We start from the raw sequence: 55923 nt of genomic DNA on the forward strand, positions 1-55923 counted from the left end.
TGGCGAGACGCGCAAACGGTTTGTCGCCGGTATCGGAGGATTCCATCTTGAAGAAGGACATCCCGCCGACCCTGAGATAGGGGATGATGAAGAGGCCGAGCACGACGATACCGATGCCGCCGAGCCAGCAGAGCAGCGAACGCCAGACGAGCAGTCCCGGCGGCGCGTCGTCGAGACCGACGATGACGGTGCCGCCGGTGGTGGTGATTGCCGAGACGGATTCGAAAAGCGCCTGGGCAAAGTCGAGCTTGAGCGACGACAGCCAGAGCGGGATTGCCCCGACCACGGAAAAGACGGCCCACAAGAGATTGACCAGGACGAAACCGAATTTCTTGGAGAACGGCGGCGGACCCATGCGGGTCGCCATGAAAGTTGCAAGCGACAGTCCGCCGACCATGAAGGCAGACGCGGCGAAGATCTGCCAGTCGGGATGGCCGTAGTAGAGATCAACCATCGCCGGCACCAGCATCGCGCATGCGAGATAGATGCCGAGGATTGCCGCGATATGCACAGCATGCCGGATCAGAGTTGCGTTCAAGCGTTCAAATTCCCGGAAAGTGTTGCGGGCGTCCCGGCCGAAGGAGATGCGGCGGCATTGTTCACGGCGGTCCGATTCGAGTCAAAGCGATGGCTTCGTGCGTTGCAATGTGCAATAGCCACAGCCATCGACCAACTCAACGGAAGACCGCAGTGATGAAGCAGGATGTTGAAGCCGCAACCGAAGCCTTGCGGGAGATCTTCCCGCCGACGCCGCTGCAGCTCAACGAGCACTTGAGCGCCCGCTACGGCGCCAACATCTACCTCAAGCGCGAGGACCTGTCGCCGGTCCGTTCCTACAAGATCCGCGGCGCCTTCAACTTCTTCCGCAAGGCGCTTGGCACCGGTGCTTCCGGCAAGACTTTCGTCTGCGCCTCGGCCGGCAACCACGCCCAGGGTTTTGCCTTTGTCTGCCGTCATTTCGGCGTGCCGGGCGTCGTTTTCATGCCGGTGACCACGCCGCAGCAGAAAATCGACAAGACCCGCATGTTCGGCGGCGAATTCATCACCATCCGCCTCGTGGGCGACATTTTCGACCAATGCTACAAGGCGGCCCGCGATCACGTCGAAGCGATCGCCGGCATCATGGTGCCGCCCTTCGATCATGCCGATATCATCGAAGGCCAGGCAAGCGTGGCTGCTGAAATTGCCTGGCAACTGCCTGACGGCGTCACGCCTGATCTCGTTGTCCTGCCCGTTGGCGGTGGTGGTCTTGCTGCCGGCGTGACGGGATATCTCAAGGATGTGGTTGCAGCGGATCATTTCATCTTCTGCGAACCCGTCGGTGCCCCCAGCCTGCGCGAAAGCCTCGAAACCGGCAGCGTCGTGACCCTTGATCAGGTCGACAACTTTGTCGACGGCGCCGCCGTCGGACGGATTGGCGATCTCAATTTTGCGGCGCTTCGGCGCTTTTCCGCCGATCAGGTGATGCTTTTGGCGGAGAATGCGATCTGCCTGACGATCGTCGACATGCTGAATGTCGAGGGTGTGGTGCTGGAACCGGCAGGGGCGCTTTCGGTTGCAGCCCTGGAAGTGCTCGGCCCCGAGAAACTCGCGGGCAAGACGGTGGTCGCCGTCGTTTCTGGTGGCAATTTCGATTTCGACCGTCTGCCCGACGTCAAGGAGCGGGCAATGCGCCATGCCGGGCTGAAGAAGTACTTCATCCTGCGCATGGCCCAGAGGCCCGGCGCGCTTCGCGATTTCCTCAATCTGCTCGGTGACGAAGACGACATCTCACGCTTCGAGTACCTGAAGAAATCGGCGCGCAACTTCGGCTCGATTCTGATCGGCATCGAGACCAAGCACGCCGAGAACTTCCCGGTGTTGACGGCACGCTTCGACGCCGCGGGGCTTCGCTACCAGGACATCACCGAGAACGAGATCCTCTCCAATCTCATCATCTAATCGGGATCAGGGTGCTGCGGTCGATTATCGGCACTTAGGCTTTGACAGTGTCGGCCGCCGCGTCTAAGTCTTGCTCATGGCATCGTTTTTTTCGAAATTGTTCGGCCGTTCGGGCTCCTCTGAAATCCAGACGCAGGCTGCGCCCGGCAAGACCGAGGCCTATGCCGAATGCACCATCCGCGCGACGCCCATGCGCGAAGGCTCGCAGTTTCGCCTGGCTGGTAGCATCGAGAAGGCCACGGCCGATGGCGGTGCCAAGATCCGCAGTTTCATTCGCGCTGATCTCTTCACCTCTGAGCAGGACGCGATCGACGCAACCCTGCGCAAGGGACGCCAGATCATCGACCAGACCGGCCCGTCGCTGTTTTCCGACGACGCCCAGTCGCGCCAGGTCTGATCGGTCGCCGACTGAGACTTAACCAGATTTGTCAGGTAGTTGGCGAGCGTTCTTAACGTCGCGTGTTGGCTTTCGGCGGCCCGCGTGAGGATCGCCTGATCACTTGAGCCTTCATCGTTCATTCAAAGTGATCGGCCGCCACTGACGGCGGCCCGATCTTGGCTTGTCAGAAACTCAGAGCTTGATCCGGAAGCGGGCAAAGCCCTCTGCGGCGTCACCGGCATCCTCGATCGTCACGCCCTTCACTTGCGCCAGGAACTGCCGGGCCTTGGGGCCGCTGTCGAAGGTCACGCTCGTACTGGCGAGCGGTACGAAGGTCCAGTTGGCGTCGGCCGATGGGTTGATCGTGCCCTGGTCGATGATGTAGCGCACGACCACGTCACGGTTGGTGTCGGGGGCGACGAACACCACCTTGTCGGCAGCGATGTCGGGGAAATTGCCGCCGCCGCCCGCCCGGTAGTTGTTGGTCGCGACGACGAATTTCTGCGCCGGATCAATCGGTTTGCCATCGAACTGCAGGTTCTTGATGCGGTTTGACGACGCATTGATCGTGTTGCCGTCCTTGTCGAACTTCGGCGGCACGGAAAGGTCGATCTGGTAGGTAACGCCGTCGATGACGTCGAAATTGTAGGAGGGAAACCCACCGTTGATCAACGGAGCGTCGGAGGCGCCGGGTTTGACCTCGTTGAAGATGCCGGCTGACATTTCCAGCCAGTTTCGCACCTGGTCGCCGCTAATGACCACGGCCTGCACGGTGTTCGGATAGAGATAGAGGTCGGCGACGTTCTTGATCGCAATATCGCCAGCGGGCACGTCGGTATAGTAGTCCGCGCCGCCACGGCCGCCGGCCTTGAAGGGTGCCGCCGCCGAAAGCACCGGCAGGTCGCGGTACTCGGTCTCCTTCAGCATGTCCTTGATGTACCAGGTCTGCGCCTGGCTGACGATCTGCACGGACGGGTCGTCGGCGACCAGAGCGAAGTAGGAATAGAGCGGCGCACTGGTCTTGCCGACGGGCGTGCGCACATAGGTGAGCGTTGCCTCGTGATCCTTTTGTGCCGCAGCCAGGACCTCCGCCTTGTCGGCGACCTCAGCGATCACCTTTTTCTCCTCGCGGCGGTAGATCGGCCGTGCCTCGCTCGTCGAGCTGACGACACGCCATTTGCCGCCGTCGCGCTCGACCAGCAGGTCGATCAAGCCGAGATGCGAGCCCCAGAAGCCGCCCATGACGCCGGGCTTTCCGGAGATCAGGCCCTTCGTGTTGTCGACCCCGGCGATGCCGTCGAACTTCGGTCCGGGGAAATCCAGATGGCTATGGCCGGTGACGATCGCGTCTATGCCTTCGATCGCCGCAAGGGGGACCGACGCGTTCTCGAGGTTCTCCCCATGGGCCTGCTGGCCGATGCCCGAGTGGGAGAGGGCGACGACGATGTCGGCGCCTTCCTCGCGCATCTGCGGCACCCAGGCTTCAGCCGCCTTGACGATATCGCGGGCATTGGCCTTGCCTTCGAGGTTCTTCGCGTCCCAGGTCATGATCTGCGGCGGAACGAAGCCGATGAGGCCGATACGGATCTGCTGCTCCGCGCCCGAGCCGTCCTTCACCTTGCGGTCGAGAATGACGTAGGGCTTGAGAAACAGCTCATCCTGGCGCGCATTGGGGGCAAGCGTCCCCTTCGTCAGGTTGGCGCAAACGAGCGGGAAGTTGGCGCCGTTCAGGACCTTGAACATGAAGTCCAGGCCATAGTTGAACTCGTGGTTGCCGAGCGTACCGCAATCATAGCCGAGCACGTTCATGGCGGCGATGACGGGGTGGATGTCACCGTCCTTCATGCCACGCTGATAGGCAATGTAGTCGCCCATCGGGTTGCCCTGGAGGAAATCGCCATTGTCGACCAGGATGGAGTTTGTCGCTTCGGCCCGGATCGCGTCGATGATCGAGGCAGTGCGCGCGAGGCCAACCGTGTCGTTGGGTTTGTCGCCGTAATAGTCGTAGGGAAAGACGTGAACGTGCAGGTCCGTCGTTTCCATGATTCTGAGATGCGCCTGGTTCGCGGCAGCGCGGACGGAGAAGGGGTGCAGCATGACGAGTGCCGAAGAAGCCGCAGCCCCCGCGAGAAGCGAACGGCGCGTGAGGTGGAGCGGGGATGTCATCGTTTGCATGCGGTCCTCCATTTTTCAAGGATCCCGGTTTTCCGAGACGAGTGCAATCCGGAGTTTTGTTCGCTGATACGCGAACCACGGTGGGTTGGCGGCGACTATGCCGGAAAGGCGCCATTTCCGAAAGCGGCAGATTTTCGCATTTCCAGGCCTGGCAATCGCCGGCTCCGCTAAAGTTTTCTTCAAACTTCCTGTTTAACCGTGCTTCAGGAAACGGAACTTTTTCAAGCACATGCCAAACGCCAACCTTCTTCTCTTCGTCGGCGAGGCGCTGGTCTACGTTACGGCGATGATCGGGCTGCTGCATCTTCGCGCCCGGCTGGGGCTTGGAGTCTTCGTCGCCGCACTCGGCGTGATGCACTTCATCGAGACCTACCTCGCCGCTGTCTTCTATGTGCAATTGCCGTTCGGCGTGATCTCGCCAGGCTCTGCCGTGCTTTTCTCCGGCAAGCTGATGATGATCCTGCTGCTCTATGTGAAGGAGGATGCAGCGACCGTTCGCCAGCCGATCTACGGCTTGCTCGCGGGCAATTTCCTGACGGTTGCGCTGAGCCTTCTGCTGCGCCAGCACGATACCGTTTCGATCGTCGCCGAGCGCTCCGCCGACATCGCCTTCATCGACGAGATGGGGTGGCTGATGGTCTGGGGCACGACGATTCTCTATTTCGATTCGCTGATGATCATCCTGCTCTACGAGCGGCTGGGCCGGTGGTTGCGGCGTTTCGCGACGATCCGTTTCCTGATTTGCGGCATTGCGGTGCTGACATTCGATCAGGCTGCCTTCTATCTCGCACTCCGCTGGTGGAACGGAGCGCCGGCCGAAGTGTTCTGGGGCGGCTGGATGGCGAAGATGTTGGCCGCACCGTTCTATGCCGTCGCAGTTGGCCTTTATCTCAACCTTTCGCGCCACCCGTCGCTGGCGATGTCGGACCGGCCGCTTGGCGACATCTTCAACACGCTGACGTTCCGGGAGCGCTATGAGGATCTGCTGTCGCGGTCCGGGCAGGACACGCTGACCGGCTCGCTCGATCGTAGCCGGTTCGAGATCGAAGCGCCGGAGATGTTGCGCAGCGCGAACGGCGAGAATGCTGCCGTCACCCTGATGATCATCGACGTCGACCATTTCAAGGGCGTCAATGATCGCTTCGGCCATCTTGAAGGTGACCGTATCCTGCAGCAACTGGTCGTGACAGTGAAATCAAAACTGCGACCCGTCGACCGGTTGTTTCGCTATGGCGGCGAAGAGTTCGTGATCCTTTGCCCCGCAATGACCCACTCGGATGCCTTGCGGCGCGCTGACGAAATCCGGATCGCGATTTCCGACCAACTCTCGACGCCGGACAGCAGGCCGGTGACCGCAAGCATCGGTCTATCGTCGACCCCGACGGATGGAACCGCCATCGAGGATCTGCTGTCGCAGGGGGACCTCCGGCTCTACGCCGCCAAGGGAAGAGGCCGCAACTGCGTCGTCGGCCGTTAGGCGTCGTCAGATGCCCACGTTCGGCCGGTCGATGATTTCCCGGAGCGAGAAGCTGGAATTGATCTTGACCACATGGGGCAGGGCCGAGAGCCAGTCACGGTGGATGCGCTCGTAGTCCTGAAGGTCCTTGGCCGCCACCCTTAGAATGTAGTCGTACTCGCCCGACATCAGATAACAGACGAGCACATTCGGACAGAGCTTCACCGCCGCTTCGAACTCGGCAAGCGTCTTGGCGAACTGGCCCGACAGCGAAATGTGGACGATTACCATGATCTGGTAGTCGAGCGCCTTGTGAGCGATGCGGGCGTGATAGCCGGCAATCGTTCCTGATTTCTCCAATATATCGACCCGTCGCGAACAGGCTGATGGAGAGAGCCCGACCTTCGCCGCAAGGTCGGCATTCGAGATCCGTCCATTCTGCTGGAGAATGCGAAGAATCGCATGATCGATGGCATCAAGTTCGCTCACTCGTGATTTCCCTCAATTATGTATAATTCTGCGCAATAATATTCGAAATCAATGCGCCGCGGATTTCGTCTTTGCAAGGACATTCGATCATCGGCGTGTTTTGCTGAATGCCTCGTCAAAAATGGCGAAAAGCCCATAACAGGAGAGGAACGCGAGGATGCGTGTCGGTTGCCCGAAGGAAATCAAAAACCATGAATACCGAGTCGGCCTGACGCCCGGCTCGGTGCGTGAATATGTTGCCCATGGCCACGAGGTGATCGTGGAAACCAAGGCCGGGGCAGGGATCGGCGCGGATGACGATGCTTATCGTGCCGCTGGCGCGAAGATTGTCGCGACGGCAAAGGAAGTGTTCGAAAAGTCGGACATGATCGTCAAGGTCAAGGAGCCGCAGCCCTCCGAATGGGTGCAACTCCGCGAAGGCCAAATTCTCTATACCTATCTGCATCTTGCGCCCGATCCGGAACAGACCAAGGGTCTGCTGAATTCCGGTGTCACGGCAATCGCCTATGAAACCGTCACCGACGATCGCGGTGGCTTGCCGCTGCTTGCGCCGATGTCCGAAGTTGCCGGGCGCCTGGCAATCCAGGCGGGCGCGACCTCGTTGCAGAAGGCCAATGGCGGCCGCGGTATCCTGCTTGGCGGCGTTCCCGGCGTGCTTCCGGCGAAGGTAACCGTCATCGGCGGCGGCGTCGTCGGTCTGCATGCCGCGCGCATGGCGGCCGGTCTCGGCGCCGATGTCTCGATCATCGATCGCTCGATCCCGCGCCTGCGCCAGCTCGACGATCTCTTCGCCGGCCGCGTCCACACGCGCTATTCGACCATCGACGCGCTGGAAGAGGAAGTTTTCTCGGCCGATCTGGTGATCGGTGCGGTTCTCATCCCGGGAGCTGCTGCGCCGAAGCTCGTGACCCGCGAAATGCTGACCGGGATGAAGAAGGGGGCCGTCATCGTCGACGTCGCCATCGACCAGGGGGGCTGCTTCGAGACCTCGCATGCCACGACGCATTCCGACCCGACCTATGAGGTCGATGGCATCGTGCACTACTGCGTGGCGAACATGCCGGGCGCCGTGCCGGTGACGTCGGCGCATGCGCTGAACAACGCCACGCTTCACTACGGCCTGCAACTCGCGGACAAGGGCCTGAAGGCGATCGCCGAGGACCGGCACCTGCGTGCCGGCCTCAACGTGCATCGCGGCCGCGTCACCAACGCACCGGTCGCCGAAGCGCTGGGCTACGACGCCTATGCGCCCGAATCCGTCCTGAACGTCGCCTGACGGGATGATACCTTTGGCCCGGCAGCAATGCCGGGCCGACTTGCTATCAGGCCAGTTCGATCCGGCACTGGTAGCAATTGTTCCTGGCTGAACGCACATGAACCGACGAAACGTCCGGTCGTGCCAGCAGTTCTTCCGCCCGCGCCTGCAACTGCTCCGTCGGAATGACACCGCCGGTCCCGTAGACGATCCGTTCGTTCTCGCCGTAGCCGCGCAGCAGATAGCTGACGCTCGAAGCCAGGATCGGCGGTAGCGCATCGCCGTCGTGCGCCGGACATTCCTCGGCATGCATGAACACCGGACCGGTCTCCGCATAGGGCTGCAACGAAGAGAATGGGCGCAGCGCAAAGATCAGATAGGGCTCGCCGGCGCCGACATTGCGCAGGCAGTGCCGGCAGGGCACGCCGTCGCCATCGGAAATCTCCCGCTCCGGTTGGTTGCCATAGGCATCCGGTCCGCCTTCTCGGATCCGCCGCGCTTCGTCGTCGGACATCGGAATGTAGCGCAACGTCATGGCGCATCTCCTTGATCGGTTTGATTGTTCGATCAGGAGATTGCGCCAGTCGCGAAGGTTTCGACACCCGGAACTTGCCGGGCGAGATGCGTCAGAGATTTTTCGCGAGAGCCAGCAGTTCGGTGTCGGTCAAAGGCTCGACCGTAATCTCGCGGGTGGCGACCGGCGAGAATCCGAATTGCTGGTAGAGCTGGAGCGCGCGGGGATGGTCGAGATTGTTGGTCGTGACCGTCAACTTGCTCGGGTTCAGCGCCCAGGCGGCAAACAGCGTCTGCAGCAGGAACCACTTACCAAGGCCAAGGCCGAGCGCATGTTCCATCAGTCCGAAATGCACGAGTTCAACGACGTCGTCCTCACCCTGGTGCAACTCGAAGAAGCCGGCTGGTGCGCCGTTGACATAGAGCACCGTGACACTCGTCCGCTTGTCGCCAAGCACGGCAGCGAGATCCTCGTCACTCATCCGCAGTCGCTCGGTCCAGTGCCAGCGGCGGCCGACACGCAGATACAGGAAGCGATAGTAGCTGAGCGGAATATCCGAGACACGCAGGATCGCGGTCTGGATATTGACCGGCATCGGCAGGCTCTGCTTGGGCGGCGCCGTCATCTCGAGTTCGGTTACGTGCGCTGTCAGGGGGGCGAGCTTCGGCGAGCGCATGATATCACTCTCGACCGGTGACGATCGTCGTGTCTGCGAGGCCGCCCCATTCCGACCAGGAACCGTCATAGAGCGTATTGTCGGTATGGCCGAGCGATTGCAGCGCCAGCGTGATGATGGCGGCGGTGACACCGGAACCGCAGGTGGTGACCACAGGTTTGGAGAGATCGACGCCGGCATCAGCAAAGGTCTGGCGCAAGGCGGCGACATCCTTGAGCTTCCCGTTTTCCGAGAAGACGCCGGACGGCAGGCTGTGGGCACCCGGCATGTGACCGGAACGCAGACCGGCGCGCGGTTCCGCTTCCTCGCCATAGAAGCGGGCAGCACCGCGGGCATCGGCGATCTGGGCCGAACCGCTGGCAACGATGTCCTTCATTCCGGCGAGCGACGTGACCGCCGCAGGCGTAAAGCGCGCGTTGAACGTCGCCGGTTTGGGCGAGGGGACATCCGTAGTGATGGGGCGTCCTTCCCTGTTCCAGCCGTCCATGCCGCCATCGAGCACGAAGACGTTCACGGCGCCCATGATGCGCAACTCCCACCAGACGCGCGGCGCGGTCATGATGCCGGGGCCGTCATAGACGACGATCGTATCCGTGTCGCTGACCCCGAGAGCGCCAACGGCCTCAGCGAAGGCTTCCGGCGAGGGCAGGGTGTGTGGCAGGCCACTCGTGTGATCGGCGATCGCATCCTGATCGAAGAAGACAGCGCCGGGAATGTGTCCGGCATCGTACTCCGCCTTCGGATTGCGGTTTTGTGCCGGCAGGTACCAGGCGGCGTCGAGGATCCGGATCGAGGGATCGCCGAGCCGCTCCTGCAGCCAATCGGCTGATACGACAAAGGCGCTTTTGTTGTTGGTCACAGTGGCAACTCCCTACTCAGACTGATGCGCGATCTTCGGGCGTGCCGAAGCGGATACGGAACCTGCGGTTTTCCTTGCCCTTCTTCTCGATCTTGGCGATGTGGATGGCGCCGACTTCCTGCGTTTCCGACACATGCGTGCCGCCGCAGGGCTGGCTGTCGACCGCGGAATTCTCGCCGATACAGACAAGGCTGACGCGCCCAAGGCCGACAGGCGGGCGCACGTTCTTCGATTTGACGATGCCGGGATTGGCGGCGAGTTCCTCGTCGGTGATCCACTGGACGTAAACCGGATGATTCTCCTCGACGAGCTTCATCAGCGCCGTCGTGACGTCGTCCCTGTCGATCGTCTCGCTCATGTCGAAATCGACACGGCTCTCGTCTTCGCCGACGGAGGCTCCGGTGATCGGGAAGGGGCAGACCACCGAGAGCAGATGGCAGGCAGTGTGCATGCGCATCAGGCGGTAGCGGCGCGGCCAGTCGATGTGCAGGACGAGCTTTTCGCCGACATCAGGTGCCGGCTGTCCCTCAGCCGGCACATGGACGATGATATCCTTGGTTTCGCCGTGACGGGCGACCGCGATGTCGATCCGGCTGCCGTCCGCGCGTTCCAGAAAGCCGGTGTCGCCGGGCTGCCCGCCGGATGTCGCGTAGAAGCAGGTTTGATCCAGTTCGATCCCGCCATCTTCCAGGATTCCGGTGACGCTTGCTTCGCAGGTCGAGAGGTAGAAATCGTCTCGAAAAAGGGCAGTCACGGTCCTGGTCATCGCATTCCTATCCAACTGATTCGTATGGCACCGCAATGTGGGAAGACGCCTTCAACCAGGTCGGCACCGGCAGCCCCTTGGAGGTGAGGAAGTCCGGATTGAAGAGCTTCGACTGATAGCGGTTACCATAGTCGCAGAGGATCGTCACGATCGTATGTCCCGGACCGAGCTCCCTGGCGAGACGAACGGCACCAGCAATGTTGATGCCTGTTGAGCCGCCGACGCAGATGCCTTCCCGCTCGATCAGGTCGAAGACATAGGGAACGGCCTCCGAATCGGGAATCTGGTAGGAGAAATCAGGCGTGAAGCCTTCCAGATTTGCAGTGATGCGGCCCTGGCCGATGCCCTCGGTGATCGAGCTGCCCTCTGCCTTCAGTTCGCCGCTGGTGTAGTAGCTGTAAAGCGCGGCGCCCTGCGGATCAGCAAGGCCGATCTTGATCGCGGGGTTCTTCGCCTTCAGCCCCTGTGCGACGCCGGCAAGCGTGCCGCCGGAGCCGACGGCGCAGATGAAGCCATCGACCTTGCCGTCCGTGTCGCGCCAAATCTCCGGCGCCGTGGTTTCCACATGCGCGTCGCGGTTTGCGACATTGTCGAACTGGTTGGCCCAGATGGCGCCGTTCGGCTCGGTCTTCGCCAGTTGTTCGGCGAGCCGGCCGGAGATTTTCACGTAGTTGTTGGGATTCTTGTAGGGAACGGCCGGCACTTCGACGAGTTCGGCACCGAGCAGACGCAGGGCGTCCTTCTTCTCCTGACTCTGTGTTTCCGGAATGACAATGACGGTGCGATAGCCAAGCGCCTGGCCGACGAGCGCCAGCCCGATGCCGGTGTTGCCGGCCGTACCCTCGACGATAACGCCGCCGGGGCGCAACTGCCCGCTCCGTTCCGCGTGACGGATGATGGAGATTGCGGCGCGGTCCTTCACCGATTGCCCCGGATTGAGGAACTCGGCCTTGCCGAGAATGTCGCAGCCCGTGGCCTCCGACACGGCCTTCAGCCGAATCAAGGGTGTGTTGCCGATCGCTTCGAGGACGGACGGTAGGATGGCCATTTTCAGAACCTCGTGTTTGAGGACAGGCGCCGGGGCAGGGCGACACGTACCAGGGAAATACGAACGGCGGCTGACGAAAAACGACAACGATCCCGGACCGCCGAAATGTTGGCGTGTTTTCGGCTCAGCCTGCACTTCAGGCAAGAAATAGCGTTTCGCCGCCGCTCTGTCCCGAACAAAAATCGTCTCCAAGGCATGTGGGGCTCAGTGGCAAGGAGCGTTGCCGCGATGAAGGGCCGGGCAAGTCTTTTTTCGCCCATAAGGAGATGCGTGCGTGTTTCCCGGCGCGTGCCGAGGAGTGAGTGATGAGTATTCAGTCTGTGAAATCCGAACAGAAACTGGCCTGGGTTACCGGCGCGAGCGCGGGTATCGGGCGCGCGCTGGCACTCAAGTTGGTGCGTGAAGGCTATTCGGTGGTCGTCACCGCCAGAAGTCACGAGAAGCTGGTGGACCTGCAGCACGAGGCTGCGGGTGAGGGACGGATCACGGTTCTCGACGGAGACGTCACTGACCCCAAGGACATGGAGCGCGTGTTGGCTGCGATCGAATACGATCATGGCCACTTGTCATTGGTGATCCTCAATGCCGGAGTGGCCGTCCCCGTACGAGGAGACGATCTCCACCGTGAAGCCTTCGAGAAGAGTTTCGCGGTCAATCTCAACGGGGTCGTCAACTGTCTGCTGCCGGCCGTCGCGCATATGAAGGCGCAGGGCTTCGGCCACATCGCCATCGTGTCTTCCGTCGCCGGTTATGGTGGCTTGCCCACCAGCGCGGCCTACGGCGCCTCCAAGGCAGCGCTGATCAATATGGCCGAAAGCCTGAAATTTGATCTCGATCGGATCGGCATCCGCCTGCAGATCATCTGCCCCGGCTTTGTCGATACGCCCGGCACTGCGCGAATCCGCTTTCCGCGCCCGGCTCTTGTCAGTTCCGAGCAGGCGGCTGATCGCATCGTTGCAGGTTTGAAGTCCAGGCGTTTCGAAATCACCTTCCCGCGGTATTTTACCTATGCGGTGAAGCTGATGCGCCTGCTGCCCTACAGTCTCTATTTCGCTCTCGTCAGGCGGCTGACGGGTGTTGTTGCCGAGGCAAGAGAAGCAAAGAAGCACGCCGGCTCCAGCGAGCGGCGGCGTCAGGCGGTATGAAGCACGAGCACGGCGCCGAAGATGAGGCCAAGCCCAAGCCAGCCGACCGGCTTCAGCTTCTGTCCGAAGAGCAGGCGCCCACAGATCGCCGTTCCGAAGATTCCGGTCGCGCCAAGCACGGCATAGGCGATCGCGAGCTCCATGCCCTTGATCGCCTCGGCAAGCAGCGCAAAGGCCGCAAGCACCAGCAGGATGGAGAGAGCGCCCCAGCCGCGGCGGGCAAACCCTTCGGATTTCGTCGAGGCGAGGTTGGCGGCGACATCGAGAATGCCCGCCATTACGGCAAGCGCGAAGTAGATGCTAGGCGCGCTCATTGGCTGCTCCTTCCGCCGTGGCCTCGTCTTCGTCGTGACGCTCGCCGGCATTGACGAGCAGTATGCCGACGATCGCCATCGAAAGTCCCAGCATCTCGCGTCCGGTCAACACATGGCCGAAGACGAAGACGGAGACCAGCGTGATGATCGCAACGCCCGAACCTTCCCAGATCGCATAGGCGACGCCGACGGAGATCGTCTTCACGGCCTTGGCCAGGAACACGTATGAAAGCGCGATCGACACATACATGACGATGTGGCCGAGATAGGAGCCGCTCGAGGAGGCGGCCTTCATCACCGTCAGGCCAACCACTTCGGTCGCGATGGCGAGCGCGAGGAAAAACCATGCAAGGCGCATGCGGAACCTTCAAAAGAGAATTTGGAACGACCGCCTCTTAAGCGCTACGCGTGACGCGGTAAAGACGCGCCATGCGTGTTCCTATTCGAAGACGATCTGCCGGACGTCGATGTTGCGGGCGCGAAAGCCGGCTTCGCAGTAGTAGAAATAGAACTCCCAGAGCCGCTTGAAGCGCAGGTCGAAGCCGAGCGGCTCGATCCGGTTCCAGACCGACCAGAAGCGCTCGCGCCATTCGCCGAGTGTCCGGGCGTAGTCGATCCCGAAGCCGAAATCGTTGATCATGCGCAGGCCGACATGGCGGCCAAGCTCGATGAGATGTTCGCGCGTCGGTAGCATTCCGCCCGGGAAAACGTACTTCTGGATGAAGTCCGGATTGGAGCGGTACTCCTCGTAGGCTTCGGGTTTGATGGTGATGATCTGCAGGCCGGCCTTGCCACCGGGCTTCAGGCATCGCTTGAGCTGCGAGAAATAGGTCGCCCAGAATTTTTCACCGACCGCCTCGAACATTTCGATCGAGACGATGCGGTCGTAGGTGCCCTTTTCCTCGCGGTAATCCTGGAATTTCAGTTCGACCCGGTCGGCAAGGCCGGCACGGTGGATGCGTTCGCGGGCGAAGGCCAGTTGCTCGCGGCTGATCGTCAACCCGGTCACCTTGCAGCCGATCTCGCTCGCCGCAAACTCCGCAAAGCCTCCCCAGCCGCAGCCGATCTCCAGCACGTGGTCGCCGGCGCGCAGATTGGTGGCTTCTGCGAGTGCCCGATATTTGGCCGCCTGCGCAGAGCGAAGATCGTTGGCGCCGGTAGCGTAGAGCGCGGACGAATAGGTCATGCTCGGGTCCAGCCATTCGCTGTAGAAGGCGTTGCCGAGGTCGTAGTGAGCGGAGATGTTGCGGCGTGCACCGGACTTCGTATTGGCGTTGCGCCAATGCAGGAATTTTTCGGCAATGTGGAGCAGGCCGCTCGCCCGGTTCGGGAAGTGTTTGCCGATCTCGGCATTGACGAGAAAGAGTTCGAGAAAAGCACCGACATCGGGACTGTCCCAATCGCCGTCGATGTAGCTTTCGGCAACTCCGATCGTGCCGCCCGTCACGGCGCGTTTCGGCAGGTTCCAGTTGTTCAAGGTGAGGATCGCGCTTGGGCCCGCTCTCTTGCCCCTGATCACCAGTTTGCGGCCATCCGGGACCGTGAGCATCAATGTCCCGGCCTGAAGATGCACGAGCGCGCTGAGCACCATGCGTGCCTTCAATGGGAAATCCCCAAGGACCATCGAGAGATTCTCGGCGGAAAGCTCCTGTGCGCCGTTGAACGCGGCGAGACTTGCTTCCAGCTCACGCATACACCACCCCCTCAGCTGTTGCATCCGTAACGTGAGCCTAGCTGCAATCGCCCGTGACGCCAACCGTGGATTTCTACCGGGGACCTGTATCCGTTATGGTTCTCTCGGCGCGCTTGTAATCTCGCGGAACGCCGCAAGCGCCCGATCCCGCGCCATGGCGTGGTCGACCATCGGCTTTGGATAGGTGGCGCCGAGTTCGACGCCGGCGGCCGAAAGCACAGCAGCCGGAGCCGCAAAAGGGCGATGGATGTAGCGTGGCTCCAGCCGATCAAGTTCCGGGACGAAGCGCTTTACATAGGCTCCGTCCGGGTCGAATTTTTCACCCTGGAGTACGGGATTGAAAATCCGGAAGAACGGCGCTGCATCCGCACCGGATCCTGCGACCCATTGCCAGCTTGCGGCATTGTTGGCCGGATCCGCATCCACGAGGGTGTCGCGAAACCACTGCTCGCCTTTCCGCCAGTCGATCAGCAGGTCCTTGATGAGGAAGGAGGCGGCAATCATGCGCACGCGATTGTGCATGTAGCCATGCCGCCAGAGCTGGCGCATGCCGGCGTCGACGATCGGGAAACCGGTCAGGCCCTTGGTCCAGCGCGAAAAATCGCTTTCCTGGTCCAGCCAGCGGAAACGATCGAACCGGCGATCGAGATTGCGACGCGGGAGCTCGGGATAATGAAACAAAAGATGGTAGGAGAATTCGCGCCAGGCGATCTCCTTGCGAAAGGTGGCAACGCCTTCACCGCCATCGGTCTGCATGCCCTGCGTCGCGTGCCAGATCTGCGCTGGCGAGATTTCTCCGAAGGCGAGGTGAGGAGAGAGCAGGGATGTGCCGTCTGCGTCTGGACGATCCCGGCGCACCTTGTAATCTGCAACCTTCTCGCCGAAAAACTCGTCGAGGCGGGCGGTCGCGCCTGGTTCCCCCGGCGTCCATATCTCGCTGAACGTCGCCGCCCAGTTCGGTTTCGTTGGCAGAAGCGACCACGCATCAAGCAGTTCTGACGGGGGCCATGTTTCCGGCGCCGCGATCTTTTGCGGCTCGTCGATCGGTGGAGCCGGCTCAGCCTTCGATTCGAGCGCGCGCCAAAACGGCGTGAACACCCGGTAGGGGCCGCCGGTCGTCGTCAGCAATCGCATGGGTTCGTGCAGCAATTGCCCGGCAAAACTCTCGGCCGCGATGCCCTGCGCCGCGAGTGCCTTCTTCAGGGCCGTATCAGTGGTGATGCCACACGGGTCGTAGCGGCGATTCCAATGGACGCGTGTCGCCCCGGTTAGGCGTGCCACCTCGCTGAGGACGTCCAACGGTTCGCCGAAGCGCAGAACGAGTTGCGAGCCGAGCCGGCCCAGTCGAGCCTTCAACGCTTCCAGCGAATGGTGCAGCCACCATTGCTGCGCGGCCCCAAGCGGACCGTTGCCGCTTTCGTCCGGTTCCCGGATGTAGAGCGGAATGACGGGAGCTTCACCGGCCGCGGCTGCAAGAGCCCTGTTGTCGCCAAGGCGCAGGTCCTTGCGGAACCAGACGATGATGGGCGCCGCCTTTGTCATGGGTACCGTCTTGGATTGGGATTGAGCATCGGGGAAACATAGGTGCAAAAAGAAAAAGAGCCATTCGCATCTTCTGCAAATGGCTCTTTTCGAATTTGGCTCCCCGGGCCGGATTCGAACCGGCGACCTGTCGATTAACAGTCGAATGCTCTACCGCTGAGCTACCAGGGATCATCCGCGCCGCTGTTTCGCTGTGCGCTTCAGAAGTGAGGCTGCTAATACGCATGCTTTTCTGATTTGCCAAGCGGTTTTTTCAAAAAAAATGACAAGTTCGGTTGCGAGGCTGTGGAGAAGTCCCCAATTGTGGGAAAAGATGCCGGATAGGGAATGATGAACAAAAACAGGAAGCAGACGCATTTCGGGATTGATCCGCAGACGCGTCAGATCGTGCTGGGCAAATGGCGCCTCACGCTGCCGGAATCGCCACTGCTGCGTATCCTGCTCGGCTCGCTCCTGGTGTTCTGCGGTTTTCTCGGCTTTCTGCCGGTGCTCGGCTTCTGGATGATACCGCTGGGCCTGATCGTCCTTTCGCACGATATCCCATCCGTCCGCCGTCGCCGGCGACGTCTGGCGGTCTGGTGGGCACGCTGGCGTGGACGAGCCAATTCTTCGAACGGCTCGTGAACCCTTCGAGCCTTCGCAGACTTATCGGCGAACGGATGCGGTGCGTATGCCTCCAGCGCTTCTTTGCCGATTGATTCCCTGCGAACCAGCAGAACCCCCTGTTGAGGGAGGTTGCCGAAAACTTTTCGGCAACCGATCGAACGCATAATGCGGCTACGAATCAGGATGGGGACGCATGGCCAAAGCCACTACGAAACGTCGAAGCCGGAATTCCGGTCGGAGCAGGGGCAAACAAGGCGGTATGGCGCCCTGGTATCTGGTCGCCGCACTCACTGTCGGCGGTGTGGTTGCCTACGATCATCGCGCCGAACTGAACCATTGGCCGGTGGTCTCGGACGTGGTGGCATTCACGTCCCGTCACGAATCGAAGCCGAAGCCCGTTCGCGTGGCGCAGAAAGTGGATGAGCGTCCCGCGCAGCAAGCGGAGAAGCAGAGGCCGAATCCGGCAACAAGAGTTGCCCTTGCCGCTCCGGTGCCGTCCGTCGACGTCGGCGCCAATGCGCCGACACCCGTGGTGCGCCCCAGCGAGGAAGTGAAGACGGCATCCATTCGCACGGATCAGTTTTATTTCTGCGGGATTCGCAACGACAACTGCGTGATCGACGGCGCCACCTTCCTGTACCACGGCGAAACGATCCGCGTGGCAGACGTCGATGCACCGCGGATTCGCCAGGCAAGCTGCGACAAGGAGCGTTCGCGTGGCTTCTACGCCAAGCAGCGCCTGCGCGAGTTGCTGAACGCGGGCGACTTCAAGCTGGAATCGGCGACCAGTCGTCAGGATGCCAGGGCCGGTGAAAAGCTGCGGCTGGTTATCCGCGGCGACCAGTCGATCGGGCGCGTGCTCGCCTCCGAGGGCCTCGTGCGGCCGTGGACAGGACGCGCAACGCCCTGGTGCTAATGTCGAAATTGCAGAAACCCGATGCCTTCAACGGAAGGCATTGCTGCTGCACTCTTTAATAGTGTGGAGATTTTTGGAGGCCTCGCCCGGAATTGAACCGGGGTACAAGGATTTGCAGTCCTCTGCGTCACCACTCCGCCACGAGGCCTCACGGCTCGGATAACCGAGCGTTGGCGCGGATTTAGAATGATTGCAGAAAATCCGCAAGAGGCATTTTCCGAAAAACACAATGCGATTTTGTAGTTTGAGGACTTTCCACAGGCAGAAGGTTTGGCAACGTCGACCGCTCGGGAAGAGCAAGTAGCGATGCTCCAGGCGGAGGGGGATGCGACTGCTTTCATCTGCTTACTTCGGGTTGCGACGCCCTGGAGGTGTTCGCCCAGGCGTGCCACACGCCCGCGCAAGCCACGTCCATTAGCTATCCGTTGGATCCTGTCGCTTCGGTGAAATCGGTAGAGGGGGAACGATGACTCCGCTGACATCAGCCGCATCGGTAGCGTCCGTCATCATCAAAACGGAGGCAATGGCATATATGAAGACGAGCTTTGTTCTGACGGCCTTGGCCCTCTTTGCTGCGACCACATTCGAGGCGCAGGCAGAGGACCTGGTTTTCAAGCTGAAGAACAACACCAGCGCAGTGCTGACGAATTTCTACACGTCGCCTGTAGGCGTCAATGAGTGGGAAGACGATGTTTTCGGCCGGCAGGTGCTGAACCCCGGGGAAGACATGGAGATCACCATCGCCGACGGCCGGGACGTCTGCAAGTACGACATGCGCTTCGAGTTCGAAGAAGGTTCCAACCTCGATACCACCGAAGACATGCAGGACCTCTGCGAACTCGGCGAATACACCATCCACGAATGAGAGGCGCGCCTTCAGGTCGCCTTAGATAAACAGAGCCTCGCCACCGCATGCGGTGGCGAGGCTCTGTCGAATGCCAAGTTTACCTCGGAATCAGTGGTAGCGGCGGATCAGCCCGACGAGCTTACCCTGGATCTTCACCCGATCGGGCCCGAAAATCCTTGTCTCGTAGGCAGGGTTGGCGGCTTCGAGCGCGATCGATGCGCCCTTGCGCCGGAAGCGCTTCAGCGTCGCTTCCTCATCATCCACGAGTGCCACGATGATATCGCCGGGATTGGCCGTATTGCCATTGCGGATGATCACGGTGTCACCGTCGAAGATGCCGGCCTCGATCATCGAGTCGCCCTTGACTTCAAGCGCGTAGTGTTCGCCGTTGCCGATCATGTCGAGCGGAACGGTAATGTCATGCGTGTTGTTCTGGATGGCAGAGATCGGCACACCGGCAGCGATGCGGCCCATGACCGGCACGGAAACCGATGTGTTGTCAGCCACTGGCGCGGGCTTTGGCGGTGCGGCGGGAGCTGCTGCCGGCGGCTTGCCGAGGCTGCCCTCGATCACGCTGGGCGAGAAGCCGCGACGGGGCTGCTGCTGGCTGGATGCATAGGCTTCCGGTAGCTTGATGACTTCGAGCGCGCGGGCTCGGTTCGGCAGACGGCGAATGAACCCACGTTCTTCGAGCGCCGTGATCAGGCGGTGAATGCCGGACTTCGACGCCAGGTCGAGCGCATCCTTCATTTCGTCGAATGACGGCGGGACGCCCGACTCCTTCATGCGTTCGTGAATGAACAGAAGCAATTCCTGTTGCTTGCGGGTCAGCATGGCACGTCGCTCCAGAGGCGTGAAACAAATCAAGAACAGACACTATCTGTTCCATATGTGTTCCGCAAGTGCCTAAAATTCCGTGAATTCAGACAATTGGCGCGTCTGTGGGTCTCGATCGGTCACTTTTACGGGAGCAAGGCGGGGTTCGAGCGACGATCGCGCCCAGACAGACGGCGGCTGCCTGGCGCATCGCACGAAGGCGCGACGATTCGAAAGAATCGCGGGCGTTTTCCTTCCGCCAGCCTAGGCCGGCTGCGTGGCGGCGCAGGCGTCTTCGAATTCCTTCACCGTCTCTGCGCTGTTGTCCTCGGGCAGAACGGCATCTGCCGCATCGGTCGCCACCGGCGTGTCGCCATCATAGACGAACGACTGGATGTAGAACGCGATGGCACCCTTCCACACCTTTCGTCCGTCAATCTGATGGCACGGCACGGCACTCTCGAAATCGGTCTGAAGTTCGTCGACCGTCGCGGCGCTGAGCTTGACGTCAGGCATATTGGGCGATGCGACTATCGAAGCGAGAAGCAGGGCGGCAAGCACGGTGATCGTCCACTTTGATGCAAGGGTGGGACTACGGGGCGGTTAACGATGTGAACCGCGCTTTCGTTCCGAAGTCCAGCAAGCTTGGCGATCACTGTCACGTGTTCAACAGCCCTTTGAGTGCAGGCTGTGGCCGTTTTGCGTCAGGAGCACGCAGTGGCGGGCCGTCGATCTTCGAGCGTGGTGTTATCCTGTGCCTGGGGCTCTATCCCAGGGGTTCCGACTCGCCGCTCTACATGAGCTTTGCCAGCGACGACTGGAAGTCCCTGGAGGTCGGCAAGGAGTATGACCGGACGTTCCGCTTCGACAAGAGCGATCCCTGGAGTGCGGCGGCGACCGCCGCCGGCGACGAGAGCGGCAAATTCCTGTTCGTGAATGTCACCGATCCGGAATTCCTCACGGGGTTCGTTCGCAAGAGGGCGTTGGCGATCGCCTTCGACGAACGCGTTGTCGCAAACCTCAGCCTCCGCGGTACCGGTCCGGCGGCGGAAGAGCTCATGAAATGCCAGCGGGCCGTGGATGAGATCATCGCCGATGAGGACCGCAAGTCCAAGGAGAAGAAGGCCGATCCGTTCAACGCGCCGAGCGAGAAGCGCTCGGCGCGCGATCCGTTCAGCCTCTGACATGCGGTCTCAGTGAAGGTCCGGAGAGCGCTGGTGGTCATCTGCCCGAGACGAACCAGACGGCGCTGAGCTTGCCGAAGTGTTGCCATTGAAGCGAAGCGCGGCCAGGTGGGTGGTCTATCGAGCGCGCTGTACTTCTTGGGAAAATGGCGGACAGGGTGGGATTCGAACCCACGGTACGGTTTCCCGTACGCTGGTTTTCAAGACCAGAGCCTTAAACCACTCGGCCACCTGTCCTTGCCTGAAGTCGCAGTCAACTGCTTACCGGGCACGGCGTTATTGCGCGAAGCCCTGTCGCTTTGCAAGATTTAACATGCGTCACTTAGAGATTTTCTCGATGGCCCTACAGAAAGGCGTAGGCCTGTCTCGTTGGTAATCATCTGTAAACCATAACGCATGAAATCCGGCGCTGATCTGTGGATGAGTTCGCATTTTCGCCTTGTTGCTGTCATGTTTAATCGACTGTTCCGTTTCGGGACGCCGAGATTTCCGCTGGGGGCACGAGTGGAAGGTTTCGAGTACGGCTTATTCGATCGATGTTGTGGGACAGATGACATCCAGTAAAAATGCGGCATATCTGGTCAAGGGACTGCGCCTTGCGGCGATTCCAGCGCTGTGCGTAACGCTCGCGGCGTGCGGATCCACATCGAGCATCAAGAAGTCCAAGCCGCGGAGCAAGGAATACTTCGCCGAATCCGTTTACGGCGTGAAGGCGAGCCCGCGCGTAGCGACTGGCAACAATATCCCCAAGGGCGGTGGACGCTACCAGGTTGGCAAGGCCTATCAGGTCAAGGGCAAGTGGTACCAGCCAAAGGAAGACTTCGGCTACAACAAGACGGGTGTCGCATCCTGGTACGGCTCGGCGTTTCACGGCCGCCTGACCGCCAATGGCGAAGTCTATGACAAGGCGCATCTGTCGGCGGCGCACCCCACGTTTCCGCTGCCGAGCTATGCGCGCGTCACCAACATGGAAAACGGCACGTCGGTCATCGTTCGCGTCAACGATCGCGGTCCTTATGAATACGGCCGCATCATAGACGTCTCCTCGAAGACGGCTGACATGCTCGACATCAAGGGCAAGGGCAGCGCGCAGGTGCGCGTGCAGTATGTCGGCCGCGCGCCGCTCGAAGGCAACGACATGCCCTATCTGATGGCATCCTATGTCCAGAAGGGTCAACGTGGCCCGAGCGTGATGCCGGAGGGCCAGATCGCGACCGGCGTGATGGTCGCCTCGAACGAGCCGTTCCGCAGTCAGAGCCTCGGCACGATCACCGTCCCGGCAAAGGCATCGCTCGACGTCGGCGAACCGGTGACAGCGCTCGCAGCTCCCGTGCCGCAGTTCGCTCAACCGCAGTCGCTGAACGAGTTCGTGATGCTGCCGGAAATCGGCCCGATCCCGCGCGAGCGGCCGGAATACATCCCGATGCCGGATGGCAACATGGCCTATGCTGCAGCTTACGTCGAAGTCCGCGTCAGCGACGCCGAATCGCCGTTCGAAGCGATCATGGTCGACCGGAAGCAGCTTACCCCCCAAGTGATCGTCGATTACGCCAAGCGCCAGAAAGCAAGCGGTTCTGCCCGCTAACGTCAGGCGGCGTTGTGCCAAAATGACCACACTGCTATGCCCGAGGGGAAACCGGAGTTTCCCATGCGCATGAAGATGTTTTCGGCGGTGTATTTCGGCGCTGCGTTGTTTGCAGGCGCCGTATTCGCGCAGACACCGGCGCCTGCCTTCGATACCAAGGCAAAGCAGATCATGCTGGTCGATGCCGAAACCGGCACCGTGCTTTTCTCGCGTGCCGAAAACCAGCCGATCCCGCCCGCGTCGCTCGCCAAGCTGATGACGATGGAGGTCGTGGCCGAAGCACTCGGCAAGGGCGAGCTTTCCGCCGAAACCACCTTTGAAGTATCCGAGCACGCCTGGCGCACCGGCGGTGCCCCCGCCGGCACCTCGACGATGTTTGCCGTATTGAAATCCCGCGTGCGCGTTGCCGACCTGTTGCAGGGCGTGGCGGTGCAGCTTGCCAATGATGCCTGCATCATTCTTGCCGAGGGTATGACCGGCAACGAGAGCGCTTTTGCGGAGCGGATGACGGCGCGCGCGCGCGAGCTTGGCATGCCGATCGCGACGTTCCGCAATGCCACCGGGCTTCCGGACCCCGGCAACCAGATCACGATGAGTGAACTGGTAACGCTCATCCGGCACCTCCACGAGGCGCATCCGGATCTCTACCGGCTCTACTCGCAGCCGGAGTTCGAATGGAACAAGATCCTGCAACGCAACAAGAACCCGCTGATCTCGGCCAACATCGGCGTGGACGGCCTGGCGACCGGTTTTGCCGAAGGCTTCGGTTTCTCGCTCGCCGCGTCTCTGCAGCGCGGTGACCGGCGGGTCTATCTCGCCATGGGCGGTCTCGAAACCGACAAGGAGCGCATCGAGGAGAGCCGCAAGGTGCTCGATTGGGCAATGACCGCCTTCGAGAAGAAGCGGATTTTTGCCGATGGCGAAGCGATCGGCGAGGCGGCCGTCTATGGTGGCGATGCCTCCCACGTGGCCCTGGTTGCCGGCGGCCCGGTTGACGTGCTTTTGCCGGTCGACAATCCGGAACGGCTGACGGCGCGCATCGTCTACAAGTGGCCCTTGCGGGCGCCGGTCACGGCCGGCACCGAGGTCGGAGTCGTCAAATTGTGGAACGGCGAGAAGCTGCTGCGCGAAGTGCCGGTCAAGACCGCCAGCGCCGTCGGGCAGGGCACGTTGACCAGTCGCGCTCTCGATGCGCTGCAGGAACTGCTGTTCTTCTGGATATAGTCGCTGCTGGCTGCTCCGAAGGCAGTTCCCGCCAAATCGTCGCCACCTGACGGTTTCACACCGCGGACCAATCGGCTAAACAGAGCCAGAACGGAACGAGGAAAAATGTGCGCGGTTTTCCGCTCGCATTCCGCTCCAGCCTATTGAGACAGGTCACGATGATTTCCGGTCGATTCGACCTGAAGTGATCGTGACCTGGGTCGCATGCCGATATGGGAAAGCATGGTGTCGTTGAAAAAAGGTCTGTTCGTAACATTCGAAGGCGGGGAGGGTGCCGGCAAGTCGACGCAGGTCCGCCTTCTTGCCGAATCCCTGCGCGGGCGCGGCTACGAGGTGCTGACGACACGCGAGCCTGGCGGTTCAGCCGGCGCCGAAGCAGTGCGTCACGTGCTGCTTTCGGGAGCCGCAGAGGCATTTGGGGTCCGAATGGAAGCGATTCTCTTCGCTGCGGCCCGCAGCGATCATGTCGAAGAGGTCATCCGGCCTGCCCTCGAAAAGGGCACGATCGTGCTGTGTGACCGCTTCATGGATTCTTCGCGCGTTTATCAGGGCATTACCGGCAACCTGGACCAGAGTTTCGTCGAAAGCCTGGAGCGTGTGGCCATCAATGGCGTCGTTCCGGATCGGACCGTGATTTTCGATCTGCCGGCCAGCATCGGCCTCGAGCGGGCGCAACGTCGCGCCGGAGATGACAATCCTGATCGTTTCGAGAAGGAGCAACTGGAGACGCACGAGAAGCGGCGGGACGCCTTTCTCGATATCGCCAGGCGCGATGCCGAGCGATGCCGGGTCGTCGATGCGACGCAGCCCGTCGAGGCCATAGCCACCGAGGTGCTTTCCCTCGTCAAGGCCCTCCTGCCGCACGGCGACGGCACCGACGCGCCAACCGAGGAAGTCGTGTCATGAGCGCGGAAAGAGCCGGCGTCCTGGATGGCGCCATCGCGCCCGCCGAGAACAATCGACTGTACGGTCATGAGCAGGCGGAAAGTTTCCTGGCGCAGAGCTATCGCTCCGGCAAGGGACACCACGCGATCCTGATCGAAGGGCCGGAAGGGATTGGTAAGGCGACGCTTGCCTTTCGCTTTGCGCATCACATCCTGAAGCATCCCGAACCCGCGGAGGCGCCGGAAGCGATTTCCGATCCCGATCCGACTTCTGCCATCGGGCGGCAGCTTGCCTCGGGCGCCTCACACAATCTGCTGCACCTGAGCCGACCGATCGATGAAAAGACGGGCAGGGCGAAGGGCGCGATCACGGTCGACGAGGTCCGGCGCGCCGGCAAGTTTTTCAGCCAGACATCTGGCACCGGAAACTGGCGCATCGTCATCATCGACCCGGCCGATGACCTCAACCGCAATGCGGCCAATGCCATTCTGAAGATCCTCGAGGAGCCGCCGCGCCGCTCGCTCTTTCTGGTGTTGACGCATGCGCCTGGAAAATTGCTGCCGACGATCCGCTCGCGCTGCCTGCCGCTGCGGCTGAAGCCGCTCGACGCCGCGCCGCTCCGTCAGGCTCTGTCGCATCTAGGTTTCGACCTCGAGGGCGAGAATGCCGAGCGCATCGTCGCAGCCGCCAACGGCAGCGTTGCCGTAGCGCTGAAGCTCATCAATTACGGCGGACTGGAGATCGCCGCGACGTTCGAAGGGATCCTCGCAGGGCAGGGACCGGCGGTGCGCAAGGACATGCACAAGCTGGCGGACGCGCTCTCGGGCAAGGACAGCGAGACGATTTTCGAGTTCTTCCAGGCTCTCGCCAGCGACCGCATCTTGCGCGACGCGCGCGAGGCTGCGATTGCCGGGGACATTATGCGCGCCGAGCGCTTCGCGCGGCTTTCGGCCTCTGTGACCGAGCGATTGACCGTCAGCGACGCTTATAATCTCGACCGCAAGCAGACCATCCTGTCCCTGCTCGACGACATGAAAGCGGCGCTATAGCGCCGCCTGGAAGCGCCACTTGCGCTCGATCGCCGCGTGGAGGTCGAGCTTGTGATGGTGAGCGAAGAGCAGGACATGCCCGAGCAGGTCGGCAGTCTCGTCGGCCATCAGAGCCGTAAGTTCGTCCGTTGATACTCCATGGCGCCGGCCACGGCCGCTGAGCTTGTTCCAGACCTGCGTCAACTCCCCCAATTCCTCCTGCATCTTCAGGATGAACCAGTCGGGGTCGCGCTCGATCCCGTGCGCGCCGGCATAGCCGGCAGAGGCGGTTTCAAATTGGCTGCCCAGTCGATCCAGCATGACTCACCCTCTTCTGTTTGTTTCCTTTTTGTTCTAGTTGGCGCGTGCCGATTGCGCAAGGTTTGCGGCACTGGCGGCGATCTCTCCGGCCGGGCTTTTCACGGATCGCATGTTTCTTCCTTGCGGCGTATGCGCTAAGAGCGTGCGTAGCTTAATCCGAGATAGAACGAATCCGCCTATGAGAGACACGTCCCCTTTCTACATCACCACCGCGATTTCCTACCCGAACGGCAAGCCGCATATCGGTCACGCCTATGAGTTGATCGCGACGGATGCCATGGCGCGCTACCAGCGCCTCGATGGACGCGACGTGTTCTTCCTGACCGGTACGGACGAGCACGGCCAGAAGATGCAGCAGACGGCGCGCAAGGAAGGCGTGACGCCGCAGGAATTGGCCGACCGCAATTCGGCGGAATTCCAGAAGATGGCCGTGGTTCTGAACGCGTCCAACGACGACTTCATCCGCACGACCGAGCCGCGCCACCATCAGGCGTCGCAGGACATCTGGATCCGCATGGGCGAGGCGGGCGACCTCTACAAGGATTCCTATGCCGGCTGGTATTCGGTGCGCGACGAGGCCTACTACCAGGAGAACGAAACGGAGCTGCGAGACGACGGCGTGCGCTTCGGACCGCAGGGAACGCCGGTCGAGTGGGTCGAGGAGCAGAGCTATTTCTTCAAGCTGTCCGAATATCAGGACAAGCTGCTGAAGCACTATGAGGAAAATCCTGATTTCATCGGCCCGGCCGAGCGCCGCAACGAAGTGATTTCCTTCGTGAAATCGGGCCTCAAGGATCTCTCGGTTTCGCGCACCACCTTCGACTGGGGCATCAAGGTTCCGAACGATCCGGCGCACGTCATGTATGTCTGGGTCGACGCGCTGACCAACTACATCACCGCAACCGGCTATCTCGATGATCCGAATGGCCCGCGCGCGAAATTCTGGCCTGCGAACATCCATGTGATCGGCAAGGACATCATCCGCTTCCACGCGGTCTACTGGCCGGCCTTCCTGATGTCGGCTGGCCTGCCGCTGCCCAAGCGCGTCTTTGCCCACGGCTTCCTGCTCAACAAGGGCGAGAAGATGTCGAAGTCGCTCGGCAACGTCGTCGATCCGTTCAATCTCGTCGAGCACTTCGGCCTCGACCAGATCCGCTATTTCTTCCTGCGCGAGGTCTCCTTCGGCCAGGACGGAAGCTACAGCGAAGAGGGGATCGCGACCCGCATCAACTCCGACCTCGCCAACGGCATCGGCAACCTGGCGAGTCGCTCGCTCTCGATGATCGTCAAGAACTGCGACGGCCAGATTCCCGTCTGCGGTCCCCTGACCGACGAGGACAAGGCGATGCTCGCGGCAGCCGATGCGCTGCATGAGATCACCCGCGACGAGATGGGCAAGCAGATGATCCATCGGGCGCTGGCGGCGATCATCGCCGTCGTCTCCGAGACGGACCGCTACTTTGCCGGCCAGGAACCCTGGGCGCTGAAGAAGACCGATCCGGCCCGCATGGGAACCGTGCTTTACGTGACGGCCGAAGTCGTCCGCCAGATTGCCATTCTCTTGCAGCCGTTCATGCCGGATTCGTCGGCAAAACTGCTCGACCTGGTGGCAGCGCCGGCCGACAAGCGCGACTTCGCAGCCCTCGGCGAGGCGGGACGCCTGGTCTCGGGCACGCCGCTTGAGGCGCCGAAGCCGGTCTTCCCGCGCTATGTTGCACCGGAAGCGCAGTAAGGCACTTGAGCATGCTGATCGATACCCATTGTCATCTGGATTTTCCCGATTTCGAAGCGGAGCGTGACGCGATTGTCGCGCGGGCGCATGAGGCGGGTGTCGAGCAGATGATCACGATCTCGACCCGCGTGAAGCGGTTCGAGACGATCCTTGCGATCGCCGAAGCCTATCCGAACGTCTTCTGCTCCGTCGGCACCCATCCGCACAATGCGGATGAGGAGCTGGACATCACGACGGAAGATCTTGTGCGGCTTTCAGCGCATCCGAAGGTGGTTGCGATCGGCGAGGCAGGGCTCGACTATTTCTACGACAACGCGCCGCGCGACGCCCAGGCCGAAGGCCTGCGTCGTCATATTGCTGCGGCGCGCGAAACCGGTCTGCCGCTCGTCATTCACAGCCGCTCGGCCGATGAGCACATGGCGGCGATCCTGACCGAAGAATCAGGGAAGGGGGCCTTCCCTTTCCTTCTGCACTGCTTCTCGTCGGGCCCCGAGCTCGCCCGCATCGGCGTCGAGCTCGGCGGCTACGTCTCGTTCTCCGGTATTCTGACCTTCCCGAAATCCGAGGAGCTGCGCGAGATCGCCAAGACCGTGCCGCACGACCGGATGATCGTCGAGACGGACGCGCCTTATCTGGCGCCGAAGCCGTTCCGCGGTAAGCGCAACGAGCCGGCCTATGTCGCCCACACGGCCGCGGTGCTTGCCGAGACGATCGGCGTCAGCACGGAGCAAATCGCAGCGATCACCACGGAAAATGCCTTCCGCATCTTCTCCAAGATGCCGAGGCTCTGACGTGGCGTTCCGGCGCGCCTTCACCATTCTCGGCTGCGGCTCGTCGCCGGGCGTGCCGCGCATCACCGGTGACTGGGGTGCCTGCAATCCCGAAAACCCTAGGAATCGGCGCTTGCGCGCGGCACTGCTCGTCGAGCAGATCGCGCCGGATGGCGGTAAGACAACTGTGGTCATCGACACCGGGCCGGATTTTCGCGCCCAGATGGTTGCCGCACAAGTCCGTCACATCGATGCGGTGCTCTACACCCACTCCCATGCCGACCATCTGCACGGCATCGACGATCTGCGCGGTTACGTCATTGAAAACCGCAGGCGGGTGCCGATCTGGGCCGACGCCTACACGATGGGGCGCATCCGCGAGGGTTTTGGCTATTGCCTGGAATCACCGCCAGGCAGCGGATATCCGCCGATCGTCGAGCCGCGGATCATTCCCGACGATCTGTCGCCCGTCGTGATCACCGGGGCTGGCGGGCCAATCGCGTTCCAGCCGCTGATGCAGTTTCACGGCAACATCCATTCGCTCGGCTTCCGCATCGGCGATTTTGCCTATTGCAGCGATGTCAGCGACTTTCCTGCCGAAACCGTCGCCAAGCTCGACGGTCTCGATCTGCTGGTGATTGACACCTTGCAGTACAAGTTCCACCCCAGCCATCTGTCACTGGTGCAGTCGCTCGGCTGGATCGCCAGGCTACAGCCGAAGCGGGCGGTGCTGACGCACATGCATGTGCCGCTGGACTACGACACGGTTCAGAACGAAACCCCCGATCACATCGAACCGGCCTACGACATGATGCGGCTCGAGTTCGATGTTGCAGATGCGGCGCTCGCCGGAAGCGCGTAAATTAGATTAAGATATCTGTCTAATATACCGATTCATTTGGAAAAATAGGGCGCCAGATTGGCGCGGATACGGTCCAGCACCGTTGCGCCCGAAAGATCCGGAACGAAGCGCTGACCGGTGATCTTTTCGAAAGCCTCGATATAGACTGCCGACGTCTGCTCGACGAGATCGACAGGAATTTCCGGGATCGGATCCTTGTAGGGATCGCAGCGCTCGGTGACCCAGGCGCGCACGAAATCCTTGTCGAAGCTCTTAGGGCGTTCGCCGCGTTCGAAGCTCTGCTGGTAGCTATCGGCGATCCAGTAGCGGCTGCTATCGGGCGTGTGGATCTCGTCGGCAAGAATGATCCTGCCGTTTTCGTCGGTGCCGAATTCATACTTCGTATCGACGAGGATCAGGCCACGCTCGGCGGCGCGTTGCTGGCCACGCGCGAACAGAGCCAGCGCATATTGCCAGACCGTATCCAGTTGCTCTTGCGTCAGCAGTCCTTGCTCGAGGATCGCTTCGGCCGAGAGCGGCTCGTCATGGCCGCCATCGAACGCCTTGCTGGTGGGCGTGATGATCGGCTGAGGCAGCTTCTCATTGTCGCGCATGCCGTCCGGCAAGGTGATGCCGTACATCTCACGCTCGCCGTTGCGATACTTCGTCAGGATCGAGGTGCTGGTCGTTCCGGCGAGATAACCGCGCACGACGACCTCGACCGGCAGGATGTCGAGCCGCTTGCCGATGACGACGTTCGGGTCCGGATAGCTGACGACGTGGTTCGGGCAGATGTCGGCGGTTTCCTCGAACCAGTAGCGCGCGGTCTGGGTTAGCACATGACCCTTGTTCGGGATCGACGTCAGGATGACGTCGAAGGCGCTGAGGCGATCGGTGGCGATGATGATGCGGTTGCCATCGGGCAGATCGTAATTTTCGCGAACCTTGCCTTTGTAGCGGTTTGGCAGTTCCGGAATGAAAGCATCTGAAAGAACGCGCAATTCGCTCATCACATCTGGCCTCGAAAGTGGTGCTTCGGTGCGGGAACGCTAAGCAGGCTGGAAAGGCCGGGTCAAGCTCGGCAAGGCAAGGATCGGCCGCAATCAGTGTTTTCCGGTAGATTGGTAAGTTCCATAATGTATGTTATGCAATCATTGTGTGTAGTGGCATTTTAGAAATGCGACACATAGGCCAGTTAGAGATGCGACAGTCGTCGCCTCTTGGGATGCTGGTCGAAGGTCAGCGTTGGGGAGCAAGATCAGCGACTTGCATCATGGCCAAGGCCATCTGTGTTCGGAGTCGTCATGTCTTGTTTGATCGTCATGTCGCAGAAAGAATTGCATCGCCTTGAACTCATTCAGCGGATTCGCGGTGGCAGCCTGAGTGTCGTCGAGGCGGCCGAGTTGCTTCGTCTTAGCCGCAGTCAGGTCCACCGGCTGTTGCGGGCCTATGACCTGGCCGGCGGCGACGGACTGGTCTCGAAGAAGCGCGGCCGTCCGAGCAACCGGCGCCACAGCGAGGATTTCCGCAACCTGGTGCTCGACCTGGTGCGTGAGCATTACGTGGATTTCGGTCCGACCTTGGCGGCCGAGAAGCTGATCGAACGCCATCGGGTTTCCGTCAGCAAGGAGACGCTGCGTCAGTGGATGATGGAAGCCGGACTTTGGCTATCACGCCGGGAGCGTAAGAAACGGGTCTTCCAGCCGCGCCGGCGGCGCGATTGTTTGGGCGAACTGGTTCAGATCGACGGCTCGCTTCATTGGTGGTTCGAGGGCCGTGGCCGCAAATGCGCCCTGCTCGTCTATATCGACGATGCGACCGGCAAGCTTCTGCACTTACGCTTTGCGGCTTCAGAGAACACCTTTGACTATCTGCACGCGACGAAGGCCTATTTGCAGCAATGGGGCAAGCCGATTGCGTTCTACAGCGACAAGCACGGCGTTTTTCGCAGCACGCATGCGTCGGAGAAGGACCGCACGAGCGGTCTGACGCAATTCGGTCGGGCGCTTTATGAGCTCAACATCGACATCATCTGCGCCAACACTCCTCAGGCGAAAGGCCGTGTGGAGCGCGCCAACCAGACGCTGCAGGATCGGCTGGTGAAGGAATTGCGGCTGCGCGGCATCGACACGATCGCGGCGGCCAATGCCTATGCGCCGGAGTTCATGGCCGACTTCAATCGCCGCTTTGGCAAGGCGCCGCGCAATCCGAAGGACATGCATCGGCCGGTTGCCGCGCATGAGAACCTCGATGGTGCGATGTGCCGCAAGGAGGTTCGGAAGCTGTCGAATTCGTTGACGCTGCGCTATGACAAGGTGATGTTCATTCTCGATCCGACAGATCGCGCAGCGGCGCTGGCTGGCAAGAAGGTTGTGGTTTGCGACTATCCCGACGGACGCCTGGAGATCACAGACGGGCAAGCCACCCTGCCCTACAGGACGTTCGACACGTTACGGTCCGTGCATCGCCCTGATGTGGTCGAGAACAAACGGCTGGATGACATGCTTTCGATCGTCGCTGAGCTGCAGGCCGGCCGAGAGCAACAACGCAGCAAAGCCGGTCCGCGTCGGACTGGGCAAACGGATCATATGTTCGGCATTCGCGATGGCAGCCAAGGCAATGGCTATCAGAAGCGTGGCACCAAGCCAGGACGGAAGACCGATTTTACCCAGGATCCTGTGGTTATCGCAAAGCGGCGGCAAGCCCTTGCGCAGCTGAAAGCGGCGGAGTGATCGGGGTGTCAAAGCTAAAGTTTATTTTGCCACTAGAGCCATCCGCCGCCGCCCGGGCTGCGCAACCCTGACCAGCTCCACCCGGACGGCGGCTTGCGTCTGCGTATTATGCAAATATGTTCACTTGAAACCGCAGTAATAAACGATAGGATCATGTCGCGTTTCTAATTTGATTACTTTGTCTCAGCTTTAAATAGCTGTGACATTGTGCAGTGGTTGGGTGGGTTCAAGGATGAAGTGCGACTTGCGATAGATACCAATGGGTTGTCACTCGCAAGGAATGGCTCATGAGACGCACCTACTCCCAAATCGATATGGATGAACGTCGTAGGATCGCCCGGTGGCGAGCGGCTGGCCTTAGTGCCACTGTGATCGCCGAGAAGCTTGGGCGGCATCGCTCGACGATTTTCCGGGAACTCAGCCGCAATGCTTTCGACGATGTGCAAATGCCGGAGCTCAGCGGCTACTACTGTGTCACGGCCAACGAGATGGCTCGTGAGCGCAGAGCCAAGCTGCGCAAGCTTGCTCGGTTTGCGCATGTGCGCCGATCAGTGATCGAGCGGATCATGCATGGCTGGTCGCCGCAGCAGATCGCCGGCCGCATGCGGCTTGAGCGTCATCCGATTTCCGTCAGCTACGAGACGATCTACAAATTCGCCTATTCCGCAGACGGCCTTGCCATCAAGCTGTGGCGGCATCTGCCGGAACGTCGCGCGAGACGTCGACCGCGGCATGCCAGGCGGCGCTACGGCCGCCGTTTCAGCCCGGAACTCAACATTCTCCATCGTCCTGACGCGGTCGGCGAGCGCAAGCAGTTCGGTCATTGGGAGTGCGATCTCATTCAATTTCGCAAGAAGTTCGGCAAGGCCAATGTGACGTCGCTGGTCGAGCGTGTCAGCCGCTTTGCGGTCTTCCTGCGCAACAACGACCGGCAATCGAAGCCGATCATGGACGGGCTGATCCAGGCGCTGCAGTCCCTGCCCCATCTCGCCCGCCGGTCGATTACCTTTGACCGTGGGACCGAATTCAGCGAATGGCCGTATCTCCAGGCTGGCATCGGAACGCAGACATGGTTCTGCGACCCGCAGTCGCCGTGGCAGAAAGGCACGGTTGAGAACACCAATCGCCGTGCTCGCAAATGGCTTTCGAGAGAGGTGGATCCTCTATCGATCACCGACGGTGACCTGAAGGACATTTGCGATCGGCTTAACTCGACGCCCCGAAAGTGCCTCGGCTATCGAACGCCCGCGGAAGTCTTCCGCAAGAAACTGCTCGCGCAAATGCGACGTGTCGGTTAGCGTTGCACGCGCAAGTCGCAGTTCGCCGTGAACTCACATTGGGCGGATTCCATTTTCAAATGCAACTGCCCTCTTCTCGATCTGTTCGATGCCGCAATCGTTCATGCGATGAGCGCTAAGCCAGTTCGAATTCGGCTCGGCGCACCATGTAGGATGATGGACTGGGTCTGCGCTTCATCATTATCTTTCGCCAGGACACTTGCTCAGCGTTTATCAACGCCAACTCCCAGACAATGGCCGGTCGCGTTGCTGTGTCCGTGGGTTCAACGGCTGAATATAGCTTCCGATAGATATGCTGACATAGGACCGAACCCTGTATCCACCAGTGAACCGAGATCGAAACGCCAAGCGTGCCCGTATGGACGATCGCAAGCCCATGCCGTTGCTGTCACCCTTATCAGCAACACGTGGCAGAACTTCCGTCCTGACAATGGATTGCGCCAAGGTGACCATGGCTCCGTCGATTTCCTTGTTTTCTGCAACCAGACCGTAGGCTTTGAGCTTGAGCTCTCCGATGTCCCATTGGCCCAAGTTCGAAACGCGACGTGGTCTCGATGACCTCTGCGCTCATTGCTTCGCTCCATAAATTTGAAAATCACTAACTTATGATATTTAAATCAAAGAATTCAGAATTTAATATAATGCTCTGATTTTGTATGGATAAGTGGAGCGTGTTTTCAGGTTTTCTCCCAATTTGCGCCGTCGTCTCCATTTCCAACACGCGCGACTGACCTATGCTCTTCAGCTCTGACTGTGGAGTGGAGATCGGCGATGTTCAGGACTTTTGCTGTTGCCCTCGGTCTGGCGGCTCAACTGGCAGGGCCGAGCATTTCGCGTGCGGAAGAACCTGTCGATACGGCGCGCGCCATCATTCAGGAGCAGATTGCGGCCTTTCTGCATGATGACGCAGAAACCGCCTACTCCTTCGCCTCACCCGAGATCCGCGGCAAGTTCCCCGACAAGGCCACGTTTTTCGACATGGTCAAGCGCGGCTATCAGCCCGTCTATCGGCCCGGCAATTTCGCCTTTGGTCGATCGAAAGTGGTGGGCGACCAGGTGATCCAGGAGGTGCTGATCTCGGCACCCGATGGCAAGGACTGGACCGCGATCTACCAGCTCGTGAAGCAGCCGGACGGCAGCTACAAGATCAATGCCGTGATGATGCTGCAGTCGGCACCGGGGCCGGCGATCTGAGCACGAGAACGCATCAGACCGGCGGCAGATCCCCTCGCCGCCAGGTCTCCTGGGTTTCGGCCATGAAGTCGGCAAAGCGGCCTTCTTCGATCGCCAGACGGATGCCGGCCATCAATTCCTGATAGTAAGCGAGATTGTTCCAGCTCAAGAGCATGCCGCCAAGCGACTCGTTCGAGCGGATCAGGTGGTGCAGGTAGGCGCGCGAATAGTCACGCGTCGCCGGGCACGAGGATTGTTCGTCGAGCGGGCGCATGTCTTCGGCGTGCCGCGCATTGCGCAGGTTGATGCGGCCGTGGCGCGTGAACGCGAGACCATGGCGCCCTGATCGGGTCGGCATCACGCAGTCGAACATGTCGATGCCCTCGGCAACCGACCGCAGGATATCGTCTGGCGTGCCGACGCCCATGAGGTAGCGCGGCTTGTCGACCGGCATGATCGGGCAGGTAATGTCCAGCATGCGCAGCATCACTTCCTGCGGCTCTCCGACGGCAAGACCGCCGACCGCATAGCCCTTGAGGTCCAGCCCCTTCAGCGATTCGGCCGAACGCTCGCGCAGCTTCGGGATGTCGCCGCCCTGCACGATGCCGAACATCGCCTTGCCCGGCTGGTCGCCGAAGGCGACCTTGCAGCGCTCGGCCCAGCGCAGCGACATTTCCATCGCGCGCTCGATCTCCTTCGGCTCTGCCGGCAGCGCCACGCATTCGTCGAGCTGCATCTGGATATCGCTGTCGAGAAGCCCCTGAATCTCGATCGAACGTTCAGGTGACATGTGGAAGAGCGCGCCGTCGACATGGCTCTTGAAGGTGACGCCCTGCTCGTCGAGCTTGCGCAGGCCGGCAAGCGACATCACCTGGAATCCGCCCGAATCGGTGAGGATCGGCCCCTGCCAGCGGATCAGGCCGTGCAGGCCGCCAAGCCGCGCCACGCGCTCGGCGCCGGGGCGCAGCATCAGATGGTAGGTGTTGCCGAGAATGATATCGGCCCCGAGATCCTTGACCTGGTCGAGATACATCGCCTTGACCGTGCCGACCGTGCCGACCGGCATGAAGGCCGGCGTGCGGATTGTGCCGCGCGGCATCGAAACCTCGCCGCGACGCGCCTTGCCATCGGTCTTGTGAAGCTTGAACTGGAAGGTTTCGGTCATCTAGTCTTTCCGGAAAAGCAGGCTGGCGTCGCCATAGGAATAGAAGCGGTAGCCGGTCTCGATCGCATGCGTGTAGGCCGCGCGCATCGTGTCCAGGCCAGAGAAGGCCGAAACCAGCATGAACAGCGTCGATTTCGGCAGGTGAAAATTGGTCATCAGCACGTCAACGGCGCGGAAGCGGTAGCCGGGCGTGATGAAGATGCCGGTCGGTCCGGACCACGGCTTGACGACGCCGTCTTCCGACGTCGCGCTCTCGATCAGACGCAGCGATGTGGTGCCAACGCAGACGATGCGGCCGCCCCTCGCCTTGACGGCATTGAGCCTTTCGGCGGTGCGGGCGTCGACGTGGCCGATCTCCTGGTGCATCACGTGGTCGTCGGTGTCGTCCGCCTTGACAGGCAGGAATGTCCCCGCCCCGACATGCAAGGTCACGAAATGCTTCTCAACGCCAACCTCGTCCAGCTTGGCGAACAGGCGGTCTGTAAAGTGCAAGCCGGCGGTGGGTGCCGCAACGGCGCCTTCCTCCCGGGCATACATCGTCTGGTAGTCGGCGCGGTCCTGCACATCCTCCGCCCGTTTGGACGCGATATACGGCGGCAGGGGAATGTGGCCGACGGCCATGATCGCTTCGTCGAGCGACGGGCCCGAGAGGTCGAAGCGCAGCGTCACTTCGCCGGCGTCGCCCTTTCCCAGAACCGTTGCGTCGAGCGTTCCGAGCAAACAGCTTGAACCACCGTGGCCGAAGGCGATGCGGTCGCCGACCTTGAGGCGCCGCGCCGGGCGGGCAAAGGCCTTCCAGCAATCGGGGGCCGTGCGCATGTGCAGCGTCACCGAAACGGGCGTGGTGATGTCTTCGCCGCGATGGCGAATGCCTTCGAGCTGCGCCGGGATCACCTTGGTGTCGTTGAACACCAGCGCGTCGCCTTCCTTCAGGAACGACGGCAGGTCGAGCACGCCCTGGTCGCCAAGGACCTGTGGGCCATCAGGGCGAACGACAAGCATACGGGCGCTGTCGCGCGGGCTGGCTGGCCTGAGCGCAATCGAAGTTTCCGGCAGATCGAAGTCGAACAGGTCTACGCGCATCGTTACCTTCAGACAAAAGCAAACCCGCCCCGGCGCGTTGGCGACCGGGGCGGGTCCGTGCATTAGCGCAAATCAGGCGTCTGCGGCAACCCGCATCGTGACGATCGAATCAGGATCGCGCACCGGCTCGCCGCGCTTGATCTTGTCGATGTTGTCCATGCCCTCGATGACCTGGCCCCAGACCGAGTACTGCTTGTTGAGCCACGGTGCATCGGTGAAGCAGATGAAGAACTGCGAGTTCGCAGAGTTTGGCATCTGGCTGCGAGCCATCGAGCAGGTGCCGCGAATGTGGCTGACATTCGAGAATTCGGCCTTCAGATCCGGCTTGGAGGAGCCGCCCATGCCGGCGCGCGCCGGGTTGAAGTGCTCGCCGCCGGTCTTGCCGTACTGGACGTCGCCGGTCTGCGCCATGAAGTCCTCGATCACGCGGTGGAACACCACGCCGTCATAGGCGCCTTCACGAGCCAGCTCCTTGATGCGGGCGACATGCCCCGGAGCGACGTCAGGCAGAAGCTCGATGACGACCTTGCCCTTGGTGGTCTCCAGGATGATCGTGTTTTCCGGATCCTTGATCTCGGCCATGGGTTTTCTCCTTCTGTTTGACTTTACTTGCCGACCTTGACGGTGATCATGCGGTCGGGATCGGTGACGGAACCATTGTTGGCGTCGTCGCCGAGCTTGATCTTGTCGACGTTCTCCATACCCGAAACAACCTTGCCGACGACGGTGTACTGGCCGTTCAGGAAGTCGCCCGGTGCGAACATGATGAAGAACTGCGAATTGGCGCTGTTCGGGTCCTGCGAGCGGGCCATCCCGACCGTGCCGCGTTCGAACGGAACGTCGGAAAACTCGGCCGGCAGGTCAGGCCGCGAAGAACCGCCGGTGCCGGCAGCCTGCGGCTGGTAGCCGTTTTCCATATCGCCATACTGCACGTCGCCGGTCTGGGCCATGAAGCCCTTGATCACGCGGTGGAAGGCAACGTTGTCATACTCGCCGGCGGCGGCAAGCGCCTTGATCTGCTCGACGTGCTTCGGAGCAATGTCCGGACGCAGTTCAACGACCACGGGCCCATCCTTGAGGGTGATCGTGATGAAGTTGTCGGCCGATTGTGCGATCGCCGTTCCCGTCCAGGAGGCAAGCGCAAGGGCGCCGGCGAAAGCGAGGTGGAGGATTTTCATGGTTTCTCCCTGCGTGGTGAATGAGGGCCGCGGGTCAAGCGCGGCGTTTGGCCTGCAGTGCTCGGTAAACGGCCGCGGGCACGAAGGCGCTGACGTCACCGCCCATGGCGGCGATCTGGCGGACCAATGTGGCCGTAATGGGCCGCGATGCGGTGCCTGCGGGCAAGAATAGCGTCTGGATATCGGGGGCCATCTGCCGGTTCATCCCGGCCATCTGCATTTCGTAGTCGAGGTCCGTGCCGTCGCGAAGCCCGCGCACCAGCAGTTTCGCACCGTGCTCGCGCGCCGCGTCGACGACCAGATTGTCGAAGGAGACGACATCGATGTCGCCTGCCCTGTCCGGCAGAAATTCCTTGAGCGACTGACGGATGAGCTCGGCGCGTTCGTCGAAAGAAAAGAGCGGCGCCTTCCCCGGGTGGATGCCGATTGCGACGATGACCTTCGCCGCCACATTCAGCGCCTGCACGAGCACGTCGAGGTGGCCGTTCGTCATCGGATCGAAGGAGCCGGGATAAAATGCCGTGGTCATTGCACCTGTTTCCGTTTGGTGAAGCCTTTTGTCACGGACGGCGACGGATCGCAAGAGTTGTGCCGATCGCTGGAGCTGTTCCCTGGGAAACAGCGGGATAGAAAGAATGAATGCTAGATAAACGTCATGTTCAACGGTGCTTCACACGCAGAACGCTAGTGTCGCGCAGTAAACAACGGAACTTTTTTGAACGTACTGCCGTTTAGGATGCGAAAGGATTACGGCTATGGGACTTGCTCTGTTTTCGATGGCGATGTTTTTCGCGATGCTTTTTGCGACGATACATGGACTGCGTAACGAGTCCCGTGACCGGCGCGAGCCATTCGTGACCCAGAAGATCTTCCGTTGATGGAGGGCGTCATGGCCACCCTGTTCATGATCGCGGCAGCGGTCATCAGTTTCGTTTTCTTGATCGATTTTGCCCGGACGATACGCGACCTCCAGCGCGATCGCCAGGGTGCGGAGCGGCTCGACGGTTTCAACGTCTAGCAGCCCAACGGCTTCGCGAATGAAGCTAGGTAATAAGCGGCCGTCGTTCCCTTCCCCTGAGGCGACCGCCATTGCAAGCCGGACGGCATCCCCTGCCCGTCCGGCTTTTTCTTTGCCCGGCGGTTACTGCGCCCGGGATGATCGGGCAGTCTTTGCTGCAAGCGCGTTGATCATTCGGAAGAAGCGCCAGTTCAACAGCACCGCCGCCGCGGCAAGACCAAGGACGAACCCGAACCAGACGCCGATCCCGCCGAAATTGAACGGGAACGCAAAGGCCCAGGCGCAGACGAAGCCGATCGGCCAATAGGAAATCAACGCCAGCAGCATCGGCACCTTGGTATCCTTCAGTCCGCGCAGCATGCCGGCCGCGATCGCCTGCATGCCGTCGACGAGCTGGAACGCGCCGGCAATGACGATGAGCGGTGCGGCAAAGGCAAGAACTGCGCCCGCGTCCGGCCGCTCGGTGTCGAGATAAAGGGCGGCGAGCTCGCTCGGGAAGAACGCAAAGATCGCACTGCCGACGATGGCAAAGCCGGCGCCAAGCACGAGGGATGCTATCGCCGCGCGGCGGACGCCCAAGAGATCGCCGCGGCCATAGGCAAGGCCGACGCGCACCGTCGCAGCCTGCGCAAGCCCCAGCGGGATCATGAAGGCGATCGAGGCGAACTGCAGGGCGATGCCGTGCGCCGCCAGTTCGACCGTACCGATCGTGCCCATCAGCAGCGACGCAACGGTAAACAGGCTGACCTCGGCGAGGATCGTCAGCGAGATCGGAATGCCGAGAAAGACGACTTCGCGGAACGCAACCCAATCCGGTCGCCAGAAGCGGACGAACAGTTCGTACTGGTTAAGCTCGGGTTTGCTCTTGATGTAGCCGATCGTCAGCGCCGCGCCGAGAACGGCAACGCCGAGAGCAGCCACCGCTGCCCCGAATATGCCGAGCTGCGGGAAGCCGAAATGACCATAGATCAGGACGTAGCAAAGCACCGCATTGAGCACGAGCGTCGCCAGCGTCACGTAGAGAATGATCCCTGCCCGCTCCAGCCCGCTGAGGAAAGCCCTTAGCACCATGAAGATCAGGCCGGGAAAGATCGCCCACTGCGCAATGCGGATGTACTCGCCGGCAAGCGCCGCGACCTTCGGCTGCTGCCCGGCGAAAAGCAGGATCGGCTCGGCCATCCAGAGCACCGGCGCGGTCAGGACGCCATAGAGCAGCACGACCCACATGCCCATGCGTACGGAACGGCGCACCGAGACCTTGTCCCCACGGCCGACCGCCTGGGCTGCCATCGGAACCACCGCGTTGGCAAAGCCATTGCCGAAAACATAGACGGTGAAATACATCTGGGTCGCCAGGATGATCGCCGCAAGTTCGGTGGCCCCGAGCTTGCCGACCATCAGCACGTCTGTGGTGTTGATGGCGAGCTGCGCCAGCTGGGCGCCGATGAACGGTACGCCGAGATAGAAGCTGGCGCGATAATGCGTCCGCCAGGAGTTGTCGGTCGTCACATTCGTGGGGCTCGGATTCGCGGTCAGCATGGCAGATTCCTGGCAGTCGGCAGCTCCAGGCCGCAACTGTCGATCGGAGGGAGGAAAACCGGAGATAGAATACCGCCGGGCAAAGAGCCAGCCGCAAGGGCGAAGTTGCTTAAACTTTCATCGATAGATCACGAAAATTGATCAATTTCCGTGCATTCGTGGCCGCTCGACCTCTTCGACCTCTTCCGCCGCCGCAACCGCGGTAGGCTCGACAGCCGCCAGCCCTTGTGGTCCGACCGCCCTGTTTCTGGGTATCTTCAACAGAAAGACGATGAGCGCGCCCACGAGAAAGCAACTTGCCAGTGCATAGGGTGCACCGGCGAAGGCGATCGGAGCGCTAGGGCTGGTGAAGTAGCCGAACGCCTGGGTGAAGATCAGCGGGCCGATGATCGTGGTGATGCTACCGATGCTGGTCAGCGCGCCCTGAAGCTCTCCCTGCGCCGAGGGCGCCACGTGGGCGGCGGCGATGCTGCGCAATGGCGGATCGGCAAGGCTTTCAAGCGCGGTAGCGATGATCACTGCATAGATCATCCACCCCTGCCAGGCACCGGCATAGCCAATGGCGCCGAGGGTGGTGAAGGTCAGTCCCAGCACGGCCGTTCGCCACTCGCCAAGCCGTGGCACGACGCGCGGCAGGATGACCGCCATGACGAATGCGCCGCCGATGCCGAAAATGCCGAGCGATAGCCCGATCTGTCCCTCGCTCCAGCCATAACGGTAATTGGATACGAAGGACCAGACTGCCGGATAGACGGAGTGGGCGAGCCAGAAGAGAAAGAATACGAGCCCGACCCAGCCGATGCCTGGGTAGTTGCGCATCTGCTTGAGGGCGCCGAGCGGATTGGCGCGTTTCCACTCGAAGCGACGGCGGTTGGCGCGATCCAGCGTCTCCGGCAGCAGAAACACACCGAGGATGAAGTTGACGAAGGAGAGCGTCGCGGCGCCGTAGAACGGCACGCGTGGACCCAATTCGCCGAGCAGACCACCAAGCACCGGCCCGAGCGCAAAGCCCGTCCCGAAGGCGATGCCGATCAGCCCAAAGTTCTTGGCGCGGTTTCCGTCATGGCTGATGTCGGCGATATAGGCCGATGCCGTGCCGAAGCTCGCCCCGCTGATGCCGGCAAGAACGCGACCGATGAACAGCATCCAGTAGCTGGTGGCGAGCGCGCAGATCAGATTGTCGAGCGCGAAGGTGAAGACGGATGCGAGCAGCACCGGACGGCGGCCGAATCGGTCGCTGAGATTGCCGATCAGCGGCGCGAAGAGAAACTGCATCGCCGCATAGACAAGCAGCAGCCAACCACCGTCGATCGCCGCTTCGCTGATGTCGGATCCGGTCAATTCCTCGAGATAGGTCGGCAGCACCGGAACGATGATCGCGATGCCGATAATATCCAGAAACAGGATCATGAAGACGAGGAACAGGCCGCGTCGCACAAACTTCTCGTCGCGCATGCGATCCCTCCCCTCAAGGTTGCCTGCCCGGAGACGGGACAGAACGTGAACAACGCTACCAATTTAGGTGTAACGGATCATTTCGCGCGAAACAATCCGTGAACGTCTCAAATTATCTGATGGGACTATCGCCATGGTTGATGTGACGGGTGACGTTCAGCCGTCTCTCACCGGTTGTCGCGCCGCGGCTCAAGCTTCAGGAAGTCCACGAAGGCGCGCAGCGGCGCCGGCATATGCCTGCGGCTCGCATAGTAGAGAAACGGTCCGGAAAAACTCGTCGTCCAGTCTTCAAGAATGGGGAAGAGCCGCCCTGTCGCAATGCCGGGGGCGATGAATTCCTCGAAGGTCCGGATAATGCCAAGCCCGTCGAGTGCTGCGCCGAGCTCGAGATCGATCGTATTGGCGGTCACGACGGCAGGCGGCGCGATCGTCAGCGCCGCGTCGCCCTCGCCGAACTCCCAGGGAAGAGAAATGCCACTGGCGAAACGGTGGCGAATACAGTCATGTTCGAGCAGATCGCGAGGATGTTGGGGCACGCCGCGCCTGGCGAGATAGTCCGGTGCCGCGGCGGTGACATAACGTTGCCGGCTTGGCCCGATCGGTATGGCGATCATGTCGCGCTCGACGCGTTCCTCATAGCGAACGCCGGCGTCGAAACCAGCTGCCAGAACGTCGACGAACCCATCTTCCGCCGTGACCTCCAATGAGATTGCCGGATGCTCGCGCAGGAAGCGACCGATGATCGGTGGTAGGATTTCGCGGGCGACGATGGTCGGAACATTCAGTTTCAGCGTTCCCGCCGGACTGTCGCGCATTTCGTTGACCTGATCGAGCGCGCCGGCAATTTCGCCGAGCGCCGGCGTCAGCCGATCGAGCAGCCGCATGCCCGCCTCCGTCAGCGTCACGCTGCGGGTCGTACGGTTGAGCAGGCGCACGTGCAGCTTGGCTTCGAGCCGTCGCAGCGCCTCGCTCAACGAGGACGCGGAAACGCCACGCTTCTTGGCAGCGGCGCGGAAGCTGCGCGCGGCGGCAACGGCGGTAAAGGCATCGAGATCGGCAAGCGGCAGGTCGTTCATTGTGCGGAATTTCGTACAAGTTGTTCGGTTTAGGTCGGATTATCGCACGCCTTCAAACGAAGTAAACAAGAGACCGATCAGTGGCCGGAAGATTTCGGCCTTGTCGAAGGAGAACGAGAATGGATTACGTTTCACTCGGAAAGACCGGCCCTACCGTGTCGGCACTCGGCCTCGGCTGCATGGGCATGTCCGGCATGTACGGCCCCGCCGACCGGGCCGAGAGCATCGCCACCATCCACGCCGCGCTGGAGGCCGGCGTGACGCTGCTCGACACCGGCGATTTCTACGGCATGGGCCATAACGAGATGCTGATCGGCGAGGCGCTGAAAGGCGGCAAGCGCGAGAAGGCGCTGTTGAGCGTGAAGTTCGGCGCCTTGCGCGATGCCGCCGGCAACTGGTCCGGCTATGATTGCCGGCCTAAGGCCATCCGCAACTTCCTCGCCTATTCACTGCAGCGGCTTGGCGTCGATCATATCGACATTTATCGCCCCTCCAGGCTCGATCCCGACGTTCCGATCGAAGATACGATCGGTGCGATTGCCGACATGGTGAAGGCTGGATATGTCCGCCATATCGGCCTCTCCGAAGTCGGGCCAGAGACCATCCGCCGCGCCGCCGCGGTCCACCCGATCTCGGATCTGCAGATCGAGTATTCGCTGATTTCGCGCGGCATGGAGGCCGAGATCCTGCCGACCTGCCGTGCACTCGGTATCGGCGTTACCGCCTATGGCGTGCTGTCGCGCGGCCTCATCAGCGGCCACTGGCAGAAGGGTGCGGCCGGCAAGGGCGACTTCCGCGCCATGAGCCCGCGCTTCCAGGAGGGCAATATCGACAAGAACCTCGCTCTCGTCGAAGCGCTGAGGCAGATCGCTGAAAGCAAGGGTGTGTCAGTGGCGCAGATCGCGATTGCCTGGGTGGCGGCTCAGGGCAAGGACATCGTGCCGCTGATCGGTGCGCGGCGGCGTGACCGGCTTGCAGAAGCACTCGTGTCGCGCGAAGTCCATCTCGATGCCGACGACCTGGCGGCAATCGAACGGGCAATTCCGAAAGACGCTGCCGCGGGCGCCCGCTATCCCGAAGCTCAGCTCGCCCATATGGACAGCGAACGCTGACCCCGACAAACGAAAGGGCCGGCTCTTGCCGGCCCCGACGTTTTATTGTGTTGGAGCGCTTAGACGGCGCCCGAGAAGGTGTCGCATGCCGACATCTTGCCGCTGTCGAAGCCACGCTTGAACCAGCGCATGCGCTGTTCGGAGGTGCCGTGGTTGAAGCTCTCCGGAACGACGTAACCCTGCATGCGCTTCTGCAACGTGTCGTCGCCGATCTGGGTGGCGGCGTTCAGCGCCTCCTCCAAGTCGCCCTGCTCGAGCAGGCCCTTCTGCTGGGTATACTTGCCCCAGACACCGGCGAAGCAGTCGGCCTGCAGTTCGACGCGCACCGACATCTGGTTCGCTTCGGTTTCGCTCATCGACTGCCGCATCTGGTTGAATTTCGGCAGGACGCCGATCAGGTTCTGGACATGGTGGCCGACCTCGTGCGCGACGACGTAGGCCTGCGCGAAATCGCCTGCGGCATCGAATTTCTGCGAGAGCTCGTCGAAGAAGCTCATGTCGAGATAGACCTTGTGGTCTCCCGGGCAATAGAACGGTCCTGAAGCGGCGGACGCGAAGCCGCAGGCAGACCGCACCTGGCCGCGGAAGAGCACCATCTTCGGCTCCTCATATTGCTTGCCGCTCGCCTGGAAGATGCCGTTCCAGGTATCCTCGGTCTCGGCGAGCACAGTTGCCATAAACTGCTTCATCTCCTCTTCCTGCGCCGTACCCTGTGGTGCCGGTGAGCCGTCGCTCTGCTCGAAGCCGGGCAACTGCACCTGGCCACCGCCGCCTTCCAGCACCTGCAGCATGTCGATGCCCAAGGCCTTGAGGATGAAGTAGAGGACAACGAGGAAGATGATCGTGCCGAAGCTCATGCCGCCGCCGGCGCGCCGCATGCCGCCTCCGCCGCCCGGCATGCGGAAGCCACCGCCCCGGCCGAACGGATTGCCGCCACCCGGGCTCGCGCCGCGCTGGTCTTCGATGTTGTCGGATTGGCGGCGGCCCTTCCATTCCATGATCTGTCCTCCCGGCCTGTGAAAGGCATTGTCGGTTTGCTCATTTATAAGACGCGCCCGACGTCGTTGTAAAACGCAATCGCCACCCGTAAGTTCGCGATCTGGCCAAACTTTTTACTGCGCCGGCCAGCTTGCGATGCGGATATCGGCAGCGAAATCTCCGCCGGCTGAGGACTGCTCCGCTCTCCTTGACCTAAAGCCGCTTTGCCGCTCCTATGCCAGCCACAGACAGGGACGAGGAGGAGCGTTCATGAAGGCGTTGCGGCTTGAGGGAATCGGGCGCCTCGGCGTGGCCGAAGTGCCAAAGCCCCTGCCCGGCCCGCACGACCTGCTTGTGCGGGTGGAAGCCTGCGGCATCTGCGGCACGGACCGACACCTGCTGCATGGCGAGTTCCCCTCAACGCCACCGGTCACGCTTGGCCATGAATTCTCAGGCATCGTCGAAGCGATCGGTGTGAGCGTCTCCGACATCGCGATCGGCGCGCGCATCACCGGCGACCCGAATATTGCTTGCGGCGCCTGCCCGCAATGTCATGCCGGCCGCGTCAATCTCTGCCGCAATCTGCAGGCGATCGGCATTCATCGCGACGGCGGCTTTGCAGAGTACGTTCTCGTGCCGCGCAAACAGGCTTTCGAGCTACCGCCGAATCTTGATCCGGTGCATGGCGCCTTCTGCGAGCCCCTCGCCTGCTGCCTGCATGGTGTGGACATGGCAGGCATTCGCGCTGGCTCCTCTGTCGTCGTTCTGGGCGGCGGGGTGATCGGCATGCTGGTGGTGCAACTCGCCAGGCTCGCCGGCGCCACCACGGTGATCCTGTCGACGCGGCAGGCCGAAAAGCGCCGCCTTGCCGAAGAGGTCGGTGCGACCGCAACCGTCGATCCGTCCTCGACCGATATCATCGAACAGATTGCCGGCAAGGGTGGACGGGTTCCCGGCGGGGTCGACGTCGTCATCGAATGCGCCGGCGTTGCCGAGACCGTCAGGCAGTCGACACGACTTGCCAAGGCCGGCGGCACGGTCGTCATCCTCGGCGTCATGCCTCAGGGCGAGACGGTAGAAATCGAACCCTTCGATATCCTCTTTCGCGAACTGCGCGTGCTCGGATCCTTCATCAACCCGTTCGTGCACCGTCGCGCCGCCGACCTCGTAGCCTCCGGCGCCATCGAGATCGACAGGCTGATTTCACGGCGCGTGACACTCGATGAGGCCGCCGGCGTCATCTCCCGGCCCGCGGCAGCCGGCGAAGTCAAGGTCCTGGTGATTCCCGGCGGCGCCTGACGTTTGGGTGGCGCCGAGCGGGCGATAAAGCAGAGGACGCGCAAATATGCCGGCTTCTTGTCGATTCCGGAATTTTCGGGGTTTCGCTTGCAGATACATTTGCCTATAAGCCGCTTCTAGCCTGAAAAGACCCTCAATGCGTGCCCGGCCGGTGACCTACCACTTTGGCCGGTTTTTCGCGCAGCTAGAAACGGATGACCGCCCATGCCGAAGCGCCAAGATATCAAGTCCATTCTTATCATCGGCGCGGGGCCGATCGTCATCGGTCAGGCATGCGAATTCGACTATTCAGGCACCCAGGCCTGTAAGGCGCTGAAGGAGGAAGGCTACCGCGTCATCCTCGTCAACTCCAACCCGGCAACGATCATGACCGATCCGGGCCTGGCGGACGCCACCTATGTCGAGCCGATCACCCCGGAAGTCGTCGCCAAGATCATTGCCAAGGAGCGCCCGGACGCGCTGCTGCCGACCATGGGTGGCCAGACCGCGCTCAACACCGCGCTGTCGCTGCGCCGCATGGGCGTGCTCGACCGCTACAATGTCGAGATGATCGGCGCCAAGCCCGATGCGATCGACAAGGCCGAGGACCGCGCGCTCTTTCGCGAGGCGATGGCCAAGATCGGGCTCGAGACGCCGAAGTCGCGGCTCGCCAATGCCACCGACATCAAGGACCATGACCGTAAGGTGCACGAAGCCGAGCGCGCCGAGCTGAAGGGCCGCCTCTCCGGCCCGGACCTCGACAAGGCACTCGACGATCTCGAAAACCGGTGGAACCTCGGCGAAGGCGACCGCAAGCAGCGCTACATGAACCACGCGATGGCGATTGCCGCGCAGGCGCTCGACGATGTCGGCCTGCCGGCGATCATCCGCCCGTCGTTCACGCTCGGCGGTACCGGTGGCGGCATCGCCTATAACCGCACCGAATTCTTCGACATTGTCGGCAGCGGCCTCGATGCCTCGCCGACCACCGAAGTTCTGATTGAAGAATCGGTTCTTGGCTGGAAGGAATACGAGATGGAAGTGGTCCGCGACACGGCGGACAACTGCATCATCATCTGCTCGATCGAAAACATCGACCCGATGGGCGTGCATACTGGCGATTCGATCACCGTTGCTCCGGCGCTGACGTTGACGGACAAGGAATACCAGATCATGCGCAACGCCTCGATCGCGGTGCTGCGCGAGATCGGCGTCGAAACCGGCGGCTCGAACGTCCAGTTCGCCGTCAACCCGGAGAACGGCCGTCTGGTCGTCATCGAAATGAACCCGCGCGTGTCTCGCTCGTCGGCGCTCGCGTCGAAGGCGACCGGCTTCCCGATCGCCAAGATTGCAGCCAAGCTCGCCATCGGCTACACGCTGGACGAGCTCGACAACGACATTACCGGCGGCGCCACCCCGGCGTCGTTCGAACCGTCGATCGACTACGTCGTCACCAAGATCCCGCGCTTTGCCTTCGAGAAGTTCCCGGGCGCTTCGCCGGTGCTGACCACCGCGATGAAGTCGGTGGGCGAAGTCATGGCGATCGGCCGTACCTTCGCCGAATCGCTGCAGAAGGCGCTGCGTGGCCTTGAGACCGGACTCACAGGCCTCGACGAAATCGAAATCCCCGACATGGACGACAATGGCGATGGCCGCAACGCCATCCGGGCTGCGATCGGTACGCCGACCCCGGACCGGCTGCGCATGGTCGCCCAGGCGCTGCGCCTCGGCATGAGCGAGGCGGACGTCCACGAGGCGAGCAAGATCGATCCGTGGTTCATCGCCCAGTTCAAGGCGATCGTCGACATGGAAGCACGCATCCGCGAGCACGGCCTGCCGAAGGATGCCGAGAACCTGCGCATGCTGAAGGCCATGGGCTTCTCCGACGCGCGTCTCGCCACGCTCGGCGGCAAGCGCCCCAAGGAAGTGGCCGAACTGCGCAACGCGCTGAACGTTCGTCCGGTCTACAAGCGCATCGACACCTGCGCCGCCGAGTTCGCCTCGCCGACCGCCTACATGTACTCGACCTACGAGACGCCCTTCGTCGGTGCCGCCCGGTCTGAAGCCGGGGTTTCCGACCGCAAGAAGGTCGTCATTCTCGGCGGCGGCCCGAACCGTATCGGCCAGGGCATCGAGTTCGACTACTGCTGCTGCCACGCGGCCTTCGCACTGAAGGATGCCGGCTATGAAGCGATCATGATCAACTGCAACCCGGAGACGGTTTCGACCGACTACGATACCTCTGATCGCCTCTATTTCGAGCCACTGACGGCCGAGGACGTGATCGAGATCATGCGCGCAGAGCAGGAAAAGGGTGAACTCGTCGGCGTCATCGTGCAGTTCGGCGGCCAGACGCCGCTGAAGCTTGCCGAAGCGCTGGAAAAGAACGGCATCCCGATCCTCGGCACGGCGCCCGACGCGATCGACCTTGCCGAAGACCGCGACCGTTTCCAGAAGCTGCTGATGAAGCTCGACCTCAACCAGCCGAACAACGGCATCGCCTACTCGGTCGAGCAGGCGCGCCTCGTTGCCGCCGAGATCGGCTTCCCGCTGGTGGTGCGCCCGTCCTACGTTCTCGGCGGCCGCGCGATGCAGATCATCCATTCGGAAAGCATGCTGCAGACCTACCTGCTCGACACGGTTCCGGGCCTTGTTCCGGAGGACATCAAGCAGCGCTACCCGAACGACAAGACCGGCCAGATCAACACGCTGCTCGGCAAGAACCCGCTGCTGTTCGACAGCTACCTGACGAACGCCACGGAAGTCGACGTCGATTGCCTCTGCGACGGCAAGGATGTCTTCGTCTCGGGCATCATGGAGCATATCGAGGAAGCCGGCATTCACTCCGGCGACAGCGCCTGCTCGTTGCCGGTGCACACGCTCGACACGGCCATGGTCGACGAACTCGAGCGCCAGACGGCAGCGCTTGCCAAGGCGCTCAATGTCGGCGGCCTGATGAACGTGCAGTTCGCCATCAAGGACGGCACGATCTACGTGCTCGAAGTCAACCCGCGCGCATCGCGTACCGTGCCATTCGTCGCCAAGACGATCGGCGCGCCGATCGCCAAGATTGCCGCCCGCGTCATGGCGGGTGAAGCGCTCGATGTTGCGATCGCCGCCTATGGCGAGAAGCCGGATCCGCGCAACCTGAAGCACATTGCGGTCAAGGAAGCTGTCTTCCCCTTCGCGCGCTTCCCCGGCGTCGACACGCTGCTCGGCCCGGAAATGCGCTCGACCGGCGAAGTCATCGGTCTCGACACCGACTATGCGCTGGCTTTCGCCAAGTCGCAGCTCGGCGCCGGCGTCGACCTGCCGCGCGATGGAACGGTGTTCGTATCGGTTCGTGACGAGGACAAGACCCGGGTTCTTCCGGCAATCCGTATTCTCGTCGACATCGGCTTCAAGGTCATGGCCACGGCCGGCACCGCGCGTTTCCTCGGTGAAAACGGTATTGCTGCCACCAAGGTCAACAAGGTCCAAGAAGGCCGGCCGCACGTCGAGGACGCGATCCGCAACCGTCAGGTCCAGCTGGTCATCAACACGACCGACGGCAACAAGGCGATCTCGGACTCCAAGTCCCTGCGCCGCGCGACGCTGATGCAGAAGGTGCCCTACTACACGACGATGGCCGGCGCCGAAGCCGCCGCCCACGCGATCAAGGCGCTGAAGGCCGGCAGCCTCGAAGTGCGCCCGCTGCAGAGCTACTTCAAGGCCTGATGTTCGATGCGGCGCGCGACAAACCGCGCGCCGCTTCCATGCCCGCGAAACGATCGTCCGACGCGGCCGCTTTAATTCAAGGCCTTTGTCCGGTTCCTCCAGCTGAATGCTGGATGAATGCGCGGTTCAGCCTGCATTCTTCTGCATCATGCTCATATATGCTCCCGCGCTTCGGGATCGGAGTGGCCTCCGACAAGGCGCGATACGGGGCAAGATCGTGCAACTCTATTTCTTTGACTTGCATTGGGGCGACGAGCACTTCGTCGACGAAGACGGCATCCATCATTTCGACGAGGGTTCAGCCCTTTATTATGGGCAACGCATCGCCGACAAGATTGGCCGTGACGCAGACTACGGGTCCTTGAAGGTTCAGGTCTTTTCCAGCAATCGCAGGCTGCTTGCGACGATCGTTCCGTCGATCGGGCGCGGCGGCGAGCAGCGGGCGCTGCTTGGGCGCCGCCACGTCGGTACGCCGCTCCACGCGGCTGCCTACTGCATGTCTCCTTAAATCGACTTCGATTTAAGGACAAAGACATGCAGTAAATCAAAGTGCTACAGCGACCTTTGCGCGTCTGATAAGACGCGCGGCGCTGTAGAACGTCATCTGTCTGAACGCACGGCGCTCTCGTCACCCGCGAGCGCCCTGAGCGTCGCTCCTTCCTGACCACGCCGCGATCGTTTGGCGGCAAGCTGCACGGTTCTGAGGCCGAAATAGAGCGCTGCCGTCGATATGAGGGACGCGACGACAAAGACGGTGAACAATGCCCCGTGCATCGTGGCGACGCTTGCCTTCTCGTCGAAGCCCCGGAGGTTTGCGGCAAGCCCGCAGATTGCAGCACCAATTGCGTAGCCGGCCGATTGCAATGTCGGCAGGAAGGCCGACGTCTTGTCGCGCTCCTTGGGCGTGGACACATCCATCATCAACTGGCTGAGCGTGCCCCAGGAGATGCCGAAGCCGGCACCAATCGCGATCTGGCTCGGAAAGACCAGGCGGAATTCGTCGATGGCGACCGCGACCGTCAGGCCGGCAAGGCCCAGGCTGAGAAGTGCCGGTCCGGCCTGGATCAGCTTCACGCGCAGATCATGCGAGCGCAGGCTTGCAACGAGTATTGCAGTCAGGCTCCAGGAGATTGCCATCAGCGCGCCTGAAAATCCGGCAGCCGTGGGGCTGAAGTTCCACACATGCTGCAGGCCATAGATGAGGTAGATCGAGCCGGACGCCTGCGCCAGCGGCATCAGCAGAACGACCCAAAGCCCGGTGCCGAGCGGTTTTGCAAGCGCAAAGGCCCCGGCGGGCAGGATCGAATGTTCTGCACGCCGGTCGGTCTGGACAACCGCCCAGAGGATCGTCAGAGCCGTCGCCAGCACAGCAGTCATCAAGGGGACGCTTCCAGCCGTGGTCGATACCGATATCAGCAATATGCCGGTGCCGACGACGATCAACCGCAGGAGCGGAATCGGACGTGACTTTTTGGCCGGTACCCTTTGTGCCGGCACGATGGCAAGGACGAGCACGACGAAGATTGCGGCTGCCGGAATATTGACGCCGAAGGCCGCCCGCCAGGACCAGTGCTCCGTAAGGAAACCGGAGACGAGCGGACCGCCGAAGGCGGCCATTGCCCAGACGATGGCTTCCGCTCCGAAGATTTTCGGCACCAGCCGCGGCGGGAAGAGTTCCGGGATCAGCGCGTAGCAGACCGCGGCGATGATGCCTTCGCCGAACCCCTGGAACACGCGCCCGGCAAGCACCTGAGGCATGCTGCCTGCGGTCGTCGCGATCATCGTTCCGGCGACGAATACGACAGCGGCTGTGATCAGCGTGCCACGTGCGCCGAACCTTGCCTTGAGATTGGCAGCCACCGCCCCGCCGAGGATCGCAAAGACCAGATAGAGCGTAACCGCCCACGAAAGCAGCGTGGCGCCGCCGATCTCGGCGACAGCCGTCGGCAATGCCGTGGAAATGAAAAATTCGTTGAACGCAAAGAGTGCGACGCCAAGGCAAAGCGTGACGGTTGCGGCCAGGTAGTCTGGCCGGAGCAGTTCGTTCCAGCGGCCATCCTCTCGCGGTTCTGCGTCCAGGTCTGTCTTGATGTTGTGGTCCTTGGCCATATCCATGGGCCATGCTTCCTCGTTGATATCCTGCAGGAGCCATTCTGATACGACCTCAACCGCAGTTGAGGTAAAGCTGTTTCTGCAAAACTTGCAATCGGTTTCGTTCGTCTACAAGTTGCGGATCGTTCGTAGCCTTCGGTGGATGGTGGCGAAATATCTGGCTTTCGCGCTTCCGTTTCTGTTATAACGAAGGTTCGAAGTTTCGGACGGTTCCGGTGTTTACGCGCCGGAGACCGTTTTCTTTTGCGTTGGCGCCGCCCCAAGGGCGGCGCCTCGTGCTTGATGAAGGACAATGAAATGGTCGAAAAAGTGCCGATGACACAGGGTGGATTCGTCAACCTGCAGGAGGAGCTGCGCTGGCGCCAGCAGGAAGAACGACCACGAATCATCGAGGCGATTGCCGAAGCCCGTGCACATGGCGACCTGTCGGAAAATGCCGAATACCATGCCGCCAAGGAGGCGCAGAGCCATAACGAAGGCCGTGTCACTGAGCTCGAAGACTTGATCGCCCGCGCGGAAGTCATTGATCTCTCGAAGATGTCCGGCTCCAAGATCAAGTTCGGTGCCAAGGTCAAGCTCGTTGACGAGGACACCGAAGAAGAAAAGACCTATCAGATCGTCGGCGACCAGGAAGCCGACGTGAAGGCTGGCCGAATCTCGATCTCGTCGCCGATCGCACGCGCCTTGATCGGCAAGGAAGTCGGCGATTCCATCGAAGTGAACGCCCCCGGCGGCTCCAAGGCCTACGAAATTCTCGCGGTCAACTGGGGCTGATCAGCCCCAGCTGGGGCGAAGCCTCCCTTCGCCCCGTTTCTCCCTTTCCAAAAGACGATCGTTGCTCGCGCAAGGAGTGCGCTTTCGTGGCCGATATCCGGAACGTCGAGGTCATCGCTCCCAACTTCAAGCGCCGCCTCTCGGGCGTGACGTCCACCATTATCCAGTTGATTCCGATCCAGCGCGCGCTTGGCGAGAAGATCGCCGTGCTTGGCCCTGGACTGCCGGACACCCTACCCTCGATCCGATTCCGCGATCTCCTGCGCTTGTGGAGTGCACCCGATGGCCGACCCTGCCGGGTCTGGCACGCGCGCCGCAATGTCGAGATGCTGCCGGCGATCATGCTGCGCGATCTGCTCGGCATGAAGCTGAAGATCGTCTTCACCTCGGCCTCGCAGCGCCGCCACACTGGCTGGAGCAAGTTCCTGATCTCAAGGATGGATGCGGTGATTGCGACGAGCGGCAAGACCGCCGCCTATCTCGAAGTGCCGAACACGGTGATCCTGCACGGCATCGATACGAAACGTTTCCAGCCGCCGGCCGATGCGGGCGCGGCCAAGTCTGCGCTCGGGCTTGATCCCGCGCAGAAATATGTCGGCTGCTTTGGACGGGTGCGTAAGCAGAAGGGAACCGATCTCTTCGTCGATAGCATGATCGCGCTCTTGCCCTGCCGGCCGGGCTGGAGCGCCATCGTCGCGGGGCGCGCGACCGGCCCGCATGTGGCGTTCGAGAACGAACTGAAGGAGCGCGTCGCAAAGGCCGGCCTGACGGACCGCATCCGTTTCGTCGGCGAGCACACCAATATCCCCGATTGGTATCGCGCGCTCGATCTCTTCATCGCGCCGCAGCGCTGGGAAGGTTTTGGCCTGACGCCGCTCGAAGCCATGGCGACCGGGGTTCCGGTCGTTGCGACCGATGTCGGTGCCTTTTCGGAACTGGTCGTCGTCGGCGAGCAGGAAACCGGTACGATCATTGCTGCAAACGATCTGCAGGCGATGGTCGAGGCGACGGCCAGCTTCATGGACAATGACCGCCGTCGTACGATGGCAGGCGCCAACGGCCTGGGGCTGACCTGCGCCTCCTTCGCGATCGAGGGCGAGGCCCGCGCGATCAACGCTGTCTACGAGCGGCTGATGCGCTTCTGACCGGCTGCCATCTTGATGGCAGCCGCGCGATGGACGTTGCCTCAGCGCTTCGAAGCGAAGAGCTTCAAATAGGCGTCGGTAATAGCCTGCTTCGAGAACTGGTTCATCAGTGTCTCGTGGCCGCGTTCGGCAAGGCGGTCGCCAAGCGACGTGTCGCTCGCGATGCGGTCGATCGCCTGGGCGAAGCCATCGGCATCGCCGATATCGACCATCAAGCCGTTCTCGCCGTCGCGCATGAACCATTGCGGTCCTTCCGAACGGCTGGAGACGACGGGCGTCCCCTGGGCCCAGGCCTCGAGGATGACATTGCCGAGCGGCTCATGGCTCGATGCCATGACGAAAATGTCCGAAGCGGCGAGGAAGGGACGCGTATCCTTCTGCCAGCCCGCAAAGCGCACGCGCTTCGAAACGCCGAGATCGGCCGCCAGCTTTTCCAGATTTCCACGTTCTTCGCCGTCGCCGACCAGCCAGAGATAGGCGTCCGGTACCTTGGCGATGGCCTGGATCAGCGTGTGGAAGCCCTTGCGCGGAACGAACCGCCCCATCGACATGACGACCGGCACATTCTCCGGCGTATCGAGCGTGGCGCGACTGACTGGCGCGACGCGGTCCGTCCCGGTGAAGTTGGAGATCACCTCGACGTCGCGTTTCCAGCCGATCTTGCGCACATGCTCGGCAATGCCCGGCGTGTTGCACACGAGGCAATCCGTGTTGCGGAAATAGTCGAGGCGCAGCGGATAATCGCCAAGCCGGGAAATCTTGATGCAGCCCTTGTAGTTCGGCATCAACCGGCTCGCGCGCGGCATCCAGGCAAAGAGCGCGTCCGGCTTCTCGCGGCGCGCCATGCTGCTGACCTTCATCGGCAATAGGATCCGGTCGAGCGACAGGTTGCGGAAATTGCTTTCGATGATGCGTGTCGCACCTTCGATATCCTTCCGCCAGATGCGTCCGGGCCGGATGACCGAGGTCTGCTCGACGCCGCGCTCGCCAAGCGCATTCACCAGATGAACGAAGAAGCGCTCTGCGCCGCCGTCCTTGCCGAAATGAAAGTGCATGATTTTCATGGAAACCTCACGGGCTGGTCTGGCGCCGTTCCATGTCGTCATGGTTCGGACGGCGCTTCAGCGCGTGCCTCTGATAGATCTTGGCTGCGGTCAGGAAGGCGTAGACCGCCCCCGTCATCGCTTCGATGAAGCCCGGAAAGCCGCAGCGCCAAAGGCCGTTGCGGAAATAGAGCCGATAGAAATAGAGCGGTGGGCTGAACAACATCTTGTAGGGGCGTGCGGACTTTCCGGCCGCAAACTGCTGATCTGCCTTCAGCGTCGAGTATTTGTTTTCCTTGAGGATCTGCTCGTCGATGATCAGCGGCCGGTAATGCAGCAGGCTGCCCTTGCGCGCGGCGCCGACGGCACCGTCCGGAACGATACCCTCATGGACCTTCTGGTTGAGGTCGTAGCGCCCCCTGCCCTGACGGATCAGCCTGAGGTTCCGCCGCTCGTGCACGCGCTCGGGCGTGTAGCCGTAGCCGATCAGATACGGCCTGCGGGCCACGCGCCAGCCGACTGTCTCTGCCGGTGCGTCGAGCAGCGATGGCAGCAATGCCTTCAGCGGTTCGTCGAGGCGCTCGTCGGAATCTATATTGAGGCACCACGGCTGCGTGCATTGATCAAGCGCGAACTGCTTCTGGCCGGCATAGCCCCGCCACGGCTCATGCAGGAAGCGGATCGGCCAGCCCTTGTCGATATAGGACTGCACGAGTGCCGGCGTGCCGTCGGTCGACCCGGAGTCGACGATGACGATTTCCGCGCATTGCTCGAGGCTCTCGATACAATTGCCGAGATAGGCTTCTTCGTTCTGGCAGATGATGAAGGCGGAAAGCGGAAGCTTGCTCATGGGCGGGCCTTAGATCTGTACGAGGCCGATATCCTTGACCTGGCGAATGGTCAGCATCGTGCGCACGGTGTCGACCCGTTCGTTGGCCGTCAGCACTTCGATGACGAAGTCCTGGAAAGTCGTCAGATTCTCGGCGACACAATGCAGCAAAAAGTCGCTTTCGCCGGAAACCGTCCAGGCCTGGCGGACG

Annotated in this window: 55 protein-coding genes and 3 tRNA genes (2 of these 58 only partly in view); 26 read left to right on the forward strand and 32 right to left on the reverse strand. The window is 61.6% G+C overall.

Features of this window, described 5'->3' with window-relative positions:
• Positions 1–538 carry the 5' end (the start) of a TrkH family potassium uptake protein gene (locus tag PWG15_RS07390; RefSeq protein ID WP_275023760.1) on the reverse strand. The gene continues 917 nt to the left of window position 1, outside the view, so only the first 538 of its 1455 coding nucleotides appear in the window; it begins with the start codon at positions 536–538; its stop codon lies beyond the left edge, outside the window.
• A gap of 155 nt (positions 539–693) precedes the next feature.
• Here PWG15_RS07390 and ilvA point away from each other — a divergent pair, with 155 nt between their 5' ends.
• Both ilvA and PWG15_RS07400 read left to right on the forward strand, forming a co-directional pair.
• On the forward strand, positions 694–1941 hold the full coding sequence (gene ilvA, locus PWG15_RS07395; RefSeq protein ID WP_275023761.1) for a threonine ammonia-lyase: 1248 nt from the start codon (positions 694–696) through the stop codon (positions 1939–1941).
• A gap of 76 nt (positions 1942–2017) precedes the next feature.
• Positions 2018–2338: an HlyU family transcriptional regulator gene (locus tag PWG15_RS07400; RefSeq protein WP_275023762.1), complete on the forward strand. Its 321-nt coding sequence runs from the start codon at positions 2018–2020 to the stop codon at positions 2336–2338.
• 174 nt (positions 2339–2512) lie between these two features.
• Here the strand turns inward: PWG15_RS07400 and PWG15_RS07405 are convergent, their stop codons facing one another.
• The gene (locus PWG15_RS07405) at positions 2513–4486 is read right to left on the reverse strand and encodes a bifunctional 2',3'-cyclic-nucleotide 2'-phosphodiesterase/3'-nucleotidase (RefSeq protein ID WP_275024377.1); all 1974 of its coding nucleotides are present in this window, start codon (positions 4484–4486) and stop codon (positions 2513–2515) included.
• A 238-nt stretch (positions 4487–4724) separates the two neighbouring features.
• Between PWG15_RS07405 and PWG15_RS07410 the strand changes: the two genes are divergently transcribed.
• Positions 4725–5972 carry a GGDEF domain-containing protein gene (locus PWG15_RS07410; RefSeq protein WP_275023763.1) on the forward strand — a complete coding sequence of 416 codons (1248 nt, stop codon included), beginning with the start codon at positions 4725–4727 and terminating at the stop codon, positions 5970–5972.
• A 6-nt stretch (positions 5973–5978) separates the two neighbouring features.
• Here the strand turns inward: PWG15_RS07410 and PWG15_RS07415 are convergent, their stop codons facing one another.
• On the reverse strand, positions 5979–6440 hold the full coding sequence (locus tag PWG15_RS07415; protein WP_034791115.1) for an Lrp/AsnC family transcriptional regulator: 462 nt from the start codon (positions 6438–6440) through the stop codon (positions 5979–5981).
• Between the two features lie 157 nt (positions 6441–6597).
• On the opposite strand from PWG15_RS07415, the gene ald reads away from it, so the two are divergent.
• Complete coding sequence (ald, locus tag PWG15_RS07420; protein ID WP_275023764.1) at positions 6598–7716, forward strand: alanine dehydrogenase; 1119 nt, start codon at positions 6598–6600, stop codon at positions 7714–7716.
• A 46-nt stretch (positions 7717–7762) separates the two neighbouring features.
• Here the strand turns inward: ald and PWG15_RS07425 are convergent, their stop codons facing one another.
• The 5 genes from PWG15_RS07425 to PWG15_RS07445 form a co-directional block, all read right to left on the reverse strand.
• A complete protein-coding gene (locus tag PWG15_RS07425; RefSeq protein ID WP_275023765.1) occupies positions 7763–8230 on the reverse strand; it encodes a DUF1203 domain-containing protein in 468 nt (155 codons plus the stop codon).
• 91 nt (positions 8231–8321) lie between these two features.
• Positions 8322–8885: a GNAT family N-acetyltransferase gene (locus PWG15_RS07430; RefSeq protein ID WP_275023766.1), complete on the reverse strand. Its 564-nt coding sequence runs from the start codon at positions 8883–8885 to the stop codon at positions 8322–8324.
• Between the two features lie 4 nt (positions 8886–8889).
• Positions 8890–9744 (reverse strand): 3-mercaptopyruvate sulfurtransferase, encoded by an 855-nt coding sequence (sseA, locus tag PWG15_RS07435; RefSeq protein ID WP_275023767.1) that lies wholly within the window; start codon positions 9742–9744, stop codon positions 8890–8892.
• A gap of 16 nt (positions 9745–9760) precedes the next feature.
• Positions 9761–10510, reverse strand: coding sequence for an alanyl-tRNA editing protein (locus PWG15_RS07440; RefSeq protein WP_275023768.1), 750 nt, complete (start codon positions 10508–10510; stop codon positions 9761–9763).
• Between the two features lie 7 nt (positions 10511–10517).
• A complete protein-coding gene (locus PWG15_RS07445; RefSeq protein ID WP_275023769.1) occupies positions 10518–11558 on the reverse strand; it encodes a cysteine synthase A in 1041 nt (346 codons plus the stop codon).
• A gap of 305 nt (positions 11559–11863) precedes the next feature.
• On the opposite strand from PWG15_RS07445, the gene PWG15_RS07450 reads away from it, so the two are divergent.
• Positions 11864–12703 carry an SDR family NAD(P)-dependent oxidoreductase gene (locus tag PWG15_RS07450; RefSeq protein WP_275023770.1) on the forward strand — a complete coding sequence of 280 codons (840 nt, stop codon included), beginning with the start codon at positions 11864–11866 and terminating at the stop codon, positions 12701–12703.
• Here PWG15_RS07450 and PWG15_RS07455 read toward each other — a convergent pair.
• The 5 genes from PWG15_RS07455 to PWG15_RS07475 all read right to left on the reverse strand — a co-directional run bounded on the left by PWG15_RS07455 (position 12691) and on the right by PWG15_RS07475 (position 16423).
• Entirely contained in the window at positions 12691–13017 is a 327-nt protein-coding gene (locus tag PWG15_RS07455) for an SMR family transporter (RefSeq protein WP_275023771.1), read from the reverse strand. The genes PWG15_RS07450 and PWG15_RS07455 overlap by 13 nt on opposite strands.
• Positions 13004–13375, reverse strand: coding sequence for an SMR family transporter (locus PWG15_RS07460; protein ID WP_275023772.1), 372 nt, complete (start codon positions 13373–13375; stop codon positions 13004–13006). The genes PWG15_RS07455 and PWG15_RS07460 overlap by 14 nt, the downstream gene beginning before the upstream one ends.
• A gap of 81 nt (positions 13376–13456) precedes the next feature.
• Entirely contained in the window at positions 13457–14710 is a 1254-nt protein-coding gene (locus PWG15_RS07465) for an SAM-dependent methyltransferase (RefSeq protein ID WP_275023773.1), read from the reverse strand.
• A gap of 93 nt (positions 14711–14803) precedes the next feature.
• Entirely contained in the window at positions 14804–16252 is a 1449-nt protein-coding gene (locus PWG15_RS07470; RefSeq protein WP_275023774.1) for a cryptochrome/photolyase family protein, read from the reverse strand.
• Positions 16253–16348: 96 nt separating this feature from the next.
• Positions 16349–16423, reverse strand: a tRNA-Asn gene (locus tag PWG15_RS07475).
• A 159-nt stretch (positions 16424–16582) separates the two neighbouring features.
• On the opposite strand from PWG15_RS07475, the gene PWG15_RS07480 reads away from it, so the two are divergent.
• Together PWG15_RS07480 and PWG15_RS07485 are read left to right on the forward strand one after the other, a co-directional pair.
• Positions 16583–16876, forward strand: coding sequence for a hypothetical protein (locus PWG15_RS07480; protein ID WP_275023775.1), 294 nt, complete (start codon positions 16583–16585; stop codon positions 16874–16876).
• 241 nt (positions 16877–17117) lie between these two features.
• Positions 17118–17774, forward strand: coding sequence for a thermonuclease family protein (locus PWG15_RS07485; protein WP_275023776.1), 657 nt, complete (start codon positions 17118–17120; stop codon positions 17772–17774).
• Positions 17775–17848: 74 nt separating this feature from the next.
• On the opposite strand, the gene PWG15_RS07490 is transcribed toward PWG15_RS07485, so the two are convergent.
• Positions 17849–17922 (reverse strand) — tRNA-Cys (locus PWG15_RS07490).
• 384 nt (positions 17923–18306) lie between these two features.
• On the opposite strand from PWG15_RS07490, the gene PWG15_RS07495 reads away from it, so the two are divergent.
• Entirely contained in the window at positions 18307–18639 is a 333-nt protein-coding gene (locus PWG15_RS07495) for a hypothetical protein (RefSeq protein WP_275023777.1), read from the forward strand.
• 90 nt (positions 18640–18729) lie between these two features.
• Here PWG15_RS07495 and lexA read toward each other — a convergent pair whose 3' ends face one another.
• Entirely contained in the window at positions 18730–19455 is a 726-nt protein-coding gene (lexA, locus tag PWG15_RS07500; RefSeq protein WP_275023778.1) for a transcriptional repressor LexA, read from the reverse strand.
• A gap of 246 nt (positions 19456–19701) precedes the next feature.
• The gene (locus PWG15_RS07505) at positions 19702–19998 is read right to left on the reverse strand and encodes a hypothetical protein (RefSeq protein WP_275023779.1); all 297 of its coding nucleotides are present in this window, start codon (positions 19996–19998) and stop codon (positions 19702–19704) included.
• Positions 19999–20048: 50 nt separating this feature from the next.
• Between PWG15_RS07505 and PWG15_RS07510 the strand changes: the two genes are divergently transcribed.
• The gene (locus PWG15_RS07510; RefSeq protein WP_275023780.1) at positions 20049–20621 is read left to right on the forward strand and encodes a hypothetical protein; all 573 of its coding nucleotides are present in this window, start codon (positions 20049–20051) and stop codon (positions 20619–20621) included.
• A gap of 147 nt (positions 20622–20768) precedes the next feature.
• Here PWG15_RS07510 and PWG15_RS07515 read toward each other — a convergent pair.
• Positions 20769–20858: transfer RNA gene (locus PWG15_RS07515), tRNA-Ser, on the reverse strand.
• A 313-nt stretch (positions 20859–21171) separates the two neighbouring features.
• On the opposite strand from PWG15_RS07515, the gene PWG15_RS07520 reads away from it, so the two are divergent.
• From PWG15_RS07520 to PWG15_RS07535, 4 genes are all read left to right on the forward strand, one after another.
• A complete protein-coding gene (locus PWG15_RS07520; RefSeq protein ID WP_275023781.1) occupies positions 21172–22206 on the forward strand; it encodes a septal ring lytic transglycosylase RlpA family protein in 1035 nt (344 codons plus the stop codon).
• Positions 22207–22269: 63 nt separating this feature from the next.
• Positions 22270–23430, forward strand: coding sequence for a D-alanyl-D-alanine carboxypeptidase family protein (locus PWG15_RS07525; protein WP_275023782.1), 1161 nt, complete (start codon positions 22270–22272; stop codon positions 23428–23430).
• 222 nt (positions 23431–23652) lie between these two features.
• Entirely contained in the window at positions 23653–24336 is a 684-nt protein-coding gene (gene tmk / locus PWG15_RS07530; RefSeq protein WP_275023783.1) for a dTMP kinase, read from the forward strand.
• Positions 24333–25364 (forward strand): DNA polymerase III subunit delta', encoded by a 1032-nt coding sequence (locus tag PWG15_RS07535; protein ID WP_275023784.1) that lies wholly within the window; start codon positions 24333–24335, stop codon positions 25362–25364. Before tmk ends, PWG15_RS07535 begins: the two co-directional genes overlap by 4 nt.
• Here the strand turns inward: PWG15_RS07535 and PWG15_RS07540 are convergent.
• The gene (locus tag PWG15_RS07540; protein WP_275023785.1) at positions 25359–25664 is read right to left on the reverse strand and encodes a nucleoside triphosphate pyrophosphohydrolase family protein; all 306 of its coding nucleotides are present in this window, start codon (positions 25662–25664) and stop codon (positions 25359–25361) included. The genes PWG15_RS07535 and PWG15_RS07540 overlap by 6 nt on opposite strands.
• Before the next feature lie 178 nt (positions 25665–25842).
• Between PWG15_RS07540 and metG the strand changes: the two genes are divergently transcribed.
• The 3 genes from metG to PWG15_RS07555 are packed head-to-tail and all read left to right on the forward strand — an operon-like array spanning position 25843 to position 29028.
• Complete coding sequence (gene metG / locus PWG15_RS07545) at positions 25843–27396, forward strand: methionine--tRNA ligase (protein ID WP_275023786.1); 1554 nt, start codon at positions 25843–25845, stop codon at positions 27394–27396.
• 11 nt (positions 27397–27407) lie between these two features.
• Positions 27408–28187 (forward strand): TatD family hydrolase, encoded by a 780-nt coding sequence (locus tag PWG15_RS07550; protein ID WP_275023787.1) that lies wholly within the window; start codon positions 27408–27410, stop codon positions 28185–28187.
• A gap of 1 nt (position 28188) precedes the next feature.
• Entirely contained in the window at positions 28189–29028 is an 840-nt protein-coding gene (locus tag PWG15_RS07555) for an MBL fold metallo-hydrolase (protein WP_275023788.1), read from the forward strand.
• A 32-nt stretch (positions 29029–29060) separates the two neighbouring features.
• Here the strand turns inward: PWG15_RS07555 and PWG15_RS07560 are convergent, their stop codons facing one another.
• The gene (locus PWG15_RS07560; RefSeq protein WP_275024378.1) at positions 29061–30008 is read right to left on the reverse strand and encodes a phosphoribosylaminoimidazolesuccinocarboxamide synthase; all 948 of its coding nucleotides are present in this window, start codon (positions 30006–30008) and stop codon (positions 29061–29063) included.
• Between the two features lie 303 nt (positions 30009–30311).
• On the opposite strand from PWG15_RS07560, the gene PWG15_RS07565 reads away from it, so the two are divergent.
• From PWG15_RS07565 to PWG15_RS07575, 3 genes are all read left to right on the forward strand, one after another.
• A complete protein-coding gene (locus PWG15_RS07565) occupies positions 30312–31739 on the forward strand; it encodes an ISNCY family transposase (RefSeq protein ID WP_275023789.1) in 1428 nt (475 codons plus the stop codon).
• A 287-nt stretch (positions 31740–32026) separates the two neighbouring features.
• The gene (locus PWG15_RS07570) at positions 32027–33037 is read left to right on the forward strand and encodes an IS30 family transposase (protein ID WP_275023790.1); all 1011 of its coding nucleotides are present in this window, start codon (positions 32027–32029) and stop codon (positions 33035–33037) included.
• Between the two features lie 771 nt (positions 33038–33808).
• Positions 33809–34231 (forward strand): DUF4864 domain-containing protein, encoded by a 423-nt coding sequence (locus PWG15_RS07575; protein ID WP_275023791.1) that lies wholly within the window; start codon positions 33809–33811, stop codon positions 34229–34231.
• 13 nt (positions 34232–34244) lie between these two features.
• Here PWG15_RS07575 and tgt read toward each other — a convergent pair whose 3' ends face one another.
• From tgt to coaD, 5 genes are all read right to left on the reverse strand, one after another.
• On the reverse strand, positions 34245–35375 hold the full coding sequence (gene tgt / locus PWG15_RS07580; protein WP_275023792.1) for a tRNA guanosine(34) transglycosylase Tgt: 1131 nt from the start codon (positions 35373–35375) through the stop codon (positions 34245–34247).
• Positions 35376–36458, reverse strand: coding sequence for a tRNA preQ1(34) S-adenosylmethionine ribosyltransferase-isomerase QueA (gene queA / locus PWG15_RS07585; RefSeq protein ID WP_275023793.1), 1083 nt, complete (start codon positions 36456–36458; stop codon positions 35376–35378).
• A gap of 72 nt (positions 36459–36530) precedes the next feature.
• Positions 36531–37040, reverse strand: a complete 510-nt coding sequence (locus tag PWG15_RS07590) for a peptidylprolyl isomerase (protein WP_275023794.1) — start codon at positions 37038–37040, stop codon at positions 36531–36533.
• Between the two features lie 23 nt (positions 37041–37063).
• Positions 37064–37636, reverse strand: a complete 573-nt coding sequence (locus tag PWG15_RS07595) for a peptidylprolyl isomerase (protein ID WP_275023795.1) — start codon at positions 37634–37636, stop codon at positions 37064–37066.
• Positions 37637–37670: 34 nt separating this feature from the next.
• Positions 37671–38165 carry a pantetheine-phosphate adenylyltransferase gene (gene coaD, locus PWG15_RS07600; RefSeq protein ID WP_275023796.1) on the reverse strand — a complete coding sequence of 165 codons (495 nt, stop codon included), beginning with the start codon at positions 38163–38165 and terminating at the stop codon, positions 37671–37673.
• A 360-nt stretch (positions 38166–38525) separates the two neighbouring features.
• On the opposite strand from coaD, the gene PWG15_RS07605 reads away from it, so the two are divergent.
• Complete coding sequence (locus PWG15_RS07605) at positions 38526–38654, forward strand: hypothetical protein (RefSeq protein WP_275023797.1); 129 nt, start codon at positions 38526–38528, stop codon at positions 38652–38654.
• Between the two features lie 123 nt (positions 38655–38777).
• Here PWG15_RS07605 and PWG15_RS07610 read toward each other — a convergent pair whose 3' ends face one another.
• The 3 genes from PWG15_RS07610 to PWG15_RS07620 form a co-directional block, all read right to left on the reverse strand.
• Positions 38778–40193, reverse strand: a complete 1416-nt coding sequence (locus tag PWG15_RS07610; protein ID WP_275023798.1) for an MATE family efflux transporter — start codon at positions 40191–40193, stop codon at positions 38778–38780.
• Between the two features lie 141 nt (positions 40194–40334).
• Positions 40335–41648, reverse strand: coding sequence for a TCR/Tet family MFS transporter (locus tag PWG15_RS07615; RefSeq protein WP_275023799.1), 1314 nt, complete (start codon positions 41646–41648; stop codon positions 40335–40337).
• Between the two features lie 167 nt (positions 41649–41815).
• Positions 41816–42724: a LysR family transcriptional regulator gene (locus PWG15_RS07620; RefSeq protein WP_275023800.1), complete on the reverse strand. Its 909-nt coding sequence runs from the start codon at positions 42722–42724 to the stop codon at positions 41816–41818.
• A gap of 119 nt (positions 42725–42843) precedes the next feature.
• Between PWG15_RS07620 and PWG15_RS07625 the strand changes: the two genes are divergently transcribed.
• Complete coding sequence (locus PWG15_RS07625; protein WP_275023801.1) at positions 42844–43836, forward strand: aldo/keto reductase; 993 nt, start codon at positions 42844–42846, stop codon at positions 43834–43836.
• Between the two features lie 59 nt (positions 43837–43895).
• On the opposite strand, the gene ypfJ is transcribed toward PWG15_RS07625, so the two are convergent.
• Positions 43896–44834, reverse strand: coding sequence for a KPN_02809 family neutral zinc metallopeptidase (gene ypfJ / locus PWG15_RS07630; protein WP_275023802.1), 939 nt, complete (start codon positions 44832–44834; stop codon positions 43896–43898).
• A 250-nt stretch (positions 44835–45084) separates the two neighbouring features.
• Here ypfJ and PWG15_RS07635 point away from each other — a divergent pair, with 250 nt between their 5' ends.
• The 3 genes from PWG15_RS07635 to PWG15_RS07645 all read left to right on the forward strand — a co-directional run bounded on the left by PWG15_RS07635 (position 45085) and on the right by PWG15_RS07645 (position 50317).
• On the forward strand, positions 45085–46113 hold the full coding sequence (locus PWG15_RS07635; protein ID WP_275023803.1) for a zinc-dependent alcohol dehydrogenase family protein: 1029 nt from the start codon (positions 45085–45087) through the stop codon (positions 46111–46113).
• Between the two features lie 204 nt (positions 46114–46317).
• Positions 46318–49809 (forward strand): carbamoyl-phosphate synthase large subunit, encoded by a 3492-nt coding sequence (gene carB, locus PWG15_RS07640; RefSeq protein WP_275023804.1) that lies wholly within the window; start codon positions 46318–46320, stop codon positions 49807–49809.
• 217 nt (positions 49810–50026) lie between these two features.
• On the forward strand, positions 50027–50317 hold the full coding sequence (locus PWG15_RS07645; RefSeq protein WP_275023805.1) for a hypothetical protein: 291 nt from the start codon (positions 50027–50029) through the stop codon (positions 50315–50317).
• Between the two features lie 92 nt (positions 50318–50409).
• On the opposite strand, the gene PWG15_RS07650 is transcribed toward PWG15_RS07645, so the two are convergent.
• Positions 50410–51924 (reverse strand): MFS transporter, encoded by a 1515-nt coding sequence (locus PWG15_RS07650; protein WP_275023806.1) that lies wholly within the window; start codon positions 51922–51924, stop codon positions 50410–50412.
• A 294-nt stretch (positions 51925–52218) separates the two neighbouring features.
• Between PWG15_RS07650 and greA the strand changes: the two genes are divergently transcribed.
• A complete protein-coding gene (gene greA / locus PWG15_RS07655) occupies positions 52219–52695 on the forward strand; it encodes a transcription elongation factor GreA (RefSeq protein WP_058324180.1) in 477 nt (158 codons plus the stop codon).
• Between the two features lie 86 nt (positions 52696–52781).
• Complete coding sequence (locus PWG15_RS07660) at positions 52782–53840, forward strand: glycosyltransferase family 4 protein (protein WP_275023807.1); 1059 nt, start codon at positions 52782–52784, stop codon at positions 53838–53840.
• Positions 53841–53881: 41 nt separating this feature from the next.
• Here the strand turns inward: PWG15_RS07660 and PWG15_RS07665 are convergent, their stop codons facing one another.
• The 3 genes in view from PWG15_RS07665 to PWG15_RS07675 are tightly spaced (at most 9 nt apart) and all read right to left on the reverse strand, a layout consistent with a single transcriptional unit that may run on beyond the window.
• Entirely contained in the window at positions 53882–54904 is a 1023-nt protein-coding gene (locus PWG15_RS07665; RefSeq protein WP_275023808.1) for a glycosyltransferase, read from the reverse strand.
• Positions 54905–54911: 7 nt separating this feature from the next.
• Entirely contained in the window at positions 54912–55733 is an 822-nt protein-coding gene (locus PWG15_RS07670) for a glycosyltransferase family 2 protein (RefSeq protein WP_275023809.1), read from the reverse strand.
• Between the two features lie 9 nt (positions 55734–55742).
• Positions 55743–55923: the end of an Lrp/AsnC family transcriptional regulator gene (locus PWG15_RS07675; RefSeq protein ID WP_043614306.1), read on the reverse strand. Its footprint extends 290 nt past the window's final position; only the last 181 of its 471 coding nucleotides appear in the window; its start codon lies beyond the right edge, outside the window; its stop codon occupies positions 55743–55745.

It is taken from the genome of Ensifer adhaerens, assembly GCF_028993555.1.
GTDB classification, from domain to species: domain Bacteria; phylum Pseudomonadota; class Alphaproteobacteria; order Rhizobiales; family Rhizobiaceae; genus Ensifer; species Ensifer adhaerens_I.

Bases quoted from the DNA above. Each gene is read 5' to 3' on its own strand.
- PWG15_RS07525 (WP_275023782.1), top strand. From the start codon at position 22,270: ATGCGCATGAAGATGTTTTCGGCGGTGTATTTCGGCGCTGCGTTGTTT.
- PWG15_RS07425 (WP_275023765.1), bottom strand. From the start codon at position 8,230: ATGACGTTGCGCTACATTCCGATGTCCGACGACGAAGCGCGGCGGATC.
- PWG15_RS07605 (WP_275023797.1), top strand. From the start codon at position 38,526: ATGGCCACCCTGTTCATGATCGCGGCAGCGGTCATCAGTTTCGTTTTC.
- PWG15_RS07410 (WP_275023763.1), top strand. From the start codon at position 4,725: ATGCCAAACGCCAACCTTCTTCTCTTCGTCGGCGAGGCGCTGGTCTAC.
- tgt (WP_275023792.1), bottom strand. From the start codon at position 35,375: ATGACCGAAACCTTCCAGTTCAAGCTTCACAAGACCGATGGCAAGGCG.
- PWG15_RS07430 (WP_275023766.1), bottom strand. From the start codon at position 8,885: ATGCGCTCGCCGAAGCTCGCCCCCCTGACAGCGCACGTAACCGAACTC.
- PWG15_RS07440 (WP_275023768.1), bottom strand. From the start codon at position 10,510: ATGACCAGGACCGTGACTGCCCTTTTTCGAGACGATTTCTACCTCTCG.
- coaD (WP_275023796.1), bottom strand. From the start codon at position 38,165: ATGACCACGGCATTTTATCCCGGCTCCTTCGATCCGATGACGAACGGC.
- queA (WP_275023793.1), bottom strand. From the start codon at position 36,458: ATGCGCGTAGACCTGTTCGACTTCGATCTGCCGGAAACTTCGATTGCG.
- PWG15_RS07650 (WP_275023806.1), bottom strand. From the start codon at position 51,924: ATGGATATGGCCAAGGACCACAACATCAAGACAGACCTGGACGCAGAA.
- PWG15_RS07575 (WP_275023791.1), top strand. From the start codon at position 33,809: ATGTTCAGGACTTTTGCTGTTGCCCTCGGTCTGGCGGCTCAACTGGCA.
- PWG15_RS07610 (WP_275023798.1), bottom strand. From the start codon at position 40,193: ATGCTGACCGCGAATCCGAGCCCCACGAATGTGACGACCGACAACTCC.
- PWG15_RS07635 (WP_275023803.1), top strand. From the start codon at position 45,085: ATGAAGGCGTTGCGGCTTGAGGGAATCGGGCGCCTCGGCGTGGCCGAA.
- PWG15_RS07450 (WP_275023770.1), top strand. From the start codon at position 11,864: ATGAGTATTCAGTCTGTGAAATCCGAACAGAAACTGGCCTGGGTTACC.
- lexA (WP_275023778.1), bottom strand. From the start codon at position 19,455: ATGCTGACCCGCAAGCAACAGGAATTGCTTCTGTTCATTCACGAACGC.
- PWG15_RS07570 (WP_275023790.1), top strand. From the start codon at position 32,027: ATGAGACGCACCTACTCCCAAATCGATATGGATGAACGTCGTAGGATC.
- carB (WP_275023804.1), top strand. From the start codon at position 46,318: ATGCCGAAGCGCCAAGATATCAAGTCCATTCTTATCATCGGCGCGGGG.
- PWG15_RS07485 (WP_275023776.1), top strand. From the start codon at position 17,118: ATGGCGCCCTGGTATCTGGTCGCCGCACTCACTGTCGGCGGTGTGGTT.
- PWG15_RS07620 (WP_275023800.1), bottom strand. From the start codon at position 42,724: ATGAACGACCTGCCGCTTGCCGATCTCGATGCCTTTACCGCCGTTGCC.
- PWG15_RS07480 (WP_275023775.1), top strand. From the start codon at position 16,583: ATGAACAAAAACAGGAAGCAGACGCATTTCGGGATTGATCCGCAGACG.
- ypfJ (WP_275023802.1), bottom strand. From the start codon at position 44,834: ATGGAATGGAAGGGCCGCCGCCAATCCGACAACATCGAAGACCAGCGC.
- tmk (WP_275023783.1), top strand. From the start codon at position 23,653: ATGGTGTCGTTGAAAAAAGGTCTGTTCGTAACATTCGAAGGCGGGGAG.
- PWG15_RS07595 (WP_275023795.1), bottom strand. From the start codon at position 37,636: ATGAAAATCCTCCACCTCGCTTTCGCCGGCGCCCTTGCGCTTGCCTCC.
- PWG15_RS07520 (WP_275023781.1), top strand. From the start codon at position 21,172: ATGACATCCAGTAAAAATGCGGCATATCTGGTCAAGGGACTGCGCCTT.
- PWG15_RS07470 (WP_275023774.1), bottom strand. From the start codon at position 16,252: ATGACAAAGGCGGCGCCCATCATCGTCTGGTTCCGCAAGGACCTGCGC.
- PWG15_RS07465 (WP_275023773.1), bottom strand. From the start codon at position 14,710: ATGCGTGAGCTGGAAGCAAGTCTCGCCGCGTTCAACGGCGCACAGGAG.
- PWG15_RS07455 (WP_275023771.1), bottom strand. From the start codon at position 13,017: ATGAGCGCGCCTAGCATCTACTTCGCGCTTGCCGTAATGGCGGGCATT.
- PWG15_RS07670 (WP_275023809.1), bottom strand. From the start codon at position 55,733: ATGAGCAAGCTTCCGCTTTCCGCCTTCATCATCTGCCAGAACGAAGAA.
- ilvA (WP_275023761.1), top strand. From the start codon at position 694: ATGAAGCAGGATGTTGAAGCCGCAACCGAAGCCTTGCGGGAGATCTTC.
- PWG15_RS07565 (WP_275023789.1), top strand. From the start codon at position 30,312: ATGTCTTGTTTGATCGTCATGTCGCAGAAAGAATTGCATCGCCTTGAA.
- metG (WP_275023786.1), top strand. From the start codon at position 25,843: ATGAGAGACACGTCCCCTTTCTACATCACCACCGCGATTTCCTACCCG.
- PWG15_RS07405 (WP_275024377.1), bottom strand. From the start codon at position 4,486: ATGACATCCCCGCTCCACCTCACGCGCCGTTCGCTTCTCGCGGGGGCT.
- PWG15_RS07445 (WP_275023769.1), bottom strand. From the start codon at position 11,558: ATGGCCATCCTACCGTCCGTCCTCGAAGCGATCGGCAACACACCCTTG.
- PWG15_RS07665 (WP_275023808.1), bottom strand. From the start codon at position 54,904: ATGAAAATCATGCACTTTCATTTCGGCAAGGACGGCGGCGCAGAGCGC.
- greA (WP_058324180.1), top strand. From the start codon at position 52,219: ATGGTCGAAAAAGTGCCGATGACACAGGGTGGATTCGTCAACCTGCAG.
- ald (WP_275023764.1), top strand. From the start codon at position 6,598: ATGCGTGTCGGTTGCCCGAAGGAAATCAAAAACCATGAATACCGAGTC.
- PWG15_RS07535 (WP_275023784.1), top strand. From the start codon at position 24,333: ATGAGCGCGGAAAGAGCCGGCGTCCTGGATGGCGCCATCGCGCCCGCC.
- PWG15_RS07625 (WP_275023801.1), top strand. From the start codon at position 42,844: ATGGATTACGTTTCACTCGGAAAGACCGGCCCTACCGTGTCGGCACTC.
- PWG15_RS07615 (WP_275023799.1), bottom strand. From the start codon at position 41,648: ATGCGCGACGAGAAGTTTGTGCGACGCGGCCTGTTCCTCGTCTTCATG.
- PWG15_RS07590 (WP_275023794.1), bottom strand. From the start codon at position 37,040: ATGGCCGAGATCAAGGATCCGGAAAACACGATCATCCTGGAGACCACC.
- PWG15_RS07495 (WP_275023777.1), top strand. From the start codon at position 18,307: ATGAAGACGAGCTTTGTTCTGACGGCCTTGGCCCTCTTTGCTGCGACC.
- PWG15_RS07460 (WP_275023772.1), bottom strand. From the start codon at position 13,375: ATGCGCCTTGCATGGTTTTTCCTCGCGCTCGCCATCGCGACCGAAGTG.
- PWG15_RS07540 (WP_275023785.1), bottom strand. From the start codon at position 25,664: ATGCTGGATCGACTGGGCAGCCAATTTGAAACCGCCTCTGCCGGCTAT.
- PWG15_RS07400 (WP_275023762.1), top strand. From the start codon at position 2,018: ATGGCATCGTTTTTTTCGAAATTGTTCGGCCGTTCGGGCTCCTCTGAA.
- PWG15_RS07550 (WP_275023787.1), top strand. From the start codon at position 27,408: ATGCTGATCGATACCCATTGTCATCTGGATTTTCCCGATTTCGAAGCG.